This is a genomic window from Pseudomonas sp. HMSC067G02, from assembly GCF_001813485.1.
Lineage (GTDB): Bacteria > Pseudomonadota > Gammaproteobacteria > Pseudomonadales > Pseudomonadaceae > Pseudomonas > Pseudomonas aeruginosa.
This window is the reverse complement of record NZ_KV812729.1, coordinates 1-54,752: the sequence shown is the minus strand read 5'-3', so window position 1 is coordinate 54,752 and position 54,752 is coordinate 1. Positions and strand designations below refer to the sequence as shown.

The following is a 54,752-nucleotide window of genomic DNA, read 5'->3' as shown; positions in this document are numbered from 1 at the left end:
CTCGGCCTGCTCGCCGGCGGCGAGGCCGCGGGCGCGCTCGGCCGGCTCTGGCTGTGGCTCAGCGGCAAGCTGGCGCGCGATGCCCGCGCCGCGCACCTGGCGCCGGCGCTATTGGTCCTGCTCGGCCGGCGCCGGCTGGCGCGCTGGGGCCTCGGCGCGCTGGTCCACGGGCTCTGGCTGCTCGGCCTGCTGACGGCGCTGGCCATGCTCCTCGGCCTACTGGCGACCCGCCGCTACGGTTTCGTCTGGGAAACCACCATTCTCGGCAGCGATACCTTCATCGCCCTCACCCAGGCGCTCGGCGCCCTGCCGGCGTTGCTTGGCTTCCCGTTGCCGGACGCCGAACTGATCCGCGCCAGCGGCGACGCCGCCCTGGCCAGCGAAGCCGCGCGGCACGCCTGGGCCGGCTGGCTGGTAGGCGTACTGCTGGTCTATGGGGTCCTGCCGCGCGCGCTGCTCGGTCTGTTCTGCCTGTGGCGCTGGAAACGCGGCCTGGCCGACCTCGACCTGGACCTCGACGACCCAGGCTACAGCCTGCTGCGCGAACGCTTGATGCCGGCCAGCGAACGCCTCGGCGTCAGCGACGCGGCGCCGGACTGGCTACCGGAGCCGCAGGGCGGCCAGTCCGGCCAGGAAGCCGCCGGAGCGGTGCTGGTGGCGGTGGAGCTGGACGATCGCCGGCCCTGGCCGCCGAAGCTCGCCGAAGGCGTCGCCGACGCCGGCATCCTCGACGACGGCCAGCAGCGCCATCGCCTGCTCGATCAACTGACCCGCTACCCGCCGGCGCGCCTGGCCATCGCCTGCGACCCGCGTCGCTCGCCGGACCGCGGCACCCTGGCGCTGCTCGGCGAACTCGCCCGCTGCGCCGCCAGCACCCGCATCTGGCTGCTCCAGGCTCCGCCCGGCGAAGCGCTCGACAGCGACCGCCTGGGCGACTGGCACACCGCCCTGGAGCGCCTGCAACTGCCGCACGGCGAGACCTCGCCGCTGGCCTGGCTGGAGACCGGCCATGACTGAGCCGCTGATCCTGGCCGTGGTCGGCCACACCAATACCGGCAAGACCTCGCTGCTGCGCACCCTGACCCGCGACCGCGGATTCGGCGAAGTCTCCCATCGCCCCAGCACCACCCGCCACGTCGAGGGCGCCAGGCTGTCGGTGGACGGCGAAGCGCTGCTGGAACTCTACGACACGCCCGGCCTGGAAGACGCCATCGCCCTGCTCGACTACCTGGACGCCCTGGAGCGCCCCGGCGAGCGTCTCGATGGCCCGGAACGCATGGCGCGGTTGCTGGACAGCAACGAAGCGCGCGGGCGTTTCGAACAGGAAGCCAAGGTGGTCCGCCAGTTGCTCGCCTCCGATGCCGGGCTCTACGTGATCGACGCCCGCGAACCGGTGCTGGCCAAGTATCGCGACGAACTGGCGGTGCTTGCCGGCTGCGGCCGGCCGCTGCTGCCGGTGCTGAACTTCGTCGCCAGCCCGCAGCATCGCGAGGAGGAGTGGCGCACCGCCCTCGCTCGCCTGGGCCTACACGCCCTGGTGCGTTTCGACAGCGTGGCGCCGCCGCTGGACGGCGAACGGCGCCTCTACGAGAGCCTGGCGCTGCTGCTGGAGCGCGCCCGGCCGCAACTCGACCGGCTGATCGCCGACCATGAGACCCAGGCCGCCGCGCGCCTGCGCGCCGGGCAACGGCTGATCGCCGAATTGCTGGTCGACGTCGCCGCCTGTCGGCGCCTGGTGCCCGGCGGCGAAAGCGCCGTGCAGGAAGCCACCCGCGACCTGCACCAGCAGGTGCGCAAGCGCGAGCAGGCCTGCGTGGAAGCGTTGCTGCGGCTCTACGCCTTCGCCAGGGACGACGCCCGCGCCGCCGACCTGCCGCTGCTCGACGGCCGCTGGGGCGACGATCTGTTCAATCCGGAGACCCTGCGCCAACTCGGTATCCGCCTCGGCGGCGGGGTTGCGGCCGGTGCCGCGGCCGGCGCCGGCATCGACCTGCTGGTGGGCGGCGTCACCCTTGGCGCCGCCGCCGCCCTCGGCGCTCTCGCTGGCGGCGCCTGGCAGACCGTCGGCCACTACGGTTCGCGCCTGCTCAGCAAGCTCAAGGGCGCCCGCGAGCTGACCGTCAACGACGCCGTGCTGCGCTTGCTCGCGCTGCGCCAACGGCAGCTCCTGGCAGCCCTGCAAACGCGCGGCCACGCGGCGATCGAGGCGATCCGCCTGGAGACCCCGGAGGACAAGCAGTGGCGCGAAGGCAAGCTGCCGGAAGCACTGCGCAAGGCGCGCGCGCATCCGGAGTGGTCGTCGCTGAACGGCAGGCGGGTGGGCGGCAGCGACCGCCAGGAACAGATCGACGCGCTGGCCGAATTGCTGGAGAGCGGACGCGGGGAATGACAGACTGGGCGACGATCGCCCAAGAGGTAGGCCCATGCCCTTCGTTTCCTACGCGCAGAACCTGGAAGACGTCCGACTCTGGCGAGCCCTGAAACTCTTCCCCAGGGGGTTCTACATCGACGTCGGCGCCAACCACCCGCGGATCGACTCGGTCACCCTGGCGTTCTACGAGCGCGGCTGGCGCGGCATCAACATCGAACCGCTGCCCCACCTGCACCGCGAGCTGGAGCGGGAACGGCCGGAAGACCTCAACCTGAACCTCGCCATTGGCGAGCGCGAAGGCCGCGCCACGCTCTACGAGATGGCCGCCTCGGGTCTCTCCACCCTGGACCCCGAGCTAGCCCGCCAGCGCCAGGCCGAGGGCTGCACGGCCACTCCGCGCGAAGTGAAGGTCAGCACCCTGGACGCGATCTGCGCGGCCCATGTCGAAGGGCCGATCCACTTCCTCAAGATCGACGTCGAAGGGCTGGAAGGCGCGGTGCTCCGCGGCCTCGACCTGAACCGCTGGCGCCCCTGGCTGATCCTCGCGGAAACCCCATTCGACCACGACCCCGAATGGAAAGCGCCGCTGCTCGCCGCGGGCTACCGTTTCGTCCACTTCGACGGCCTTAACGGCTATTACCTGGCGGAGGAACAGGCCCGCCTGGAAGGCGCCTTCGCGCTACCGCCGAACCTGCTGGACGACTTCCAGCTCTGCCATGGCCACGCCATGAGCCATCCGGTCGCACCGCTGGAGCAGGCCCTGGAGCAGGCGCTGCAACGCGCAGAAGATGCGGAGCGGGCTTTGCGGGACTGGCGCGCGCTTCCCTGGTACCGCCGCCTGTTCGGTTGAGCGGAGCCGACGGCTCCGCCGAAGGGTCAGACCGCGACCGGTGCCTTGATGTGCGGATGGGCCTCGTAGCCGACCAGCTCGAAGTCCTCGAAGCGGAAGTCGAACAGATCCTTCACCTCGGGATTCAGCTTCATGCTCGGCAACGGCAGCGGCTCGCGGGTCAACTGCAGGTCGGCCTGCTCCAGGTGGTTGGCGTACAGGTGGCAATCGCCGCCGGTCCAGATGAACTCGCCCGGCTGCAGGCCGGCGACCTGCGCCACCATCAGGGTCAGCAAGGCATAGCTAGCGATGTTGAAGGGTACGCCGAGGAAGATGTCCGCCGAACGCTGGTAGAGCTGGCAGCTGAGTTTGCCGTCGGCGACGTAGAACTGGAACAGCGCGTGGCAGGGCGGCAGGGCCATCTCGTCGATCAGCGCCGGGTTCCAGGCGGAGACGATCAGCCGGCGCGAGTCCGGATTCTTCTTCAGCATCGCCATCAGGTTGGCGATCTGGTCGATGTGGCGGCCGTCCGGCGCCGGCCAGGAGCGCCACTGGTAGCCATACACCGGGCCGAGGTCGCCGTTCTCGTCGGCCCACTCGTCCCAGATCGAGACGCCGTGCTCCTTGAGGTAGGCGATATTGGTGGAGCCCTTGAGGAACCACAGCAGCTCGTGGACGATCGACTTGAGATGGCACTTCTTGGTGGTCACGAGGGGGAAGCCCGCGGCCAGGTCGAAGCGCATCTGGTGGCCGAACACGCTATAGGTGCCGGTGCCGGTGCGGTCGCTCTTGAAGGTGCCGTGCTCGCGCACGTGGCGCATCAGGTCGAGGTACTGTTTCATCGGAGGCTCGGATCGATATCGGTGCGGCGCCGACGTGGCGGCTCCCACCGAGGGATGACAGAAGGATGGCCAAGTCTACGGCGACGGGGCCGGCATCGCCAGTTCGGCGCGACCGGCGCAAGCCATGCACGCCCTGGAGCGGAAAGCCGGCTGCCCGGAGCGGATGACGCCTGCGACGTTATCCGCCCCGGGCACGAAAAGCGGCTCAGGCCGCCTTCGGCTGCGCCGCGTCGCGGCGGTAGGCCCAGACCATCAGGGCAATGCCGGCCAGCACCATCGGTACGCAGAGCACCTGGCCCATGGTCAGCCAACCCCAGGCGAGGTAGCCGAGCTGGGCATCCGGCACGCGGACGAACTCGACGACGAAGCGGAAGATCCCGTAGCACAGCACGAACAGGCCGGAGACCGAGGCGGTCGGCCGTGGCTTGCGGGTGAACAGCCAGAGGATGACGAACAGCGCCACGCCTTCCAGGGCGAACTGGTACAGCTGCGAGGGATGCCGCGGCAGCGGGCCTCCGTTGGGGAAGACCATGGCCCAGGGCACGTCGCTGACCTTGCCCCACAGTTCCGAGTTGATGAAGTTGCCGATGCGCCCGGCGCCCAGGCCGATGGGCACCAGCGGGGCGATGAAGTCCATCAGCTGGAAGAAGCTCTTGCCATGGCGCTTGCCGAACCACCAGACCGCCAGCATCACGCCGAGCAGACCGCCATGGAAGGACATGCCGCCTTTCCAGACCTCGAAGATCAGCGTCGGGTTGGCGATGTACTCGTCCAGGTTGTAGAACAGCACGTAGCCCAGGCGGCCACCGAGGATCACGCCGCAGGCGACCCAGAAGACCAGGTCGGAAAGGCGCTCCTTGGTCCAGGTCGGGTCGAAGCGCTTCATCCGGCGCGACGCCAGCAGCCAGGCGCCGCCGATCCCGATCAGGTACATCAGCCCGTACCAGTGGATCTTCAGCGGGCCGACGGCCAGCGCAACCGGATCGATCTGGGGATACGTCAGCATCGATAACTCCTACGACAGAAAAGCGAGATCGGGGGTCAGGAAACTTATGCCCACGCTGAACAGCAGCAGGGCGAACAGTCGCTTGAGTACGCGCGGCGACAAACGATGCGCCAGGCGCGCGCCGAAGCGGGCGAACAGCATACTGGTGGCGGCGATGCCGACCAACGCCGGCAGATAGACGTAGCCCAGGCTCCACTCCGGCAACTGCGGGTTGTGCCAACCGACCGCGATGAACGACAGAGCGCCGGAAATGGCGATAGGAAGGCCGCAGGCCGAGGAAGTCGCCACCGCCTGCTGCATCGGCACGCTGCGCCAACTGAGGAAAGGCACGGTCAGCGAACCGCCGCCGATGCCGAAGATCGCCGAGGCCCAGCCGATCACCGCGCCGGCCAGGGTCAGGCCGCCCTTGCCGGGCACCTCGCGGCTACCCTTTGGCTTGAGATCGAGAACCATCTGCAAAGCGACCAGGATGGCGAACACCCCGATTATCTTCTGCAACAGCGGCCCCTTGATCTGCGCCGCGGTCAGCGCGCCGAGGGCACTGCCGATGAGGATGCCGAGGGTCATCCAGGCGAACACCGGCCAGCGCACCGCGCCGCGCCGATGGTGTTCGAGAATGGAATTGATCGAAGTGAAGACGATGGTCGCCAGGGAGGTGCCGACCGCCATCTGGGTCAGGACGTCGCCGCCGAAACCGTGCGCGGTGAAGCTGAAGACCAGCGCCGGGACGATGATCAGGCCGCCACCGACGCCGAACAGTCCGGCCAGCACGCCGGCACAGGCGCCCAGCACGATATAGAGGAGAAACTCCATGCACGCCCCCGTTGGAAAGCCGGCATGGTAACGGAATTGCGCGCCGCGCGGCAGGCGTCGTGCTTGAACGGCGATGGCGGATGCCTTTAGCCTGACGGCCAGCCCATCCCAAGGATCGCGCATGTGCCTGATCGTCTTCGCCTGGCAACCGGGGCACGCCCTGCCGCTGCTGGTCGCCGCCAACCGTGACGAGTTCTATGCCCGCCCGAGCCTGCCGCTGGCGGCCTGGGAGGACGCCGAGGGGGTATTCGCCGGACGCGACCTGGAGGCCGGCGGCACCTGGCTGGGGCTCGGCCCGGCCGGCCGTTTCGCCGCCCTGACCAACGTCCGCGATCCGTCGCAGGCTCTCGGCAAGCGCTCCCGTGGCGAACTGGTGGCGGACTTCCTGCGCGGCGGCGGCAACCCGGCCGACTACCTGGCGCAGGTCGCCGGGCGCGCTGCGGACTATTCCGGCTTCAACCTGCTCATTGGCGATCGCCATCAGCTCTGGCACTACAACCCCCGCGTAGGGCCACCGCGCCTGCTGCCGGCGGGGGTCTACGGGCTGTCCAACGCGGCCCTCGATACGCCCTGGCCGAAGCTGCTCAAGGCTCGCGCCGCCCTCGCCGAGCGGCTTGCCGAGCCGCATCCGCAGGCCCTGCTGGAGCTGCTGGCCGACGCAGCGCCGGCCGCCGACAGCCAGTTGCCGGATACCGGCGTGGGTCTGGCCACGGAACGTCTGCTCTCCAGCGTGTTCATCGCCAGCCCGAGCTACGGCACTCGCGCCAGCAGCGTCGTACGGGTACACGCCGACGGCACGCGGGAGATGATCGAGCGCAGCTTCGGGCCGTCCGGCGCCCGGCTCGGCGAGGTCAGCCTGGTGCTGCCGCCAGGCTGACCTTCAGCAACAGGCCACGCAATCGCGACGCTGCTTGGCCCGATAGAGGGCGTCGTCCACCCGGCACAGCAGCAGGTCGAGGGTCTCGCCATCGTTCAGCACGCCGACGCCGAAGCTGGCGGTCAACCGCTCGCCCATCTCGAAGGACTGCGAGCGAACCCGCTGGCGCAGGCGTTCGGCCAAGGCCGCCGCGGCCTCCAGGCCGGTTTCCGGAAGCAGCAGGATGAACTCCTCGCCGCCCCAGCGCGCCAGCACGTCGACCTCGCGCAGCTCGCTGGCGACCAGGCGGCCGAAGGCGACCAGCACGCGATCGCCGGTGGAGTGGCCGAACAGGTCGTTGATCCGCTTGAAGTGATCGACATCGATCATCACCAGTGCCGTCGCGCGTCCATGGCGCTGCCGGCGCATCCATTCATGGTGCAGGCACTGCTCGAACTTGCGCCGGTTGTACAGCTCGGTGAGCGGATCGATTTCGCTCAGGCGCTGGGCCTCGGCCATCTTCGAGGCCAGCGCCTGGTTGACCCGGTGCAGCGCCTCGGTGCGCTCGGCCACCAAGTCCTCGAGACGCCGGTTCCAGTCGAACAGTTCCTCGTTGCGCTGCTGCAACTCCAGCTCGACCAGCTTGCGCTGATGGATCTCGTGGTGCGCACCGATCATCCGCCGTGGCTCGCCGCGCTCGTCGAACTCGACGAAACGCCCGCGATCGCTGATCCACAGGTAATCCCCGCTGTAGGTGCGGCAGCGGTATTCCTCGCAGTATTCCGGGCTTTCGCCGTCGAGGTAGGCCTGGAAGCTGGCCATCACCCGCGGATAGTCCTCGGGATGGATGATGTTCTTCCAGGTCTCCACGCTCTCCGGCAGGCTATGCGGCGGATAGCCGAGCATCAGGTACCAGCCGGCGCTGCGGCTGACCTGGTTGGTCGCGATGTTCCAGTCCCAGATCCCGTCGCTGACGATCTCCAGGGCATATCGCAGGGTTTTCTCAAGGTCTTCGCGTGACAGCGGAAGAAGACCTGGCGGCTTCGACGCCCGTTCGTCCATTTTGCGGCAATCCCTCGCACGTTCGACTGGCCAGTGGCCTCTACCGAATGGCAGGCAGTCTATACGCTTGCGGGGAAAGCGTAAGCGCCGCACGACGAAGCGTCCGGCGCGCGGGAAATCAGGGCTGGACGGTAGCCGCCGGGTTGATCACGCGACCCAGGCCGAGGTTGCGCAACGCCAGGTGCAGCGAGCTGTGGATGACCTGCGGGTTGTCGAAGGTGAGCAACTGGCCGAGCAGGTCCCGGGCCTTGTCCAGGGTGATCTGGCGCAGCAGCCACTTCACCTTGGGCAGGTTGGTGGCGTTCATCGACAGGCTGTCGAAGCCCATCGCCATCAGCAGCACGGCAGCCGCGGGATCGCCGGCCATCTCGCCGCAGATGCTCACCGGCTTGCCTTCCAGGTGGGCATCGTCGACCACCTTCTTCAACGCATGCAGCACGGCCGGATGCAGGTAGTCGTAGAGGTCGGCGACCCGCGGATTGTTGCGGTCGACCGCCAGCAGGTACTGGGTCAGGTCGTTCGAACCGACCGAAAGGAAGTCGACCTGGCGGGCCAGCTCGCGGGTCTGGTACACGGCGGCGGGAATCTCGACCATCATGCCGATAGGCGGCATGGCGATGTCCACGCCCTCGTCGCGCACCTCGCCCCAGGCGCGGTGGATCAGGTGCAGGGCCTCTTCCAGCTCGTGGGTGCCGGAGATCATCGGCAGCAGGATGCGCAGGTTGTCCAGTCCTTCGCTGGCCTTGAGCATGGCGCGGGTCTGGACCAGGAAGATCTCCGGGTGGTCGAGGGTGACGCGGATGCCGCGCCAGCCGAGGAACGGGTTGTCTTCCTTGATCGGGAAGTAGGACAGCGCCTTGTCGCCGCCGATATCCAGGGTGCGCATGGTCACCGGCAGCGGGTGGAAGGCACTGAGCTGCTCGCGGTAGATCGCCAGCTGTTCCTTCTCGCTGGGGAAGCGGTCGTTGATCATGAACGGCACTTCGGTGCGGTACAGGCCCACGCCCTCGGCGCCACGCTCCTGGGCGCGGGCGACATCGGCGAGCAGGCCGGTGTTGACCCAGAGCGGCATGCGGTGGCCGTCGAGGGTCTCGCAGGGCAGCTCGCGCAGGGCCGCCAGGCCCTTGCTCAGCTCGCGCTCCTCGGCGACCACGTCGCTGTACTGGCGCACCAGCTCGGCGGAGGGGTTGGTGTAGACCTCGCCGTGGTAGCCATCGACGATCAGGTCGATACCGTCGACCTTGGAGTACGGCAGGTCGACCGCCCCCATCACCGTGGGGATGCCCATGGCACGGGCGAGGATCGCCACGTGCGAGTTGCCCGAGCCGAGCACCGAGACCAGGCCGACCAGGCGCCCTTCCGGCACCTCGCCGAGCATCGCCGGCGACAGCTCCTCGCTGACGATGATGGTCTGCTCCGGGTAAGTCAGGTTCTGCTTGCGTTCTTCCTGGAGGTAGGCGAGCAGGCGGCGACCGATGTCCTTGACGTCGGAGGCGCGCTCGCGGAGATAGGCGTCGTCCATCAGCTCGAAGCGCTGCACGTGCTCCATCACCACCTGGCGCAGGGCGCCCTGGGCCCACTGGCCGGTACGGATGATGCGCTTGACCTCGTTGCCGATGGAGGCATCGTCGAGCATCATCAGGTAGACGTCGAACAGCGCGCGTTCTTCCTTGCGCAACTGGCTGGCGAGCTTGCTCGACAGCGCGCGCATGTCGGCGCGAACGCCCTCCAGGGCCTGCTTGAACAGGGCAATCTCGGCGTCGATGTCGTCGACCTGCTTGTCCGGCACCACTTCCAGGTCGGCCGGCGGCAACACCACCACCGCCTTGCCCACCCCGACCCCGGGGGCGCCGGGCACGCCGACGAACTTGGCTTCCTGGATGCCCTTGCCGAGCTTGCCCAGGCCGCGGATCGAACCGGTCGCCTCGGCATGCGCGATGACCCCGGCGAGCTGAGCGCTCATGGTGACGAGGAAGGCCTCCTCGCCTTCGTCGAACTGGCGGCGCTCCTTCTGCTGCACCACCAGCACCCCCATCACCCGCCGATGGTGGATGATCGGCGCGCCGAGGAACGACGCGTAGCGCTCCTCGCCGGTCTCGGCGAAATAGCGGTAGCGCGGGTGGGCGGCGGCGTTCTCCAGGTTGAGCGGCTCCTCGCGGGTGCCGACCAGGCCGACCAGGCCTTCGCTGGGGGCCATGCTGACCTTGCCGATGGAACGCTTGTTGAGGCCTTCGGTGGCCATCAGGACGAAACGCTGGGTCTCGGTGTCGAGCAGGTACACCGAGCAGACCTGGGTACCCATGGCTTCCTTGACCCGCTGCACGATGATGCCCAGCGCCGCCTTCAGATCCTTGGCGGAGTTCACTTCCTGGACGATCTTGCGCAGCGTGTTGAGCATGCTCGGGGCCTTGTCTCCGTGTTCAGTCCCGCGCCAGAAGGCGCGGGGCCAGTTCCTTCAGGGCGCGGCGGTAGACCTCGCGCTTGAAGGTCACCACCTGTCCCAGGGGGTACCAGTAACTCACCCAGCGCCAGCCGTCGAACTCGGGCTTGCTGGTGATATCCATGCGCACGCGCGCCTCGTCGGACATCAGCCGCAGCAGGAACCATTTCTGCTTCTGGCCGATGCACAGCGGCTGGCTGTGGGTCCGCACCAGGCGCTGCGGCAAACGGTAGCGCAGCCAGCCGCGGGTGCAGGCCAGGATGCGCACGTCCCCGGCCTCCAGCCCGACTTCTTCGTTCAATTCGCGATACAGCGCCTCTTCCGGCGTTTCGCGATCATTGATGCCTCCCTGCGGGAACTGCCAGGCTTCCTGATTGATACGCCGCGCCCACAGCACCTGCCCCGCCTCGTTGGCGAGAATGATGCCGACATTCGGGCGAAAACCATCGGAATCGATCACGCTGGGACATCCTCGAAATCGCATGTGCCCGCATTGTTCCATAAAGCTTGTGATAGCGGCAACGCGCGGCTTTGCGACTCGTGCGGGGAGGATACAGGGCCGGCAAAAGCCGGTAGGCTAGGGGTTTTCCCAAGGCCCGGTGGGAGCCTTCGCAAAAGGCTCTCGCGGCCCTCCCGCCACCCGCCAACCGATGGAGTCACCCCGTGCGTCTGGCCCTTTTCGATCTCGACAACACCCTGCTCGCCGGCGACAGCGACCATAGCTGGGGCGAATGGCTGTGCCAGCGCGGCCTGGTCGACGCCGCCGAATACCAGGCGCGCAACGACGCCTTCTATGCCGACTACGTGGCTGGCAAGCTCGACGTCCTTGCCTACCAGGCCTTCACCCAGGCGATCCTCGGTCGCACCGAGATGGCCCAGCTGGAAACCTGGCACCGCCAATTCATGCAGGAAGTGATCGAGCCGATCGTGCTGGCCAAGGGCGAGGCGCTGCTCGCCGAGCACCGCGCCGCCGGCGACCGGCTGGTGATCATCACCGCCACCAACCGCTTCGTCACCGGCCCGATCGCCGAACGACTCGGGGTGGAGACCCTGATTGCCACCGAGTGCGAGATGCGCGACGGCCGCTACACCGGGCAGACCTTCGACGTGCCCTGCTTCCAGGGCGGCAAGGTGGTTCGCCTGCAACGCTGGCTCGACGAGAACGGCCTGAACCTGGAAGGCGCCAGCTTCTATAGCGACTCGCTGAACGACCTGCCGCTGCTGGAGAAGGTCAGCCGGCCGGTGGCCGTCGACCCCGATCCGCGCCTGCGCGCCGAGGCGGAAAAACGCGGCTGGCCGATCATTTCCCTGCGTTGACCCACTGACAAGTGCGCCGTCCGACGGGCGGCGCCACGGCGGACCCAGGATGCCCCACACCGCCCCCACTCCCGGCTCGCTGCGGCCGGTCGTGATCGTCGCCCTGGTCACCGCGCTATGCCTGGCCGGCGATTCGATGCTTTATATCGCCCTGCCGATCTACTGGCACGAGGTCGGCCTGGAGGCGCTCTGGCAGGTCGGCGTGCTGCTGTCGATCAACCGCCTGATCCGCCTGCCCTTCAATCCGCTGATCGGCCGCCTGTACAAGCACCTGGCACTGAAGACCGGCCTGCTCCTGGCGGTCGTCATCGGCGTGTTGAGCACCGCCGGCTACGGCCTGGCCAGCGGTTTCCTGGCCTGGGTGCTGCTGCGCGGACTGTGGGGGATCGGCTGGTCGTTCTTCCGCATCGGCGGGCTCTCGGCGGTGGTCTACTGCGCCGCCGACCACCAGCGCGGCCGCGCCATGGGCCTGTACAACGGCCTCTACCGCCTGGGCAGCCTGGTCGGCATGCTGCTCGGTGGGCTGCTGGTGCCGGTCCTCGGCCTGCCGGCGCTGGCGCTGTCCTTCGCGTTCCTGGCACTGCTCGGCCTGCCGCTGCTGGCGAAGGGTTTCGACCTGCCGGAGAGTCCCGCCGGACATGCGCGGACCTCCGCCGCAACGGCATCCACCAGCGTCGCCAGGCGCCCGCCGCCGCGCGGCCTGGTGATCCTCAGCGGCTTCGCCACCGCGCTCCTGATCCAGGGCGTACTCGCCGCCACCCTGAGCGCGCTGATCGCCCGCAGCTTCGGCACCGAGGTCAGCCTGCTCGGCCTGGCGCTCAGCGCCGCCGGCCTCTCCGGGATCATCCAGGCCCTGCGCTGGTCCTGGGAGCCCTGGCTGGCCGGGCGCTTCGGTGCCTGGTCGGATGGCCCGCGCGGGCGTCGGCGCTTCTACGTGGCTGCGCTACTGGTCGGCGCAATGGGCTTCGGCCTGCTTTCCAGCAGGCTGCCCATTCTCGCCTGGCTGGCCATCGCCCTGCTGGTGATGCTGGTCGCCACCGCCCTCACCACCCTGACCGACGCCCTCGCCGCCGACGTCGCCCGCGCCGGCGACGTGGTCGGCTTCATGACCCGCTACTCCATCGTCCAGGACCTCGGTGCCGCGCTGGGCCCGGCCCTGGCCTTCCTCCTGCTGGAGCGGCCCGGCGGCTTCGCCTGGTTGTACTGGGGCGGCTCCCTGGCGTTCCTGGTCCTGGCGTTGCTCTGGTTGCGCCGAGCGGACTCTCAGACCGGCTTGTTGACCATCAGGTAGAAGATGACCATGAAGGCGATGAAGGCCGGCCAGCCGAGGATGAACCAGGCGTTCATGTAGCGGTACGCCAGCGGTTCGATGGGCCGCGCCTCGCGCAAGGCCGCCTCGGCCATGTCGCGTACGCGGATCTGCAACCACACCACCGGTAGCCAGCAGAGCCCGGCGAACACGTAGAGGCCCAGGCTCCACAGCAACCAGCCCTGGGCCAGCGACCAGCCGGCGACATGCACCATGGCCAGGCCGCTGAGCGGCTGGAACACCGCGGTGGTGGCGATGAACAGCCAGTCGGCGGTGACCAGGTGGCGGAAGGTCACTGCGATCACCGGCAACTGCCCGCTGCGCCAGGCACGCAGGGCGTAGTAGGCCGACCCCAGGCCGGTGCCGAAAAGAATGGTCGAGGAAAGGATATGCAGGGTCTTCAGCAGCAGGTAAAGGTTCATCCACGGGCCTCCCTGGCTCTAGGTTCGTCGCCCAGCAGCCAGAGCGTGGCCACCATCAGCACGATGTTCTTGCCGACCGCCATGTAGGGGTCGTACCAGTAATGCGGCAGGATCAGGCTGATCGCCAGGCTGTAGCCAAGCATCAGCCAGAACTGCGCCAGCAGCGCGCGCCGACGCCAGCGGCGGAGCAGCAGGCCGACGCCGAGCGCGCCGTCGAGCAAGGCCCCGGCGATCACCGCCAGGCTCGCCGGCCAGCCGTGGATGCCGGCCTCGCCGAGGATCCGCAGGCCCCAGCCGTAACCCGGCCCCAGGCAGGCGACCAGGGTACCCAGCCAGATCAGCACCAGGGCCGCCAGCATCAGCGGCCGCATCAGAGCCGCCAGGCTGCGTGCCGCCTGCGGCCAGCCGAGCAGCCGACTGGCCAGCGGCGCGCAACGATAGCCGCAGGCCTCATCGAGGAGTGCCGGGTCGGCCAGGTTGTCGTGGCGCACCAGCTTCAGCATCGATGGACTCAGTGTCCGCCAGCCAGCACGCCGGCCAAACCCGCCCAACGCATCGAGAAGCGCCGCGGGCGGCACCACATAGCGGCCGCGCGGCCAACCCTGGGCGCGGCGCAGCTCGTCCAGCAGCTCGCCCTGGGTCAGCGCCTGCGGACCCACCAGCGGAATCACCTGCGCCCGCTCCGGCCAGCAGCGCAGCAAGGCCAGCACCGCGCCGACCAGGTCCTCGACATGCAGCGGTTGCAGGCGCGCGCGATTGTCCAGCAAGGGAATCAGCGGTAGCGGCGACAGGCGTTCCAGCCAGGCGCTGCTGGCGCCGCCCGGCCCCAGCAGCAGGGACGGGCGCAGCACCAGCGCCGGGATGCCCAGTTCCAGCAGGTGGCGGTCGGCCGCCGCCTTGCTGGCGAGGAAGGCCACGTCCGGGTGCGCACCGGCGCCCAGCGCGGAAATCTGCAGGACCTTCGCCCCATGGGCCGCAGCGAGGTCGAAGAGTGCTCGCGCGCCGCTGTCCTGGACGCGAGCCATGCTCGCCTCGTCGAGGCTCATGGTGCCGGCGGCGTTGATCAGCAGGTCGACCCCGGCGGGCCAGGCGAAGCTGTCCGGCCTTTCCGCAAGCCGCTCCAGGTCGAGCGCCAGCCAGCGTACGCCGGCAGGCGCATCGACCGGCGGGCGGCGCGCGGTGAGGAGCAGTTCGTGTCCGGCGGCGAGCAGCGCCGGGAGCAGGTGCCGCCCGACGAAACCTCCCGCGCCTACCAGCAGAATACGCATGCGTTCCTACAGAACCGGCGAAGGCCGGTGAAGTCCATTTCGTTGGCGTTTCAGAGCGGCTTGCTGACCATCAGTACCGCCACCGCGATGAAGCTGGCCGCACCGAGCAGGGCCATGACCAGGCCCACCTTGATCTCGCGCAGGGTCTGCTCGCCCAGCGCGGCCCCCGCCGTCTCGGCGGCGCCGGCCTGGTGCTGGACCCGCGCCAGGCGGCCGGCGAGGACCAGCCAGAAGATGCAGCCGAGCAGATAGAGGCAGGCGCCGAACAGCAGCCAGCTCTGGCCCAACGGCCAGCCGGCCAGGTGCACCAGCCACCAGCCGCTGACCGGCAGGGCCAGCAGGCTGAGCCCCAGCAGCGGCCAGCCGATCAGGCGGACCCGCTTGAAACCGCGCGCGATCCGCGCCGCGTCGCCCGTCCGCCAGCTGCGCCAGGCGTAGAACGCCAGGCCGAGCAGGCCGCCGAAGAGCAGCACGGTGGCGACTCCGTGGAGAATCTTGATCTGGAGAAAATGTTCCATCAGCGCATCCTTGTCCGTGTTCCCGGCCCGTTTGAGGGGCCGGGGGCGGGCTCAGTTCCCGAGGAAGGAGATCACCTGCCCGTGAAGCTTAGCAGCCCGCGTCGGCGAGCCGCCGCGGGTCAGCCGAGGAACAGCTGGTAGGCCGGGTTGGCGGTCTCGTCCCAGTACGGATAGCCGATCGCCTCCAGGGTCTGCGGGATCAGGTGGCGCTCGTCTTCCGGCACCTGCAACCCGGCCACCACCCGGCCGTCGGCCGCGCCATGGTTACGGTAGTGGAACATCGAGATGTTCCAGCGCCCGCCGAGCTTGGTGAGGAAGTTGAACAGCGCGCCGGGCCGCTCGGGGAATTCGAAGCGGAACACCATCTCGTCGCTGACTTTCACCGCATGACCGCCGACCATGTGGCGGATGTGCAGCTTGGCCAGTTCGTTGTCGGTCAGGTCGAGGACCGGGAAGCCCTTCTCGCGCAGATAGGCCACCAGCGCCTCGCGCGGGTCGTTTTCCGGGTGGGTCTGCACGCCGACGAAGATGTGCGCCTCGCTGCCGCTGTGGTAGCGATAGTTGAACTCGGTGATCTGGCGCTTGCCGACCGCCTCGCAGAAGGCCTTGAAGCTGCCCGGCCGCTCGGGAATGGTCACCGCGATGATCGCTTCGCGGCGCTCGCCCAGTTCGGCGCGTTCGGCGACATGCCGCAGGCGATCGAAGTTGACGTTGGCGCCGGAGTCGATCGCCACCAGGGTCTGCCCCTCGGCGCGCTCGCGCTCGACGTACTTCTTGATCCCGGCCACCGCCAGCGCGCCGGCCGGCTCGGTGATCGAGCGGGTGTCGTCGTAGATGTCCTTGATCGCCGCACAGATCTCGTCGGTGCTGACGGTGATCACTTCGTCGACGTGGTCCTTGCAGATGTCGAAGGTGTGCTGGCCGATCTGTGCCACCGCCACGCCGTCGGCGAACAGCCCGACCTGGCCCAGCACCACCCGCTCGCCGGCGGCCATGGCCGCCTGCAGGCAGTTCGACTCGTCCGGCTCGACGCCGATCACCTTGATCTCCGGACGCAGGTACTTGACGTAGGCGGCGATGCCGGCGACCAATCCGCCACCGCCCACCGGGACGAAGATCGCATCGAGGCGGCCGGGCTGCTGGCGGAGGATCTCCATGGCCACGGTGCCCTGGCCGGCGATGGTGTCCGGATCGTCGTAGGGATGGACGAAGGTGTAGCCCTTCTCGTCGACCAGCTTCAGCGCGTGGGCCAGCGCCTCGGGGAAGGCGTCGCCGTGCAGCACCGCCTTGGCGCCGTGGGCGCGCACCGCCTGGACCTTGATCTCGGGGGTGGTCTTGGGCATCACGATGACCGCCCTGATCCCCTGCCGCTTGGCCGCCAGGGCCAGGCCCTGGGCGTGGTTGCCGGCCGAGGCGGCGATCACCCCGCGGGCCTTCTCCTCCTCGGTGAGCTGCGCGACCTTGTTGTAGGCGCCGCGGATCTTGAAGGAAAACACCGGCTGCAGGTCCTCGCGCTTGAGCAGGACCTGGTTGCCGAGGCGTTCGGACAACTGGCGGGCGGGTTGCAGGGGCGTTTCCACCGCGACGTCATAGACGCGCGAGGTGAGGATCTTCTTGACGTATTGTTCGAGCATCGGAGGCGGTTCGGCGGACTTCACGGAAGCCCGGAGTCTACTCCAGGCCCGCCGGGCGGACTACCGGCGTGCCGCAGGAAAACACCGCGACTGCCGGTCATCCGGGGCAAGACCGGAGGACGCCAGGCCGCTATAATTCGTCCCTTCGTATCGCAGCGGCACAGGACGTGCCGGAAACCCGCCGGGCCGCCCCGGCCGCGCGCACCCTCCGCCTGCGCCGCCGGGACGGCCGGCCAGGCAACCAGACAGGCACCCGGGATGAACCAGGATCAGCTCAAGCAGGCAGTGGCACAGGCCGCCGTCGACCACATTCTTCCGCACCTCGACAGCAAGAGCATCGTCGGCGTCGGCACAGGCTCCACCGCCAACTTCTTCATCGATGCCCTGGCCCGCCACAAGGCCGAGTTCGACGGCGCAGTGGCCAGTTCGGAGGCCACCGCCAAGCGCCTGAAGGAACATGGCATCCCGGTCTACGAGCTGAACACGGTCAGCGAGCTGGAGTTCTACGTCGACGGCGCCGACGAAAGCAACGAGCGCCTGGAGCTGATCAAGGGCGGCGGTGCCGCGCTGACCCGCGAGAAGATCGTCGCCGCGGTGGCCAAGACCTTCATCTGCATCGCCGATGCCAGCAAGCTGGTGCCCATCCTCGGCCAGTTCCCGCTGCCGGTGGAGGTCATCCCGATGGCTCGCAGCCACGTCGCCCGCCAACTGGTGAAGCTCGGCGGCGATCCGGTCTACCGCGAAGGCGTGCTGACCGACAACGGCAATATCATCCTCGACGTGCATAACCTGCGCATCGACAGCCCGGTGGAACTGGAAGAGAAGATCAACGCCATCGTCGGCGTGGTCACCAACGGCCTGTTCGCCGCCCGCCCGGCCGACCTGCTGCTGCTCGGCACCGCCGACGGCGTCAAGACCCTCAAGGCCTGAGCCCGCTCGCCCCAGGCCGATGACCGGTGCGGGGCGACACTGCAACAAAAGCGGCTACGCTGTGTCTCAGCAGACGGCTGGTCCGTTGCGATCCGCCGCACCCCGTGAACAAGGAGCTAGACATGGCAGCCAAATTCCATCTGAAGAAAGCGAAAGACGGCCAGTTCCACTTCAACCTGCATGCCGCCAACGGCGAGATCATTCTCACCAGCGAACTGTACAAGGCCAAGGACTCGGCGCTCGGCGGCATCGAGTCGGTGCGCAAGAACTCCCAGCGCGACGGTGCCTTCGAGGTCAAGCCGGCCAACAACGGCAAGTTCCACTTCGTGCTCAAGGCCACCAATGGCCAGGTCGTCGGCCAGAGCCAGCTCTATGCCAGCCAGGCCAACGCCGAAGCCGGCGTGCAGTCGGTGAAGCGCGCAGCGCCGGAAGCCGGTCTCAGCGACGAAAGCTGAGGCCTGGCGGCGCCTGTGCCGAGGCACAAGCGCCGCCCATCCACCTCTGCATTCCCTTCCGCGGTTACTTCCCGTCCCAGGAGTTGAACGCAGCGCCCCATTTTCAGGCTCGCAAGTAACACTCCCGGCCGCTGCCTCTCTCTGCTTCGCCGTCCAAGCCGCTGCCAGTTACAACGTAGCGACACCTCAGGTCGCCCAGGCGTCAATTCGTGCTCCAGAGACATGAAACGGTCCGCATCCTGCTTTCCGCGGCGCGAGCATCATTCGATGCACCATCGTACCGACACAGAGGAAAGTGCCGTGTTCAAACCATTAGCTGTCGCTGTAGGCCTGGGATGTGCTGCGCTGTCGTTGGGTGCCAACGCCTATCAATACGGGGAATACGCCGGGGAGACCCTGGAGCGCCTGATCACCGACTACCCGGGCCGCTATCGCGGCACCGCCAGCTTCGCCGGCGCCAGCGAACTGATGCAGTCGCGCCTGGGCTTCGGCTACCAGACCAGTCGCCAGGACTTCACCTGGGCCGGCAACCGCAGTTCGCAGAACGTCATCGCCTCGGCGCCCGGCAGCAGCGGGAAGTTCCTGGTACTCGGCGCGCACTACGACACCTACTACGGTCGCCCGACCCTGCAGGGCCTGGACGATAACGCCTCGGGCGCGGCGGTGCTCACCGAGATCGCCCGCAACCTCGGCGGCATCGCCCTGGAGAACGGCCTCGAGGTGGTCGGTTTCGGCGCCGAGGAGGAAGGCCTGCGCGGTTCGCGTGCCTACGTCGAGTCCCTCGACGCCAGCCAGCGCGCCAACCTGCTGGGAATGATCAACCTCGACAGCCTGGTCACCGGCGACAAGATGTACGCCCATGCCGGCTCCAACAGCGTGTCCAACCCGGCCCTCGGCGCCTACCGCGAACAGATCCTGCGCATCGCCCGCGAGCTGGACATCCCGCTGTTCACCAACCCCGGCCTGAACGCCGAATACCCGGCGGGTACCGGCTGCTGCAGCGACGGCGAAAGCTTCAACGGGATGGACATCCCGGTGTTGTTCATCGAGGCGACCAACTGGGAACTGGGCGACCTGGACGGCTACGAGCAGACCGACAACCCGGCGATTCCCGGCGGCTCAACCTGGCACGACCCGGCCGAGGACAACAAGGAAGTACTGACCAACGCCCTCGGCCAGGAGCGCATCGAGCAACGCATGCGCGACTTTTCCCGCCTGCTGACGCGCCTGGTGCTGGAGCTGACCAACGCCGACCTGCTGGCCTCCACCGCCTCCGGCGGCGCCCTGGCGCGGCAGATGGAAGACCAGTTGCAGCGCCAGCACCAGGCACTGACCCGCCTGCACGACCGCCGCTGGCTGACCCTGCTCGGCAGCAACCGGCCGGTAGGCAGCTTCGACGGCGAGGTGGGCGCGGAGGGCGAGGTCTCGCCGGACAGCGGTTTCGACATGCCTGGCGATCCGGAGTCCAGGCGCGCCGGCGTGCATCTGCTCGGCGACTACCGCTACAGCGAGGCCCTGACCCTCGGCGGCAGCCTGGCCTTCCAGCGCAGCCGCGACAAGCTGGACCATGGCGGGCGCATCGAGGGCGACACCTGGCAGCTCGGCCTGTTCGGCCTGTACAACGACGGCGGTCCGGAATGGCTGGCCGGCGAGCTGAACCTCGGGCATACCCGCTACGACAGCAAGCGTTCGGTCTACCTCCAGGCCGCCGGCGGGCCGGTGCTGCTCGACCAGCGTCTGTCGGGCGACACCTCGGCCTGGTCCTGGGGCGCCCGGCTGGAAGGCGGCTATGACTTCAGCTTCGGCGAACTGCGGAGCGGGCCGCTGGCCGGTCTCGACTACATGCGCTACCGCATCGACGACTTCCGCGAGGACGAGGCCCTGCGTACCGCACTCGGCTACGAGAAGCAGGACTACGACTCGCTGGAGGCGAGTCTCGGCTGGCGCCTGCGCGGCGAGCTGGCGCTGGGCGCGAGAATGCGCCTGCAACCCTACGCCAGCCTGCGCTGGGTCCGCGAGCTGGCGGACGGACGCCTGGAGGACATGGACCTGACCAGCCGCGGCGACGGGCGTGTCCGGGTCGCCGACATGGGCGGCGTGGACAAGGATTTCGGCCGCGCCCAGCTTGGCGCGCAACTGGCGATCACCGAGCAGCTCGGGGTCTTCGCCGAAGCCAACAGCCGCTTCGCCCACAGCGAAGGCAACCAGGCGGGCTATTCGCTCGGGGTGAACTGGCAGTTCTGAGCGGGCCAGGGGACGCTCCTGCCGTCCCCGCATCCGCGTCAGGGCTGCGCCGGCTCGTCCTTGCTGAACACGTAGAACAGGTTCGGTTCGCTGACCAGGTAGAGCACGCCACGGTCGTCCATCGCCACGCCCTCGGCCTGCGGCACGCTGCGCTTCAGGCCGTGCATGCCGCGCAGCAGCGACAGGGTGCTGACCGGCTCGCCGTCGGTGTCCAGCTCGACTACCAGACGCGACTCGTCGGACAACGCCAGCAGGTGCCCGGTGCCCTCGTCGAACTGCAGGCTGGACAGGTCGCGGACGAACAGGCGCTTGTCGCGCCCGGGGTCGTCCACCACGTGCACGGCGAACGGTTTGTCCGCCTGGGTGTGGGGGAAACCGTGGATCTCGTAGATGCGCACCGGGTCGCGCTCCTTGGCGACGAACAGGCGCTTGCCCTCGGCGTCGTAGGCCAGCCCCTCGAAACCCTTGTTGCCGTTGAGGCCGATACCCAGCGAAAGCTGCTGGGCATCGGCAGCGTCGATGAAGCGCGTATCGTCCTCCAGGCGCACCTTGACCAGGCGTTGCTGGCGCTCGTCGGTGATCACGTAGACACCGCGGCTGATGTACTCGATGGCCTCGGCGTCGCCGAAGCCGGTCAGCGGGATGGTCCGCAGTACCTTGCCCTGCAAGGACAGCTCGATGATCTGCGCCGGCTGGTTGGTCACGGTGAACAGGGTGCGCCGGTCGGGATCGAAGGTCAGCGCGGAAACGTCGTCGTTCAACCCCTCGATGGGCTGCGCCTCGATCCGCACGCGGTAGTCCGGCAGCCATATCGAGCGCTCTTTCCAGGCATCGGCGTGACGCCACTCCTGGACAGCGAACCAGGCCCGGTCGAAGACGCGGAAGCTCTGGCCGAGAAGGACCAGCGCGGTCAGCGCGACCAGCAGGACGGCCAGCAGCAGACGGCGAGGCGTAAAAGCTCGGGACATTGAAAACGGCTCGGGAGTTTGGGCGTGGATAGTCATAGCATAGAGCCTGTACGCTGTATGGAAACGGGCTGCGCCCGACCTTTCCTACGCAAGCTACGGCTCCAGGCTGAAGCCAAGCTTAAAGTCAGCCAGCCGCCCGGGCGACTCGGACAGGTCCGAGTTTCCTGTCCGAAAGAGACGACAAGAGAGCATCCGCAGTCTTCTTCCAGCGCCACCAGATTGGCCTGTTCGATCCCTTATTGGCCGCATCTATCGTTCTGCGCCCGCGGCGCCCCGGTCATTATCGAACCGCAGCAGGTGAAGCGGGCCCCAGAAACCGCAAAACCTCAACAATAACAACTGCTTGACTGCATGGAATTCAGCATGACCAGCGCGATAGCCATCGAGCGGATCTGCATGGAATTCGGTACCCCCGGCCAAGGCCTGAAGGCCCTTGACGATGTGTCCCTGGATATCCACGCCAACGAATTCTTCACCCTCCTCGGCCCTTCCGGCTGCGGCAAGACCACCCTCCTCCGCCTCATCGCCGGCTTCGAACAGCCCAGTTCCGGCAGCATCCGCCTCTATGGCGAACGCATGGAAGGCCTGCCGCCGTTCCGCCGCCCGGTCAACACGGTGTTCCAGAGCTATGCGCTGTTCCCGCACATGAGCGTCGCCGAGAACATCGGCTTCGGCCTGGAGATGCAGGGCCGCCCGCGCAGCGAGATCGGCGCCACCGTGAGCCGCATGCTCGAGCTGGTGAAGCTGCCGGAGGTCGGCAAGCGCCGCGCCGACCAGTTGTCCGGTGGCCAGCAGCAACGCATCGCCCTGGCCCGCGCGCTGGCCAGCCGGCCCAAGGTGCTGCTGCTCGACGAGTCGCTGTCGGCGCTGGACCTGAAGCTGCGCAAGGAAATGCAGATCGAGCTGAAGCGCCTGCAGCACGAGACCGGGATCACCTTCATCTTCGTCACCCATGACCAGGAGGAAGCGCTGACCATGTCCGACCGCATCGCGGTGATGAGCAAGGGCAAGGTGCTGCAGGTCGGCACACCCAGCGACATCTACGAGGCGCCGCTGAACCGGGCGGTCGCCGACTTCATCGGCGAAACCAACTTCCTCGAGGGCCAGGCCGACGCCGACGGCGTGCGCCTGGCGGACGGCCAGCGGCTGGCCGCGACGACCCCGGGCAGCGGCGCGGTGACCCTGGCGATCCGCCCGGAGCGCACCGAACTGGCCGCCGACGGCCAGTTGGAAGGCGTGCTGGAAAACATCGTCTATGTCGGCACCGATACCGTCTACCACCTGAACGTGGCCGGCCAGCCGGGCTTCCGCGTGCGCCAGCAGAACCGCGACGGCGCACGCTGCCCGCACAGTCCGGGGGCGAAGGTGCGGGTGCGGATTCCCGCCGCCGCCATCCGGGTGCTCGCCGAATGAGCACCGCCGGGCGACCTACCGCGCAACAGTCGGCCGAACGCCGGCAGCTGCGTCGGCGCCTGCTGCTGAGCAGCCCGGCGATGCTGATGCTGGTGCTGTTCCTGGTGATCCCGCTGGGCATCATGTTCGCCGTGTCGATCCAGCAATCCGGCGACTACGGCGGAGTGAAATGGGGCCAGCACAGCCTGGAGGCCTACCTCAATTTCCTCTGGGAACGCGACCTGGACGACAGCCTGGTGTTCAACGCCGACTACCTGGGCATCTTCCAGCGCTCGTTCTGGCTGTCGCTGCTGACCACCCTCGGCTGCCTGGCACTCGGCTTCCCCACCGCGCTGTACTTGGCGTTGCAGCCGGAACGCCGGCGCAACCTGCTGCTGTTCCTGGTCACCGTGCCGTTCTGGACCAACCTGCTGGTGCGGGTCTACGCCTGGATCCTGCTGCTGCGCAACGGCGGGCTGGTGGACGCCGGCCTGCAAGGCATCGGCCTGACCGACACCGGGCTGGGGCTGCTCTATACCGACAACGCGGTGATCATCGGCCTCCTTTATACCTACCTGCCGTTCATGGTGCTGCCGATCTACACCAGCCTGGAAAAGATGGACTGGCGCCTGGTGGAGGCGGCATTCGACCTCGGCGCCAACCGCTGGAAAGCGCTGCGCCGGGTGATCGTGCCGCTGGCGATGCCGGGGATAGTCGCCGGCTGCATCCTGGTATTCATCCCGGCCCTGGGCAGCTACATCATTCCGGAATTGCTCGGCGGCGGTAAGGCGCTGATGATCGGCAACCTGATCCAGCTGCAATTCGGTACCGCGCACAACTGGCCCTTCGGCGCCGCCCTTTCGTTCGCCCTGCTGGCCTTCGTCCTGCTGGCGATGCTGATCCACAACCTGCGCTTCCGGGCCAACGCCGGCGGAGGCCAGCCATGAACGGCCGCAATCCACTCTGGACCTTCAGCGGAGTGCGCCAGGCCGCCTGGCTGTTCTTCGCCTTCCTCTACATCCCGATCCTGGTGCTGGTAGCGCTCAGCTTCAACAGCGGCCAGTCGGCGACGCTCTGGGAAAGCTTCAGCCTGAAATGGTACGCGGTGGTGGCCAACGATCCGGAAATCCTCCGCGCGGCGAAGAACTCGCTGATCGTCGCCACCCTCGCCACCCTGGCCTCGACCGTCCTGGCCACCCTCGCCGCGCTGGGCATGCGTGGTCGCGCCTTCCGCGGACAGACCCTGATGAACGGCGTGCTCGGCCTGCCGCTGCTGGTGCCGGAGATCGTCACCGCGGTGGCGACCCTGATGTTCTTCTCCTTCATCGGCCTGAAGCTGTCGTTGTTCACCATCCTCATCGCCCACATCGTGTTCTGCATCCCCTTCGCCTACCTGCCGATCCGCGCCCGCCTGGAGGGCCTGGACCCGCGCCTGGCGGAGGCCGCCGCCGACCTCTACGCCTCGCCGTGGAAGGCCTTCTGGAAAATCACCCTGCCGCTGCTGATGCCCGGCGTGCTGTCCGGGGCGATGCTCGCGTTCATCATCTCGATGGACGATTTCGTCATCACCTATTTCGTCGCCGGCGCCGGCGCAACCACCCTGCCGGTGTACATCTTCAGCTCCATCCGCATGGGCATATCCCCGAAGATCAATGCGATTTCATCGATCATCCTCATGATTTCCATCGCCTTCGTCGCCCTGTCGTACTACCTCGGCCAACGCCGCCGCTGAGAACCTGCCTCCACGAAGAAAAAACAGAAGATCGCCAGGAGTCCACCATGACCTACCGCACACCGCTCACCCTGCTCTTCGCCGCCGGTCTAGCCCTGGGCGGCCAGGCTCGCGCCGAAGGCACCCTGCACTTCGCCAACTGGTCGGACTACTACCCGCCGGAGTTGCTGAAGAAGTTCGAGAAGGACACCGGGATCAAGGCCACCCTCGACGCCTACGACAGCAACGAGACGCTGCTGGCCAAGCTCAAGGCCGGAGGCGGCGCCTACGACGTGGTGGTGCCGTCGGACAGTTTCATAGAAATATTCGTCAAGGAGGGGCTGCTGCAAAAGCTCGACAAGAGCCAGTTGCCGAGCCTGGGCAATCTGAAGGAAAACTTCCGGACCCTTGGCTTCGATCCCGGCCACGACTACAGCATTCCCTATCTCTGGGGCACCACCGGCTACAGCTACGATACGGCGAAGGTGCCGGGCGGCAGGCTGGAAGAAAGCTGGAAGCCGTTCTTCGAACCACCAGCCGAGCTGAAAGGCAAGGTGGTGGCTCTGAACTCCATCGAGGAACTGTTCATTCCCGCCACCTACTACCTCGGCATCGACGAATGCACCGAGGACGCCAGGGAAGCGCAGAAGGTCCTCGACCTGCTGCTCAGGCAAAAGCCGGCGCTGGCCATGTACAACAGCGACGGCACCATCGAGCGCATGGCCGCCGGCGAGGTCGCCATGCACCAGCAGTGGAACGGCGCCTTCCACCGCGCCCACGCCCAACGCGCCAGCCTCGAATACGTCTATCCGAAGGAAGGCATCCGGCTGTTCATCGACAACTTCGCGATTCCGCGCGACGCCAGCAACGTCAAGGAAGCCCACGTCTTCATCGACTGGATGATGCGCCCGGAGAACATCGCCGCCGCCTCCAACTTCGCCAAGTACAACAACGCCATCGTCGGCTCGGAGAAATTCATGGAGAAGGCGCTGTTCGACGACCCGGCGATCAACACCCCGCAGGACAAGCTCGACCGCCTGAAGCCGTTCAAGCTCTGCTCGCCGAAAGCCCTGGCGTTGCGCAGCAAGGTCTGGACCAAGCTTAAGAAATGATCGACGCGGCGCTGGCGGCCAGCTCGCGCCAGCGCTGGCCGGCCAGCCAGTTTGGCCATCTCGATCCCTTTTTGACCGTCTACAGGGTTCTCCCCGGCGAAACCGGATTGCTAGAGTCGAACCGCGCCCTCCTCGAGGGGTCGCCCGGAGCCGCGGAAACGGCGCCGGCAGAGCCCAAGGGAACCTCGCGACCGCGAGCTAGAAATCCAACAAGAACGCTTCCTGAGAACGCCATGAACACTATCGACGCCCCAACGCCCGTGCCCGCACACGCCGCGTGCCCTCTCGTCACTGCCATTTCCACCGACCCGACGGAAACCCCAGCGGTTTTCCACTAGCCCGTCCATTCACCCGGCGCAGGAAAGGTCCGCCCACGCGGCCGCCTGCGGGATCGATACGGCATTTCGCGAGGAGCGGAACATGGCCAGCCAACGCAACAACGGCATCCTCATCGGCGGCAAGCGCCCCGAGTACGTCCACAGCGCCCAGGGCACCGGCCTGCGGCGCATCCTCGGGCTCCCCGCCCTGGTCTTCTTCGGGCTGGTCTACATGGTTCCGCTGACCATGTTCACCACCTACGGGGTAGTCACCGAGATCACCGGCGGTCGCACCGCCAGCGCCTACCTGATCACCCTGGCGGCGATGCTCTTCACCGCCTTTTCCTACAGCTTCATGGTGAAGAAATATCCCATCGCCGGCTCGGCCTATTCCTATACCAGCCTCAGCTTCGGCCCCTGCGTCGGCTTCCTCGCCGGCTGGTCGCTGCTGCTCGACTACCTGTTCCTGCCGATGATCAACTACCTGCTCATCGGCCTGTTCCTCAACATCGCCTTCCCGATGGTGCCGGCCTGGGTCTTCGTGCTCGCGGCGATCGGCCTGGTCACCGTGCTCAACGTGATCGGCATCAGCTCGGTGGCCGGCATGAGCAACGTGATCGTCGGCGCCCAGTTCGTCTTCGCCGTGGTGTTCGTCGCCATGGCGGTCAAGCACCTGGCCGGCATCCCCTCGCTGGACCTGAGCCTGCCCTTCGTCGGCGACGGCAGCCAGCCGGGCTTCGCCCCGTTGATGGCCGGCGCGGCGGTGCTGTGCCTGTCGTTCCTCGGCTTCGACGCGGTCTCGACCCTGGCCGAGGAAACCCGCGATCCGCAACGCGACATCCCGCGCGCCATCGTCATCACCACGGTCGGCGCCGGCCTGCTGTTCACCGTGCTGGCGGTCTTCAGCCAACTGGTGTTCCCCGGCAGCGTATTCCAGGACGCCGAGTCGGCGGCCAACGAAGTGATGCTGGCGGCCGGCGGCAAGTACCTCGCCAGCTTCTTCACCGCCGCCTACGTCGCCGGCGCCGCCGGCTCGGCACTGGCCTCGCAGGCCTCGGTGTCGCGCATCCTCTACAGCATGGGCCGCGACGGCATCCTGCCGCGGCGCGTGTTCGGCAGCCTCTCGGAGCGCTTCAAGACGCCAGTGATCGCGATCCTGGTGGTCTCGGTGATTTCCCTGCTGGCGGTGGTCATCGACCTCACCACCCTGGCCTCGATGATCAGCTTCGGCGCGCTGGTGGCGTTCTCCGCGGTGAACCTGGCGGTGATCCGCAGCTACCTGCTGCTCGACGGCCGCCGCGCCCCGCGCGACCTGCTGCGCTACGGGCTGGTGCCGGCCATCGGCCTGGGCCTGACCCTGTGGCTGTGGACCAGCCTCTCGGCGCTGACCCTGGTGATCGGCCTGACCTGGTTCGCCGCCGGCCTCGCCTACCTGGCGTTGCATACCGGCGGTTTCCGCCGCAAGGCGCCGACCGTGACCTTCTCCGAACAGAACTGAGCCCGGGAGCCCGACATGCTGACCATCTACAGCGACGACCATCGCCTGCACCACGGCCGGCACGAACTGATCGGCGGCCAGTTCACCCCCTGCTTCGAAAAACCCAGCCGCGCCGACATGGTCCTCGACCGCGTGAAGGCCGTCGGCCTCGGCGAAGTCCGCGCACCGCGCGACTTCGGCCTGGAACCGATCCGCCGGGTGCACAGCGAGGGTTTCGTGCGTTTCCTGCAGAACGCCTGGCAGGACTGGCTGGCCACCGGCCGCAGCCACGACATGCTGCCGATCGCCTGGCCGACCCGGCGCCTGCGGCAGACGGAGCCGGACAACATCGACGGTCGCCTCGGCTACTACTCCTTCGACGCCGGCGCGCCGATCACCGCCGGGACCTGGCAGGCGATCACCAGTTCGGCCAACGTCGCCCTCAGCGGCCAGTCCGAACTCGCCAACGGCGCGCGCTCGGTATTTTCGCTCTGTCGCCCGCCGGGCCACCACGCCGCGGCCGACTACATGGGCGGCTATTGCTTCTTCAACAATGCCGCCATCGCCGCCCAGGCCTTCCTCGACCGGGGCGCCGGGCGGGTGGCGATCCTCGACGTCGACTACCACCATGGCAACGGCACCCAGGACATCTTCTACGACCGCGCCGATGTGCTGTTCACCTCGATCCACGGCGATCCGCGCTTCGAATACCCCTATTTCCTCGGCTACGCCGACGAGAAGGGCAACGGCGTCGGCACCGGCTACAACTTCAACTACCCACTGACGGCCGGCAGCGACTGGGCGACCTGGAGCCAGGCGCTGCAGGCGGCGATCCGGCAGATCCAGGCCTATGCGGCGGACGTCCTGATCGTTTCCCTGGGGGTGGATACCTTCAAGGAGGACCCGATTTCCCAGTTCCGCCTGGACAGCCCCGACTACCTGCGCATGGGCGAAGCCATCGGCAAGCTCGGCCTGGCCACGCTGTTCGTGATGGAGGGAGGCTACGCGGTGGAGGAAATCGGGATCAACGCGGTGAACGTGCTACAGGGTTTCGAAGGGGTTCACCGGTAAGCCCGCCCGCAACTTCGCCCGGTCGGAACGCGAAACGGCCCGCCTCCCGGAAGAGAGGCGGGCCGTTTCGATTCAGGGCCTTACTTGATCACTTCGACGAACTCGACGTCGATCTCGCGGCCGACCAGGTCGCGGTCGACTTCGCCGGTCAGCTTGACCCGGGTCTTGTCGTTGATTTCCATCGGCGGGAAGTCTTCGTCGTCGATCTCGACCTTCATGCTGCCGGTGGCGTCGCGGAACTCGTAGATGTCGCCCTTGATGCGCTTGACGATGGTGCCCTGAAGGACCACCGGGGTGTCGTCGGCAGCTTCCAGCGCGGCCTTCACCGTGGTGGTGGTCGGGGTAGCGCCCGGGCCGGTATAGCCAGCGGCCAGGGTGACGGTGGAGAACAGGCCGATGGCAGCGATGAGGGGCAGGTGACGAAGTTTCATGGGTAACGCCTCGTAGTTGGTTTCGATGGGTCCAGGCTACGAAGCCTTGCTGAAACCAGGCTTAATCGGCGCTTAAGCGAAGCTTAATCGGCATCGCTGGTGGCCAGGCGCTCGCCGCTCTTCTTGCGGAACACGTAGAACAGGTTCGGCTCGCTGACCATGTAGATGGTGCCCTCGTCGTCGATGGCCACCCCTTCGGCGCGCGGGATCTTGCTGTCCAGGCCGTTGAAGCCGCCGAGCAGGCTGATGAAGCTGACCGGCTCGCCCTTCTCGTCCAGCTCCAGCAGCAGATGCGATTCGGCCGACAGCACCAGCGTATGCCCGGTACGCGGGTCGACGCTGAGCGCCGAGACGTTGCGCATGTAAAGGTCGTCGCTCGGTAGCGCGGTCATCGCCCCGCTCAGGCTCGGCCCGCCGTCGCTCTTCCAGCTGAACAGGGTCATCGGATCGCGCTCCTTGCTCAGCAACAGACGCTGCTGGCGCGGATCCCAGGCGATGCCCTCGAAGCCCTTGTTCTTCTTGCCGATATTGCCCAGCGGGAATTCGGCCAGGCTCTTGGTGCTCAGCTCGGCGGTCTGCGGGTCGACATGGAAGATGGTCAGGGTATTGCGGCGCTCGTCGGTCACCGCGACGTTGCCGTTCTCCAGCACCGCCACGCCTTCGGGATTGCTCAGGCCGAGCAGCGGGATGGTGCGCAGCACGTCGCCGGTGAGCGACAGCTCCACCAGCAGCGGCCGCTTGCCGGTAACGGTGAACAGGGTCCTGGTTGCCGGGTTGTAGGCCAGGTCCGAGGTTTCTTCCTCCTCCAGGCCCTGCAACGGCTTGGCGTCGATCACCACCCGATAGCCCGGCAGCCAGATGCTTTCGTCGCGCTGCTGCTGGCTGGCCTGGCTTTCCTTCCACCAAAGGCCGGCGCGATCGTCCCAATGCATGACGATGGTCAGCACCACGCCGACGAGCACGACGAACGCCGGCAGCAGCCAGCGGAAACGGGGAAGCTTGGAGGCAAGGGACATGGGCGAGGCTCGACTGTTTGGCCAGGTGTTTTCTTGGGCGTCGCCATGAAAGGGCATTGCCCCCGGCCTGTCAATCGAAGCGTCGGCCAGCCGACCGACAGTCGCTTCCGCTGCCGGCGCTAGGGAAGTCGGCCGCCCCCGGCGGCCGCAGCGGTTCAGAGCACGCGGGTCTCGAAACGGCTGGCGCCCGGCAATTCGAGCAGCAACTCGTCGCCGCTGTTCAGCGGCCCGACCCCGGACGGCGTGCCGGTCAGCACCACATCGCCGGCCTGTAGCGAGAAATGCCCGGCGATGTGCTGGATCAGCGGCACGATCGGATTGAGCATGTCGCGGCTGTTGCCGTCCTGGCGCACCTCGCCGTTGATGGTCAGGCGGATGCCGATGTCGGTCGGGTCGGGAAACTGGTCGGCGTTCACGAACGGCGACAGCACGCCGGCGCCATCGAAGCTCTTTGCCAGCTCCCAGGGCAGGCCCTTTTCCTTCAGTTTCGCCTGGACCTCGCGCAAGGTCAGGTCCAGCGCCGGCGCATAGCCGGAGATCGCGTCGAGGACCTCCTCGCGGTTCGGCTTGCGCGACAGCGGCTTGCCGATCAGCACGGCGATTTCCGCCTCGTAGTGTACCGAGCCGCGCTCCTGCGGCAGGCTCAGCCCGCCGCTCACCGGCACCACGCAGGAGCCGGGCTTGATGAACAGCAGCGGCTCGGTGGGAACCGGGTTGTTCAGTTCCTTGGCGTGTTCGGCGTAGTTGCGCCCGACGCAGACCAGCTTGCCCAGGGGGAAGTGGATCGGGGTGCCGTCGATATATTGATGCTGGTAACTCATTTACCGACTCCTGAACGGGTGGAAGGGCATCCGTGGCGCCCGCCACAGACGAGAAGGGCCGGATGACCGGCCCTCTGCGTTGCGAAACCTGCTACTCGGCGAAGATCTTGCCGGGATTCATGATCCCGTTGGGGTCGAACACCGCCTTCAGTGCCTTCATATAGGCAATTTCGGTTTCCGAGCGGGTGTAGGTCAAGTAGTCGCGCTTGGTCATGCCCACGCCATGCTCGGCGGAAATCGAGCCGTTGTACTTCTCGACGGTCTCGAACACCCACTTGTTGACGGTCGCGCACCTGGCGAAGAACTCGTCCTTGCCGAGGTTTTCCGGCTTGAGGATGTTCAGGTGCAGGTTGCCGTCGCCGATGTGGCCGAACCACACCACCTCGAAGTCCGGGTAGTTGGCCTCGACGATGGCGTCGATGTCCTTGAGGAAGGCGGGCACCCGGGAAACCGTGACCGAGATGTCGTTCTTGTACGGCGTCCAGTGGGAGATGGTCTCGGAGATGTACTCGCGCAGCTTCCACAGGTTCTGCAACTGCTGCTCGCTCTGGCTCATCACCCCGTCCAGCACCCAGCCCTGCTCGACGCAGTGCTCGAAGGTGGCCAGCGCCTCGTTGGCGACTTCCTCGGTGGTCGCCTCGAACTCCAGCAGGGCGTAGAACGGGCAGTCGGTTTCGAACGCCCGTGGTACATCGCCACGGGCCAGGACCTTGGCCAGGGCCTTGTCGGAGAAGAACTCGAAGGCGGTCAGGTCGAGCTTGCTCTGGAAGGCATGCAGCACCGGCATGATCGAGTCGAAGTCGGGCGTGCCGAGGACCATAGCGGTGAGGTTCTTCGGCGTGCGCTCCAGGCGCATGGTCGCCTCGACCACGAAGCCCAGGGTACCTTCGGCGCCGATGAACAGCTGGCGCATGTCGTAGCCGGTGGCGTTCTTGATCAGGTCCTTGTTCAGCTCGAGCAGGTCGCCCTTGCCGGTGACGACCTTCATCCCGGCCACCCAGTTACGGGTCATGCCGTAGCGAATGACCTTGATCCCGCCGGCATTGGTGCCGATATTGCCGCCGATCTGGCTGGAACCGGAAGAAGCGAAGTCAACCGGGTAGTACAGGCCGTTTTCCTCGGCGAAGGTCTGCAGTTGCTTGGTAACCACGCCGGGCTGGCAGACCACGGTGCGGTCGAAGGCATTGAAGTCGAGGATCCGGTTCATGTAGTCGAAGGCCACCACGACTTCGCCGTTGGCCGCCACGGCCGCGGCGGAGAGCCCGGTACGGCCGCCCGACGGGACCAGACCGACCTTGTGCTGGTTGGCCCAGCGGACGATCGCCTGGACCTGCTCGACGCTCTTGGGGAACACGATGGCCAGCGGCGCAGGGGCGAAATGCTTGGTCCAGTCCTTGCCGTAGGCGTCCAGGGAGGCGGCGTCGTCGAGCAGCTTGCCAGGCTCGACCAGGGGCTTGAGCGATTCGATCAGGGCTTCGCGGGTCATTCGGGAACTCTCAAATGATTCATGGTCGCCCTGAGAACAACTCAGGTCGCAACCGGGCAAGGAAAAGGGAGAACATGCTAGCATACGCCCCCCGCGCTTAGTGCCTCTGGGCGCCGAGTTGCGGGTGCCGGCCAGCGCCGGCCGGACCCGCTTCGCGCAGTTCGCTTTCCAGCCACTTCCTCCGGGACAACAGGTTTACGCAGATGAGCAAGACCTCTCTCGACAAGAGCAAGATCAAGTTCCTTCTTCTCGAAGGTGTCCACCAGAACGCCGTGGACACGCTGAAGGCCGCCGGCTACACCAATATCGAGTACCTCAAGACCGCGCTTTCCGGCGATGAGCTGAAGGAAAGGATCGCCGATGCGCACTTCATCGGCATTCGCTCCCGCACCCAGCTGACCGAAGAGGTCTTCGACTGCGCGAAGAAACTGATCGCGGTCGGCTGCTTCTGCATCGGCACCAATCAGGTCGACCTCAACGCCGCTCGCGAACGCGGTATCGCCGTGTTCAACGCGCCCTACTCGAACACCCGCTCTGTGGCTGAGCTGGTACTGGCCGAGGCGATCCTGCTGCTGCGCGGCATCCCGGAAAAGAACGCTTCCTGCCATCGCGGCGGCTGGATCAAGAGCGCGGCGAACTCCTTCGAGATCCGTGGCAAGAAGCTCGGCATCGTCGGCTACGGTTCGATCGGCACCCAGCTCTCGGTACTCGCCGAGGCCCTGGGCATGCAGGTGTTCTTCTACGACACCGTGACCAAGCTGCCGCTGGGCAACGCGGTGCAGATCGGCAGCCTGCACGAGCTGCTGGGCATGTCCGACATCGTCTCGCTGCACGTTCCCGAACTGCCCTCCACCCAGTGGATGATCGGCGAGAAGGAAATCCGCGCGATGAAGAAGGGCGGCATCCTGATCAACGCCGCGCGCGGCACCGTGGTCGAGCTGGACCACCTGGCCGCCGCGATCAAGGATGAGCACCTGATCGGCGCCGCCATCGACGTGTTCCCGGTCGAGCCGAAATCCAACGACGAGGAATTCGCCAGCCCGCTGCGTGGCCTGGACCGGGTGATCCTGACCCCGCACATCGGCGGCTCCACCGCCGAGGCACAGGCCAACATCGGCCTGGAAGTGGCGGAGAAGCTGGTCAAGTACAGCGACAACGGCACCTCGGTGTCCTCGGTCAACTTCCCCGAAGTGGCCCTGCCGTCGCACCCGGGCAAGCACCGCCTGCTGCACATCCACGCCAACATCCCCGGCGTGATGAGCGAGATCAACAAGGTCTTCGCCGACAACGGCATCAACGTTTCCGGCCAATACCTGCAAACCAACGATAAGGTCGGCTACGTGGTGATCGACGTCGATGCCGAGTACTCCGACCTGGCCCTGGAGAAACTCCAGCAGGTCAACGGCACCATCCGTAGCCGCGTGCTGTTCTAAGACAGCGCCCGGCGGAAAGGAAAAGGAGGCCCAGCGGCCTCCTTTTTCGTTTCCGTCACTTGACGGTAACGGTGATCTTCTCCGACTCCACGGTCGGCTCCAGCGGCACGTGGTTCTTGTCGCCCACCAGCAGTTGCAGGGTGTGCTTGCCCGGCGGCAGGGTGATCTCGGTTTCGGTCTGGCCCTTGCCGAAGTGGCGGATGTTGTCGGTCATCGGCAGCGGCAGGTTCATCGCCGGCTGCTCCTTCAGGTCCACCAACAGGTGATGGTGGCCGGTATCCGGCATGTCGACGCCGGCCGGCGCCACGCCCATGCCTTTCAGGCCGAATTTCACGGTGAAGGTCTTGTCGACGGTTGCACCATCGGCCGGCGTGATGAAATACACTTTCGCCCCTTCGGGCGCCTTCGTCCGGGGCAGGTCGGCAGCCATCAGGCTGGCGGATGCGCCGAACATCAGGGCGGCTAGACCGAGGCAAGGCAATGTCACTCTCATGGGAGTCTCCTGTTTTCACTTCCGTTAGCACCCGGGAAACGCCACTGGACGGAATTTCCCCGGCACTCTTCGTGCCTTCCGAATCAGGGAAAGGCATCGCTGGCACAGCGATTTCCACTGCGAAGCCCGTGTTAGAGCGGCGCTCGCGCACATAATCCGGGTCAATGCCCGCAACCCCTGGAAAGACCGCATGCAACCCAGTAGGTTCGCGATTGTCCAGGACGCGGGCCCGGCTAAGCTGAACGAACAGCATAGGCCCGACCGACGTTCATTCCCACCCGAGGAGTACTACATGCGATTTCTGCCCCGCCTGCTGATGCTGGTATCCCTGGCCGCCCCGCTGGCCCATGCCGAGCTGCTCGACGACGTCCACCAGCGCGGCGCCCTGCGCATCGCCCTGGAGGGCACCTATCCGCCGTTCAACTTCAAGCAGGGCGGCAAGCTCACCGGCTTCGAGACCGAACTGGGCGAACTGCTGGCCGCCGAACTGGCGGTCAAGCCGGAATTCGTCACCACCGAATGGAGCGGCATCCTCGCCGGCCTGCAGAGCGGCAAGTACGACATCGCGCTGAACCAGGTCTCGGTGAACGAGCAGCGGCGCAAGGTCTTCGACTTCAGCGAGCCATACACCATCTCCAGCGCCCAGTTGATCGTGCGCGCCGACGAAACCCGCCAGTTCAGGTCGCTGGAAGACCTCAAGGGCCTCAAGCTCGGCGTCGGCCAGGGCACCAACTACGCCGACCTGGCGAAGTCGGTGGCCGGCGTCAACGTGCGCACCTATCCGGGCGCCCCGGAATACCTGCAGGACCTGGCCAGCAAGCGTATCGACGCGGCGCTCAACGACCGCCTGCTGATCCCCTTCGCCATCCGCGAGGCCAAGCTCCCGGTCAAGCCCGGCGCGGCGGTGGGACCGGTGGCGAACATGGCGATTCCCTACCGGAAGAACAACCCGAAGTTCGGCGAGGCGCTGAACGCGGCGCTGGAGAAGATCAAGGCCGACGGCCGCTTCGCCAAGCTCTCGGAAAAGTGGTTCGGCCTGGACGTCAGCCAGCCGCCGAAGTGAGTTCCCGCCCGAACGGGGGAAGCGGCCGCGTCCGAGGGACGCGGCCGTCGTGTTTGTCGATGGAGTGTTGAATGAATTCGCTGCAGAAATTGCTCGAATGGCTCGCCAACCTGGTCGAGCTGCTCGGGATGGCCTGGCCCTTCCTGCTCCAGGGCGCGATGTATACCGTGCTGTTCGCCGCGGTATCGATGGTCCTGGGCCTGATCCTTGGCTTCAGCGTCGCGGTGGTCCGGGTGACCAAGGTGCCGGTGGTCTCGCAGATCGCCGCGGTCTACGTCAGCGCCTTCCGCGGGACGCCACTGCTGGTGCAGATCTTCGTCCTGTACTACGGGCTGCCGAGCGTCGGCATCGAGTTCACCCCGGTCACCGCGGGCATCCTGGCGCTGACCCTGAATGTCGCGGCCTATCTCTCGGAGTCCATGCGCGGGGCGATCCTCGGCATCGACAAGGGACAATGGGAAGCCGGGCTCTCGGTCGGCCTGACCTGGGGCCAGACCCTGTGGAACATCATCACTCCGCAGGCCCTGCGCCTGGCGGTGCCGAGCCTGTCGAACAGCCTGATCAGCCTGATCAAGGACACTTCGCTGATCTCCGTGATCACCGTGACCGAGCTGATGCTGGCGACCAAGGAGGTCATCGCCGAGACCTTCCAGCCGCTGCCGCTCTATCTCGCTGCCGCCGGGATCTACTGGCTGCTTTCGGCGCTCTTCGAGCGTGTGCAGAAAGCCCTGGAGAACCGCCTGACCGCGCCGCTGCGGCGCTGAGCGTTCAGCCGCCGGCGTCGAGGCCGGCCAGGCAGACCGCGGCGCGGTCCAGCTCGTCTTCGTTGAAGACCAGCACGCCCATGCGCTTGAGGGCGGCGGCGGTCACGCCCTCGCCGGCGACCCGGCTGCCGTTGAAGCGCCCGTCGTAGTTCTCCAGGTTGCCGCAGGAAGGACTGCGCGCCTTGAGCACGGCCATCCGGATGTCATGGCGGCGGACCAGCTCCACTGCCGCCTCCGCCCCCAGCAGGAATGCTTCGCTGACATCCTCGCCGTCGACGGTGAAGACCCGGTTCAGCCGGTCCAGCACTTCGCCGCCCTGGCCGCCGGGGATCTCCGCTGGCGGGCGGGGCGTCGGCAGGCCGCCGGCGACCTCCGGGCAAAGGGCGACGATCCGCCCCTGCGCATGCCAGCGCGAGAGCAGGTCGAACGGGCCATGGCTGCCACCGTCGTAGCGCACCAGGTGGCCCAGCAGGCAACGGCTGACCAGAACCTTCTGCATGGATGCTCCACCCCTTTGACAGGCACACAGAGTAGCCTGCCGCTCACCGATGGTCACGCCCGGTAACAGTAGCCGGGAAGCACCGGGGAAACCCGCCCTCGACCCAACCGGAGTTAGGCCTCGCGGTAGCGCTCCAGCGCCCGTATGGCGGGGACCAGGGCTATTTCTTGCCGATCCTTAGGATAGAACTGCGGGCGGCCCATGGCGAACCTCCGCCGCCCCGAGCAGACTGGCTTCCCGCGCAACCGCGAAGGACCCGCCCGTCATGCTCCCGACCCGCTCGCTTCTACCGTTTTTCCTGGCCCCCGCGCTGCTCGCCAGCGCTGCCAGCCAGGCGGCCATGGAGGCCCTGGACAACGACAGTCTCAGCCAGGTCACCGGCCAGGCCGGCATCAGCCTGCGCCTGGACCTGCGCGCCGGCGCGGCCAGGGTCGCCTGGGTGGACGACGGCGGCAGCCTCTCGCTGCGCAACCTGGTGATCGACAACGGCTGCGTGAAGGTCGGCGACTGCCCGGACGGGCGCGGCGGCAACATCCCCCTGGGCGCCGCCCAGCTCGGCCTGAGCCTGCCGATCTTCGGCGTCGAGCAGCCGACCCTGGCACTGGACGTGACCACCGGCAGCGGCGGCGGGCAGCAACTGGCGATCAGCCTGCCGGACCTCGCCACCATCAACGACCAGTTGATCGCCAGCGGCCTGCCGGCGCAGCGCATCCGCCTGCGGGTGGCCAGCGACCTGTACATCGGTGACAACTCGATCGGCCGCATCGAACTGCGCGACATCACCGACCTGCGCGGCACGATCAAGGTCTGGGGTCACTGAGGCGGCGACCCCGCCGAGGGTTCAGGAAAGTTGCAGGAGGGATTCGTTGCGCCGGCGGAACCAGCCGGTCAGCGACAGCCGGTCGCGGCTGGCGGGCAGGACTTCGTGCTCGGTGCCGGCGGACATGAACACCACCAGGCTACCGCCCGTCGGCTGGATGTCCACCTGCCGCTGCGGCAGGTGCAGGCGCAGCGCGCCGCCATGCTCGGGCAACCAGGCATCGTTGAGGTAGAGAACCGCGGAGACGGTGCGTGCGTCGTCGTCGCGGAAACGATCGACATGCTTCTGGTAATAGGCGCCCGGCGGGTACAGCGCGAAGTGGCACTCGAAATCCTCGAGGCCGAGGAACAGCGAGGCGTTGAGAGCCTGGCGCAAGTTGTCCATCACCCCCAGGTATTCGTCGCAGGCCTCGGATTCTCCGGGCTCCAGCCATTGCGTGAGGTCGCCGCGGATGCCTTCGCGGATCACCTGGCCGTCGCCGCGGCCGATCGCCGCCGGGGTCAGGTCGCCCGCGACCGCACGGGTGCGGCACTCTTCGGCCAATCTGGTGGTCAGACGCTCAGGCATGAAGATGCTCTGGTGCGACCAGCCCTGGTCGACCAGTTCATCGACGATGCGATGCAGGAGTGGATGATTGACGTTGATGTGCATTGTCCATTGTAGCGTGCCGTCCCGGTGTCTCGACAAGCGGTCCGCCGCATGTCGACAATAGCGCCCCATGGACGGCACCACCCGAACGACGAGGCTTTCGCCGCCAAAGGAGTATCAATGCGCGCTTTGCTCGCCTTCGCTTTACTGCTGGTTGGTCTGCCCGCCCTGGCCGACCCTTATCAACGCCTGTACCAGGCCGCTGGCTGGCCCGACCAGCGCGCGCATTTCAGCGATGCCCTGGACGCGGCGCAGAAGCGCTACCAGGACAAGCTGCCACCCGCGCTCTACCAGACCCTGGTGGACAACAGCAATCGCCGCTTCGCCCCGGCCGAAGTCGACCAGCGCGCCCTCAACGGCCTGCGCGAGAACCTGCCGGACAGCGCCAGCCCGCTGAATTTCTTCGAGTCGCCGCTGGGACGCAAGGTGGTCGCCGCCGAGGTGCTCGCCACCCGCCGCGACCAGTTGCTCCAGCACAGCAACGGCCTGCCGCGGCAGACCGCCAGCGAGCCACGCCGGGCCCTGGTCAAGCGCCTGGCCCAGGTCCTTCCGGCCCGAGAGGCCGGTGCGGAAGTCAGCCTGGCCCTGGCCGGGGTCGCCGCCGACAGCCTCAGCCAAATGCTTCCGGGCCTCCCCGGCCTGCTTGGCGGCGGACAGACCGGCCAGTTGCTGGAAGGCCAGCGCCAGCGCCTGGTGCAGCAGATCGGCGCGGACCTGGAGAACACCCTGCTGTATGTCTACCGCGATCTCTCCGACACGGAACTCACCCAGTACGTGAACTTCGCCGAGTCGCCGGCCGGCCGCAGCTACTACCAAGCGGCCCTGGCGGCGCTGAAAGCCGGCCTGGCGGTGGACCAGGCGGTCGCCCACTGATCGCCGCGGGGCCTGGAACTCAGGCCCCCAGCGCGTCGCTCAGGAAATCGAAATAGCGCCGCCGCAGCCCCTCGCTTTCGTTCGCCAGGTGATGGCGCGCCTCTTCCAGCAACAGTATCCGCGGCTCGTCGAACTTCTCCCGCAGCACCTTCAGGCCATGGCGCCAGTCCACCGTCTCGTCGGACTCGCCCTGCACCACCAGGGGGCTCAGGGCACGCCGAGGCGCCCGCTCGATGCGCGGCACCCAGCGGGTCAGCGCGCCGACCCAGGCGGTCGGCAGGGTGCGTGGCTGCAACGGATCGTGCTCGCGGAGGAAGTCGAGGAACTGCGGATCGCTGGAGTTCTCCGAGAAGCGCCGCGGGATCGAGTCGACGAAGGGGCTCAGCAGGCGGTAGCTGAGCTTCGACCAGCCCCAGGCGCGCGGGCGCACCAGCGGCGCCAGGAGAATCGTCTCGCCCAGCTCGGGACGTTCGCCGCCGTGCAGCAGGTAGTCCAGCAGGATCGCCCCACCAGTGCTTTGTCCGCAGAGGTGCCAGGGCGCCGCCAGGTCGAGTTCGGCAGCCTGGCCCAGCAGGCCCTTGAACACCGCCTGGTATTCGGCGAAGTCGCGGATGCTGGCCCGCTCGCCTTCGGACAGGCCATGCCCCGGCAGGTCGCAGGCGAGCACCGAGAAGCCCATGCCCAGCGCCCAGTCGACCACGTGCCGATACAGTCCCATGTGGTCGTAATAGCCATGCATCAGCAACAGGCTGCCGCGCGATTCCGGCAGCAGCCAGGCCTGCACCGCCAGGCGGCGCCCATCGACCGCCATGCTGCCGAGCCGCGCTTGCAGGCGCGGATGGTGGGAGCGCAGGTCCAGGCCGTAGTAGGCCTGGTAGGCGAGGACGGCGGCGTCCGCCTCGGCCGCGGCCAAGGGTCGCAGGTGCTGGCGCAGGTAATCGGGGTTGAAGGCTTCTGACATCGGCGGTTCCGGGCTGCAATCGATTCGTGGCCGGGCCACGGGCGAAACCCAGGGATATTCAGCTGCGCGCGAACACATGGCAAGCTTGGCACCCGTTTTCCGTGTGAATGCCATGACTCCCCGCCGCAAGACGCTCCTCGTCAGCCTGGTCGGCCTGCTCTGGGCCGGCGGCCTGCTCGCCGCCTACTGGTGGTTCGAGATCCGCTACATCCGTCCGTTCAGCGAGCAGACCACCCTGTTCTCCGGCGACAGCCTGCGCCTGCCGGCCGAGCTGGCCGGGCCGGGGCCGATCCGCCTGGTGCATTTCTGGGACCCGGCCTGCCCCTGCAACGTCGGCAACCAGCAGCACCTCGGCGAGCTGATCGAACGCTTCGCCGGCAAGGGCGTGGAGTTCCATGTCCTGCAGAAGCCTGGCAGCCAGGGCCGCCTGCCGGACAACCTGGCCGCCCTGCGCCCCCTCGCCGGTCTGCCCGGTTCCGAGCAGTTGCCGGCCAGCCCGGCCGTGGCGATCTGGAACCGCGACGGCCGCCTGGCCTACTTCGGCCCCTATAGCGAGGGCGCGGTATGCACCTCCAGCAACAGCTTCATCGAACCGATCCTCGAAGCGCTGCTGCAGGGACGTCCGGTGGATGCCACCCATACCCTCGCCGTGGGTTGCTACTGCCCCTGGACCCCGGAAAAAGGCTGACCTGGCTCAACACCGGGCCTTCCGGAGGGGGCGCCGGAAGGCGTAGCGGCTACACTGCCCGGGTCGGCCCACGAGGGGCCGTTGCCGAACCAAGGAGTCGCTGCATGTCCCTACGTCCCACCCTCGCCCTGCTCGCCCTCGTCAGCCTGCCGCTGATGGCCGCCCAGAACGACCCTCAGCCCAGCAGCAAGGAACTGATGAAGGAGCACCAGGCGCAGATCCAGAACGACCTGGCCGACGTCGACTACAAGCGCAAGCGCATCGTCGAGGCCAACATGAACCTCACCGACCAGGAAGGCGAGAAGTTCTGGCCAATCTACAACACCTACCGCACCGAGTCGGACAAGCTCAGCAAGGAAACCCTCAGGCTCCTGCTCGACTACGCCCAGGCCTACAACAGCGGCAACGTCAGCGACGACCAGGCGAGCAAGCTGATCGAGCGTGTCGACGACCTCCAGGAGGACCGTCTGGAACTGCGCGACAAGTACGTCAAGCGCATCGCCAAGAACGTCTCGCCCAAGCGCGCCATGCGCTTCCTGCAGATCGAGATCCAGCTCGACGCCATCGCCACCCTGGAGATCGGCCGTCAGGTACCGCTGGTCGAGTAACCCTCTTCCCGCTTCGCCAGCCGCGCCCTGTATTGCTCCGGGGGCGCGGCGTGCCAGCGGCGAAAGGCCCGGTAGAACGGCGACAGCTCGGCGAACCCGCAAGCCTTGGCCACCTCGCGGATGGCGCGACCGGCCAACAGCATCTCGCTCGCCCGCTGCCGGCGAACCTCATCGCGAACCTGCCGGAAACTCGCTCCGCCAGCGGCCAGCGCACGCTGCAAGGCACCGCTGCCAAGGCCCAGCTCCGCCGCGCACTGGCGCAAGCCATAGCCCTCCCCGAGGCGCAGCTCGATCAGGTAGCGCACGCGATTGAGCAAGCGGTTCTCGCTGAGTTCGCGGGTCTGTTCTTCCGCGTGGCGGGTCAGCACGCCATGCATGTCCGGATTGGCGTTGCGCGAAGGACGCCGCAGCAAGGCGGCGGAAAACACCAGGGCATCGTGCGGCCGCGAGAACAGCGGCAGCCTGCCGAACAACCGGCGGTGTTCGCCCAGCCGTGGCGGGGCTCGGTGGCGGAACTCGATGCGCTCGGCGACGAACTCGTCGTCGCTGATCAGCGCCAGCAGCTTGAGGAACAGCAGCATCAGGCATTCGATCTGCTGACGCAGCGAGGCATAGCCCAGGTAGTTGATGTCGAGGATCAGCCTTGCCGTTTCCCCTTCGACCTCGAGGCGCGCGGCGAAACCGCCGGAGAGAATGTGCTGGAAACGCACGAAGCTGCGCAGCGCCTCCTCCAGGTCGCGCGCGGACAGCAGCAGGTAGCCGACCACATCGAGCAGGCGCGGCTTCATTGCCTCGCCCAGGTGCAGGCCGATGTCGGCATCGCCGGTCACCGCCGCCAGCTCGGTCCAGAACAACGGGGCGTTGTCATGCACCAGGCGGCCGCCCAGGGTCGGCGGCGGCAGCGGGATACGCCGGTAGACGCTGCGGTAGACGCGGGTGGGGTCGAGCCCGAGGGCGTCCAGGGCTTCATACAACAGACGCCGCAACGTGGCGGAATGGGTCAGGGGGCTGGTAGACGGGTCGTCCTGCATGGCGGCTCCTCGCGATTGACCAAAGACTTCCAGGGTCCGAGCATTCGGTCAATGCCGCGGGCCGGCGGCATCCGCAGAATGCTCGGCACTACAACAAGGAGAAAGGATCGATGAAACGCACCCTGACCGTGATCGCCGTGGCGGTCGCCGCCGCGGCTGCCGGCGGCGCCTGGTACCTCCATGCCAAGCAGCCGCTCCGCAACGGCTCGCTCGCCCTGGCCCACCTGCAGGCGCCGGTCGACGTGCGCTACGACGAGCGCGGGGTTCCGCACCTGTACGCGCAGAACCAGACCGACCTCTACCGCGCCCTCGGCTACGTGCACGCCCAGGACCGCCTGTTCCAGATGGAAATGCTGCGGCGCCTGGCGCGCGGCGAGCTGGCCGAAGTGCTCGGACCCAAGCTGGTGGATACCGACCGTCTGTTCCGCACCCTGCGCATCCGCGACCACGCCGCCGAATACAGCGCCCGCCAGGACAAGCAGTCGCAGCCCTGGAAGGTGCTGGAGGCCTACCTGGACGGGGTCAACCAGTTCCAGGAAAACAACCCGGCGCCGCTCGAATTCGACCTGCTGGGCATACCCAGGCGTCCCTTCACCCCCGAAGACACCCTGAGCATCGCCGGCTACATGGCCTACAGCTTCGCCGCCGCCTTCCGCACCGAGCCGGTGCTGACCTACATCCGCGACGAACTGGGCAGCGACTACCTGCGCATCTTCGATCTCGACTGGCATCCGCAGGGCGTGCTGACGCCCTCCGGCGCACTGGGCGCCGGCGACTGGAAGGACCTTGGCGCCCTCGCCCGTCTCAGCCAGCAGGCCCTGGAGGACGCCGGCCTGCCGCAGTTCGAGGGCAGCAACGCCTGGGTCGTCGCCGGCAGCCGCACCGCCAGCGGCAAGCCCCTGCTGGCCGGCGACCCGCATATCCGCTTCGCCGCGCCGGCGGTATGGTACGAGGCCCAGCTGAGCGCGCCCGGTTTCGAACTCTATGGCCACCACCAGGCGCTCAACCCCTTCGCCTCGCTGGGCCACAACCGTGCGTTCGGCTGGAGCCTGACGATGTTCCAGAACGACGACCTCGACCTGATCGCCGAGAAGGTCAACCCGGACAACCCCAACCAGGTCTGGTACCAGGGCAAATGGGTCGACCTGCAGAGCGAGGAGCAGGAAATCGCGGTCAAGGGCGCTGCGCCGGTGAAGCTCACCCTGCGCCGCTCGCCCCACGGTCCGATCGTCAACGACGCGCTCGGCGCCAGCTCCGGCAAGACCCCGATCGCCATGTGGTGGGCTTTCCTCGAGACCGAGAACCCGGTGCTCGACGCCTTCTACCAGCTGAATCGCGCCGATACCCTGGCCAAGGCCCGCGCGGCGGCCTCGAAGATCCATTCGCCAGGACTCAACCTGGTCTGGGCCAATGCCGCCGGCGATATCGGCTGGTGGGCCTCGGCGGCCCTGCCGAAGCGGCCGGAGGGAGTGAACCCGAGCTTCATCCTCGACGGCAGCAAGGGCGAGGCGGACAAGTCCGGCTTCTATCCGTTCGCCGACAACCCGCAGGAGGAAAACCCGGCGCGCGGCTACATCGTCTCCGCCAACTTCCAGCCGGTCCCGGCCAATGGCCGGCCGATTCCCGGCTACTACAACCTGGCGGACCGCGGCCAGTGGCTGGATACCCAACTGGCCGACCGCGGCACCAAATGGAACCTGGACAACAGCCGCGCGCTGCAACTCGGCAATCGCACCGGCTACGCGCCGCGCCTGCTCGCACCCTTGCTGCCGGTCCTGCGCGAGGTGGTCGACGACGCCGAAGGCAAGCGCCTGGTCGAGCAACTGGCGGCCTGGAAGGGCGACTACCCGGTCGACTCGACCGCCGCCACGCTGTTCAACCAGTTGCTGTTCCAGATTGCCGAGGGCGCCTTGCACGACGAACTGGGCGATGCCTTCTTCGACAGCCTGATCGCCACCCGCGCCATCGACAGCGCGCTGCCTCGGCTGGCTGGCGACGCCGACTCGCCCTGGTGGGACGACCGCCGCACAGAACGCCGGGAAACCCGCGCGGATATCGTCAGGGCCGCCTGGAACGCCTCCCTCGCGCATCTGCGCGGCACCCTCGGCAACGACCCGTCCGGCTGGCTGTGGGGCAAGGCGCATACCCTGACCCACGAGCACGCCCTGGGCCAGCAGGCGCTGCTCAAGCGCCTTCTCAACGTCGGTCCGTTCGCCGCCCCCGGCACCCACGAGGTACCGAACAATCTGTCGGCGAAGATCGGCCCGGCCCCCTGGGCGGTCACCTACGGTCCATCGACCCGGCGCCTGGTGGACTTCGCCGACCCGACCCACAGCCTCGGCATCAACCCGGTCGGGCAGAGCGGCGTGCCCTTCGACGGCCACTACGACGACCAGGCCGAGGCCTACATCGAGGGCCACTACCTGCCGCAGCACTACGAGGAAAACGAGGTGAAGGCGAACAGCAAGGGCGTGCTGGTGCTGGAACCGAAGCGCTGAGCCGGCCGGCGGAGCATCCGCCCGGCGTGGCGTAGGGCGAGTAACCGGATGGTGGTTGTCCGCCGGATACAACAGGGTATCGGCGGATAACGCCTCGGGCGTTATTCGTCCTACGGAGCGTAGCCAGGCATTTCCCGCCACCGACGCGCCAATGAAAAAGGCCACCCGCAGGTGGCCTTTTCTTTTCGGCGGAGGGCTCAGGCCGGGGTCGGCGAGCCTTTCTGCCAGTCGGTCGCGGTCTCTTCCATCGCCTGCTGGATCGCCCGGCGACGCCGCTCCTCGGCCTGGCGGGTGAAGTACCAGGCGAAGAAGGTGAACAGCGAAACGCTCAGCAGGATCAGGCTGGCCACCGCGTTGATCTCCGGCTTCACGCCCAGGCGTACCGCCGAGAACACTTCCATCGGCAAGGTGGTCGAGCCGGGTCCGGAGACGAAGCTGGCCAGTACCAGGTCGTCCAGCGACAGGGCGAAGGACATCATGCCGCCCGCCGCCAGCGAGGGCGCGATCATCGGGATGGTGATCAGCAGGAACACCTTCCAGGGCTTGGCGCCCAGGTCCATCGCCGCTTCCTCGATCGACAGGTCGAGTTCACGCAGGCGCGCCGACACCACCACCGCCACGTAGGACGAGCAGAAGCTGGTGTGGGCGATCCAGATGGTCACGATACCCCGTTCCTGCGGCCAGCCGATCAGTTGCGCCATGGCCACGAACAACAGCAGCAGCGACAGACCGGTGATCACTTCCGGCATCACCAACGGCGCGGTGACCATGCCGCCGAACAGCGTACGACCGCGGAAGCGCGGGATGCGGGTGAGGACGAAGGCCGCCAGGGTGCCGAGGAGCACCGAGGAGAACGCCGTATAGAAGGCGATCTCCAGGGAGCGTCCGACCGAACTGACCAGTTGGGTGTTGTCCAGCAGGCCGACGTACCACTTCACCGACCAGCCGCCCCACACCGTCACCAGCTTGGAGGCGTTGAACGAATAGATCACCAGGATCAGCATCGGCAGGTAGATGAAGAGCAGGCCGACGATCAGCATGACGTTGGAGAAATTCCAGCGCTTCATACCTTGCCCTCCAGTTCTTTGGCCACGCTTCTGGATGGAGAGCCTGTTGAACGGGATACGGAGCGGGATACGCTGTGCTGGCTCATACCTTGCCCTCCAGTTCTTTGGCCTGGTTCTTGTTGAACAGGATGATCGGGATGATCAGGATCGCCAGCATTACCACCGCCAGGGCGGACGCCACCGGCCAGTCGCGGTTGTTGAAGAACTCCTGCCAGAGCACCTTGCCGATCATCAGGGTCTCGGGGCCGCCGAGCAGTTCCGGGATGACGAACTCGCCCACCGCCGGGATGAACACCAGCATACAGCCGGCGATGATGCCGTTCTTCGACAGCGGCACGGTGATCTTCCAGAAGCTGGTGAAGTTACGCGCGCCCAGGTCGGAAGCGGCCTCCAGCAGGCTCGGGTCGTGCTTCACCAGGTTGGCGTAGAGCGGCAGGATCATGAACGGCAGGTAGGAATAGACGATGCCGATGTACACCGCGATGTTGGTGTTGAGGATGGTCAGCGGCTCGCTGATGAGCCCCAGCCCCATCAGTACGCTGTTGAGCAGGCCGTTGTTGGAAAGGATGCCCATCCAAGCGTAGACCCGGATCAGGATCGCCGTCCAGGTCGGCATCATGATCAGCAGCAGCAGGACGGTCTGCGAGGACTGGCTGGAGCGGGCGATGGCGTAGGCCATCGGGTAGCCCACCAGCAGGCAGATCAGGGTACTGATGAAGGCCATCTTCAGCGAGCCGAGGTAGGCATCGATGTAGAGCGGGTCATCGGTCAGCATCAGGTAGTTGCCGAGGTTGAGGAGCACCTGCAACTGCTGGTCCGCGTAGGCGAAGATCTCGGTGTAGGGCGGGATGGCCACGTCCGCTTCCGCCAGGCTGATCTTCAGCACGATGGCGAAGGGCAGCAGGAAGAACAGGAAGAGCCACAGGAACGGCACCCCGATGACCGCATGCCGCCCGGTGGGCATGCGCTTTTTCAGGCTGTTGGCGAATTTCATGACTGCAGTACCACGCCGCTGTCGTCGTACCAGCTGATGTACACCGACTGGTCCCAGGTCGGCCGGGCGACGTGGCGCTCGGCGTTGGCCATGAAGGCCTGGACGATCATCCCGGAGGCCAGCTTGATGTAGTACACCGAGTGGCCGCCAAGGTAGGCGATGTCGTAGACGGTGCCCTGGGCCCAGTTGTGCCCGGCGTGTTCCAGGTTGTCCGGCTTCTGCGCGCTGATCATCACTTTCTCCGGCCGCAGCGCGTAGGTGATGCGCTTGTCCTCGGCGCGGGTGCTGATGCCGTGGCCGATGTAGATCGGGTTCTCCAGCTGCGGGCAGGCGATCACCGCATGGTCCTGCACGTCCTCCACCAGCACGCCGTCGAACAGGTTGACGTTGCCGATGAACTCGCAGACCAGGCGGCTCGCCGGGGTCTCGTAGATGTCCATCGGGCTGCCGATCTGCTCGATGCAGCCCAGGTGCATGATGGCGATGCGCTGGGCCATGGTCATGGCCTCTTCCTGGTCGTGGGTCACCATCACGCAGGTCACGCCGACGCGCTCGATGATCTCCACCAGTTCCAGTTGCATCTGCGAGCGCAGCTTCTTGTCCAGCGCGCCCATCGGCTCGTCGAGCAGCAGCAGCTTCGGCCGCTTGGCCAGCGAACGAGCCAGGGCCACCCGCTGGCGCTGGCCGCCGGAGAGCTGGTGCGGCTTGCGCTTGGCGTACTGGGTCATGTGCACCAGCTTGAGCATCTCGGCCACGCGCTCGTCGATCTCGGCCTTGGGCAGGCCGTCCTGCTTGAGGCCGAAGGCGATGTTCTGCGCCACGCTCATGTGCGGGAACAGCGCATAGGACTGGAACATCATGTTGATCGGCCGCTCGTAGGGCGGCAGGTCGGTGATGTCCTGGCCATCGAGGAAGATCCGCCCCTCGGTGGGCCGCTCGAAACCGGCGAGCATGCGCAACAGGGTGGATTTACCCGAGCCGGAGCCGCCGAGCAGGGCGAAGATCTCGCCCTTGTTGATGGTCAGGGACACGGTGTCCACCGCCAGCGTCTCGTCGAACTGCTTGGTTACCCGGTCGATCTTTACCAGCACCTCTTTCGGCTGCTGGTTGCCCTCTAGGGCTTTCTTGTAGGCACCGGAGGCTATCGCCATTACCACAACTCCCAAGTCGTTGAGCCCGGTCACGCTACCGGGCGGAATTTGAACTTATTTGCCGGTCTTGATCCGGGTCCAGGTACGGGTCTGCAGGCGCAGCACCTTGGCCGGCAACACGGCGGAAACGTAGAGCTTGTCGAGCACGGCCTGCGGCGGATACACCTCCTCGCTGTCGCTGACGCTCTTGTCCATCAGCGGGCGGGCCCCCGGTATCGCGTTGGCGTAGCCGACGTAGTCGCTGACCTTGGCGATCACCTCCGGACGCAGCAGGTAGTCGATGAACGCGTAGGCGTTATCGGCGGCCTTGGCATCGGCGGGAATCGCCATCAGGTCGAACCACAGGTTGGCGCCTTCCTTGGGAATCACGTACTGGATGTCGATGCCCTTGCCGGCCTCTTCGGCGCGGGCAGCGGCCTGGAAGACGTCCCCGGAATAGCCGAAGGCGACGCAGATGTTGCCGTTGGCCAGGTCGGAGATGTACTTGGAGGAGTGGAAGTAGCTGACGTAGGGGCGAACCTTGGTCAGGACTTCCTCGGCCTTCTTGTAGTCCTTCGGGTCGTGGGTGTTGGGGTCCAGCCCCAGGTAGTTGAGGGCGGCGGGCAGCATCTCGTCGCCGCTGTCCATGAAGGCTACGCCGCACTTGGCGAGCTTCTTCATGTTCTCCGGCTCGAAGAGGATGGCCCAGGAGTCGATCGGCTGGTCACCGAGGACTTCCTTGACCTTGGCCACGTTGTAACCGATGCCGTTGGTGCCCCACAGGTAGGGAACCGCGTACTGGTTGCCCGGGTCGCTGACCTCCAGCTGCTTGAGCAGCGCCGGATCGAGGTTCTTCCAGTTCGGCAGCTTGCTCTTGTCCAGCTTCTGGAAGGCACCGGCCTGGATCTGCTTGCCGAGGAAGTTGTTCGACGGCACCACGATGTCGTAACCGGAGTGGCCGGAGACCAGCTTGCCCTCGAGGGTCTCGTTGGAGTCGAAGACGTCGTAGCTGACGTCGATCCCGCTCTCCTTGGTGAAGTCCTTGAGGGTGGTGGGAGCGATGTAATCGGTCCAGTTATAGATGTGCAGGCTCTTCTTCTCCGCCTGCACGGGGCCCGCGATCGCCGTAGCCAGAGCGGCTACCAGCAGTGTCTTGCCAATGGAATGTTGCATGTCCGACTCCTGTTCCGGGCCTTTTCACGGCAGCACCCTGCCTGTTCGACCCGTGTTCTTCAAGTGCCGATGTAAGCCCAGATCACTCGGGTTTCATGACAACCCGACGATTCCGCCGGGAAACATGAGTGAGCTGGGTTCCCTACCGGCGTGTTGGTTTCAGGTTTTCCGGGCCCTCGGCCCCGGTGCGAGCGACACGACCGGCCCCGGCGCGGCAGATTGGCGCAGCGCCCATGGCAGCGTCTTCGTCGTCGATACTGCGTCCGGTCGTCGGGCCCCCAGGAGGAAGCGTCTGGACGAACGGGCAAAAGAGTCGAACCTCTTCGCAGGGGAGCGTGGCCGGAGGAAACCCGGCCGCGTTCCGGTTCTCTCGTGCCGGAGCGCCGGCGGCTTCAGGCGCCGCCGGGCTCCTCGCGGATCACTTGCCGGACTTGATCTTGGTCCAGCTGCGGGTCATCGCCCGCTGGGTCTTGGCCGGCAGGTCGGGGAAGGTATACAGCTTCTTCATGACCTCTTCGCTCGGGTAGATGCCCGGGTCGTTGCGGATCGCCTCGGACACCAGCGGGGTGGCCGCCGCGTTGCCGTTGGGGAACTGAACCACGTCGGTGATCTCGGCCATGATTTCCGGCTTCATCAGGAAGTTGACGAAGGCCAGGGCGCCCTCGGTGTTCTCGGCGTCCTTCGGAATGGCGACCATGTCGAAGAAGCTGCCGGCTCCTTCCTTGGGAATGTTGTACTTGACGGTGACCTTGTTCTTCGCCTCTTCGGCGCGGGACTTGGCCTGGTAGATGTCGCCGGAGTAGCCGATGGCGACGCAGATGTTGCCGTTGGCCAGGTCGGAAATGTACTTCGACGAGTGGAAGTAGGTGACGTAGGGACGGATCTTCAGGAACAGCTCTTCGGCCGCCTTGAGTTCCTTGGGATTGTCGGTGTCCGGCTTGTAGCCGAGATAGTGCAGGGCCGCCGGGAGAATCTCGGTCGGCGAGTCGAGGAAGCTGACGCCGCACTGCTTCAGCTTCTGGATGTTCTCCGGCTTGAATACCAGGTCCCAGGAATCCACCGGCGCATTGTCGCCGAAGGCCGCCTTGACCTTGTCCGGGTTGTAGCCGATGCCGATGGTGCCCCACATGTAGGGAATCGCATGCTCGTTGCCCGGGTCGCTGACTTCCAGGGTGTGCATCAGGTCCTTGTTCAGGTTCTTCCAGTTCGGCAGCTTGGACTTGTCGAGCTTCTGGTAGACCCCGGCCTTGATCTGCTTGGCGAGGAAGGAGTTGGACGGCACCACCACGTCGTACCCGGACTTGCCCGCCAGCAACTTGGCTTCCAGCACTTCGTTGCTGTCGTAGACGTCGTAGACGACCTTGATCCCGGTTTCCTTGGTGAACTTCTCCAGGGTGTCCGGAGCGATGTAGTCGGACCAGTTGTAGACGTGCAGTACCTTGTTGTCCGCAGCCTGCGCCATACCGGCCACAGAGCCCGCCAAGGTCAGGGCGAGCAGGGTCTTACCGAAACGTTTCATCATGCGGGGTAGCTCCATTTTTGTTGAAGTATCCGGGCGGTGGCGCAACCGATCGCGTCACCACCCGGTGAGCCTGGCCAACGCACTGGCGCAGTCTGGCAAAAGTCCGCTCAGGGACTCAAGCCAGGACGGCGGCGGCGGTCTGATCGAGGCACTTGCGCGCCAGGGTGATCAACTCATCGATCTGCGACGGATCGATCACCAGCGGCGGCGAGATAATCATAGTGTCGCCCACCGCGCGCATGATCAAACCGTTGCGGAAACAATGTTCCCGGCACAGCATCCCGACGCCCTTGTCGGTGAAACGCTCGCGGGTCTTCTTGTTCTTGACCAGCTCCAGGGCGGCGACCATGCCGACCCCGCGCGCTTCGCCCACCAACGGGTGGTCGGCCAGCTCCTGCCAGCGTTTCTGCAAATACGGTGCCGTTTCCGCCTTCACCTTCTCGATGATCTTCTCTTCGCGCAGGATGCGGATGTTCTCCAGGGCCACGGCGGCCGCCACCGGGTGACCGGAATAGGTGAAGCCGTGGTAGAACTCGCCGCCCTGGTTGAGCACTTCGACGATCTCGTCGCGCACCACCACCCCGCCCATGGGGATGTAGCCGGAGGTGAGGCCCTTGGCGATCGGCATCAGGTCCGGGGCGTTGCCGTAGTACTGGCTGCCGAACCACTCGCCGGTACGGCCGAAGCCGCAGATCACTTCGTCGGCGATGAACAGGATGTCGTACTTGGCGAGGATCTCGCGGATCTTCGGCCAGTAGGTGTCCGGCGGGACGATCACGCCGCCGGCGCCCTGGATCGGCTCGGCGATGAAGGCGGCGACGTTTTCCTCGCCCACTTCGAGAATCTTCTTCTCCAACTGCTCGGCGGCCCAGACGCCGAACTCGTCCGGCGACATGTCGCCGCCCTCGCCGTACCAGTAGGGCTGGGCGATGTGGACGATGCCCGGGATGGGGAAATCACCCTGCTCATGCAACGCCTTCATGCCGCCCAGGCTGACGCCGGCGACGGTGGAGCCGTGGTAGCCGTTCCAGCGGCCGATCACCACTTTCTTCTGCGGCTGGCCCTTGGTCGCCCAATAGTGGCGGACCATACGCAGCACGGTGTCGTTGGCCTCGGAGCCGGAGCCGGTGAAGAACACGTGGTTCATGCCTTCCGGAGCGACGTCGGCGATCGCCTTGGCCAGCTCGACCACCGGCGGGTGGGCGGTCTGGAAGAACAGGTTGTAGAACGGCAACTCGCGCATCTGCCGGGTGGCGGCCTGGACCAGCTCCTCGCGGCCGTAGCCGACGTTGACGCACCAGAGGCCGGCCATCGCATCGAGGATCTTGTTGCCCTCGCTGTCCCAGATATAGACGCCTTCGGCCTTGGTGATGATCCGCGCGCCCTTCTCGTTCAACTGCTTGTAGTCGGTGAACGGCGGCAGATGGTGGTCGCGGCTCAACGCCTGCCACTCACGGGTCTTGGCGTTGGTGATTTGGCTGTTCATGTCACACCTCTTCTATTCAAGACTGTCCGGGAGCGGCGGACCACGCCGGCCGCCCCCGGTCAGGATCAAACGGAAAGCAGGAGGAATTCCCGCTCCCAGGAGCTGATTACCCGCTTGAAATTCTCGTGCTCCGCACGCTTCACCGCGACGTAGCCGCTGATGAACTTGCTGCCGAGATACTGCTCGAGGGGCTTGCAGTTCTCCATGCGCTCCAGCGCCGCTTCGATCGTCAGCGGCAGGCGCAGGTTGCGGCGTTCATAGCCGCGACCTTTGACCTGGGCGCTCGGCTTGATGCCTTCGACCATGCCGATGTAGCCGCACAGCAGGCTGGCAGCCAGCGCCAGGTAAGGGTTGGCGTCGGCGCCGGCGAGACGGTTCTCGACCCGGCGGTTCTCCGGGCTGGAGTCCGGCACGCGCAGGCCGACGGTACGGTTCTCTTCGCCCCACTCGACGTTCACCGGCGCCGAGGTATCGGGCAGGAAGCGGCGGAACGAGTTCACGTTGGGCGCGAACAGCGGCAGCACTTCCGGGATGAACTTCTGCAGGCCGCCGATATGGTGCAGGAACAGCTCGCTCATGGTGCCGTCGGCATTGGAGAAGATGTTCTTGCCGGTCTTCACGTCGACGATGCTCTGGTGCAGGTGCATCGCGCTGCCCGGCTCGCCGGTCATCGGCTTGGCCATGAAGGTCGCGGCGACGTTGTGCTTGAGCGCGGCCTCGCGCATGGTGCGCTTGAACACCAGGATCTGGTCGGCCAGGTCGAGGGCGTCGCCATGACGGAAGTTGATCTCCATCTGCGCGGTGCCTTCCTCGTGGATCAGCGTATCCAGGTCAAGGCCCTGGGCCTCGCACCAGTCGTACATGTCCTCGAACAGCGGGTCGAACTCGTTGGCGGCGTCGATGGAGAACGACTGACGCCCGGTTTCCTGGCGTCCGGAGCGGCCCACCGGGGCCTGCAACGGATAGTCGGGGTCGTCGCTGCGCTTGGTCAGGTAGAACTCCATCTCTGGCGCCACGATCGGCCGCCAGCCCTTGTCGGCATACATCTTCAACACGCGCTTGAGGATGTTGCGCGGCGACAGCTCGATGGGATTGCCGAGCTTGTCGAAGGTGTCGTGGATCACCATCGCGGTGGGCTCGATGGCCCAGGGGACGAGGAACACGGCATTCTCGTCCGGGCGGCAGACCATATCGATGTCGGCCGGGTCGAGCAGGTCGTAGTAAATGTCGTCTTCCACGTAGTCGCCGGTGACGGTCTGCAGCAGAACGCTCTCCGGCAGGCGCATGCCCTTTTCCGCGATGAATTTGTTGGTCGGCGAGATCTTGCCGCGGGCGATGCCTGTCAGATCGGAAATCAGGCATTCCACTTCGGTGATCTTGCGTTCCTTCAGCCAGCTGGTCAGCTGGTCTAACTTGGTAGTCATAAAGACCTCAGGGTTGAGAGTCCGGCCCCAACAGCCGGACTCAACGTTGCCCCGCCCTCTTGCCGCAGGCCTTACCGAAAGCCTGGAAGATAGCGAGATAGTTGGGGTTCGTCAGAACCTGCCACTCCGGGTGCCATTGCACACCAAGAGCGAAGGCTTTTGCACCTTCTACGGAGATGGCTTCGACCAACCCGTCAGGCGCCAGTGCTTCTACTCGAAGGCCCGGCGCCAGACGATCAACGCCCTGGCCATGGATGGAATTGACCTGGAACTCGCTCGGCAAGCCGATACCGGCGAGCACTCCGCCCGGCTGCACATGCATGGCATGGCGCGGCGCGTACTGAACCTCGAGCGGCTGGTCGGCCGGCTCGCGGTGGTCCATGAAGGTTCCGACCTCGTGCACCTTCTGGTGCAGGCTGCCGCCGAAAGCCACGTTCATTTCCTGGAAACCGCGGCAGATGCCGAGGACCGGAATGCCGGCGTCGATGGCGGCGCGGACCAGCGGCAGCGTGGTGGCGTCGCGGTCGGAGTCGTGGAGGGTGCCGGGCTCGCTCGCCGGTCCACTATAATGACGGGGCTCGACGTTCGACGGCGAGCCAGTGAAGAGCAAGCCGTCGACGCTGTCCAGCAGGGCTGCCTGGTCGATCGACTCGCCCAGCGCAGGAATGATCAGCGGGAGACCGCCAGCGCCGTTGACGACGGCACGCAGATATTTGTCGCCGGCAATGTGGTAGGGATGAAGACCGATCTGCTTGGTGCAGGCGGTGACGCCGATTAACGGCAGGCGAGACATGAGACACCCGTTGTTTGTAGATGTTATGGGGTTTGGCCGAGCTTAGCGTTGTTCATTTTTTTACACAATAGGCCTGTAAAAAATTGAACACGCACTCCTGAACACCCTTCGACGCGAGGTTTTTTTCGGCTTTTCGTCCGGCGAAAATGCCCTGAAAACGGCCTCAACGCCCCACAAGAGGGCGTTTTTGGCGGCTATTGACATCCCACAGGCTTTCGGATTGACTCATAGCCTACCCCCCGCATGATTGAAATTTTTAACAAAAAAGGTGTTGCATCATGTCGGTACCCCAGCGTGCCGTTCAGCTCACTGAACCGAGCGAGTTCCTCAAGGAACATCCCGAGGTCCAGTTCGTCGACCTCCTTATTGCAGACATGAATGGCGTGGTTCGCGGCAAGCGGATCGAACGCAACAGTCTGAACAAAGTCTTCGAAAAAGGTATCAATCTCCCCGCTTCCCTGTTCGCCCTCGATATCACCGGCTCCACCGTAGAGAGTACCGGCCTGGGTCTCGACATCGGCGACGCCGACCGGATCTGCTACCCGATCCCCGGCACCCTCTCCATGGAACCCTGGCAGAAGCGCCCGACCGCGCAACTGCTGATGACCATGCACGAACTGGAAGGCGAGCCGTTCTTCGCCGACCCCCGCGAAGTCCTGCGCCAGG

The 54,752-nt window shown here is 66.5% G+C and carries 51 protein-coding genes and 1 pseudogene (1 of these 52 running past the window's edge); 24 read left to right on the top strand and 28 right to left on the bottom strand.

Features of this window, described 5'->3' with window-relative positions:
* The 3 genes in view from HMPREF2914_RS29080 to HMPREF2914_RS29070 are tightly spaced (at most 34 nt apart) and all read left to right on the top strand, a layout consistent with a single transcriptional unit that may run on beyond the window.
* Positions 1-1,017, top strand: partial view of a DUF2868 domain-containing protein gene (locus HMPREF2914_RS29080; protein WP_023092299.1) — the 3' portion only. 369 nt of this gene lie to the left of the window's left edge; only the last 1,017 of its 1,386 coding nucleotides appear in the window; its start codon lies off the left edge, out of view; its stop codon occupies positions 1,015-1,017.
* On the top strand, positions 1,010-2,389 hold the full coding sequence (locus HMPREF2914_RS29075; protein ID WP_023092298.1) for a GTPase/DUF3482 domain-containing protein: 1,380 nt from the start codon (positions 1,010-1,012) through the stop codon (positions 2,387-2,389). Before HMPREF2914_RS29080 ends, HMPREF2914_RS29075 begins: the two co-directional genes overlap by 8 nt.
* Before the next feature lie 34 nt (positions 2,390-2,423).
* A complete protein-coding gene (locus HMPREF2914_RS29070; RefSeq protein WP_003112965.1) occupies positions 2,424-3,221 on the top strand; it encodes an FkbM family methyltransferase in 798 nt (265 codons plus the stop codon).
* Positions 3,222-3,247: 26 nt separating this feature from the next.
* Here the strand turns inward: HMPREF2914_RS29070 and HMPREF2914_RS29065 are convergent, their stop codons facing one another.
* From HMPREF2914_RS29065 to HMPREF2914_RS29055, 3 genes are all read right to left on the bottom strand, one after another.
* Complete coding sequence (locus tag HMPREF2914_RS29065) at positions 3,248-4,042, bottom strand: thymidylate synthase (protein WP_003110588.1); 795 nt, start codon at positions 4,040-4,042, stop codon at positions 3,248-3,250.
* Between the two features lie 205 nt (positions 4,043-4,247).
* Positions 4,248-5,048 carry a prolipoprotein diacylglyceryl transferase gene (gene lgt, locus HMPREF2914_RS29060; RefSeq protein WP_003084409.1) on the bottom strand — a complete coding sequence of 267 codons (801 nt, stop codon included), beginning with the start codon at positions 5,046-5,048 and terminating at the stop codon, positions 4,248-4,250.
* Between the two features lie 9 nt (positions 5,049-5,057).
* Positions 5,058-5,861 (bottom strand): sulfite exporter TauE/SafE family protein, encoded by an 804-nt coding sequence (locus tag HMPREF2914_RS29055; protein ID WP_003110587.1) that lies wholly within the window; start codon positions 5,859-5,861, stop codon positions 5,058-5,060.
* Between the two features lie 121 nt (positions 5,862-5,982).
* Here HMPREF2914_RS29055 and HMPREF2914_RS29050 point away from each other — a divergent pair, with 121 nt between their 5' ends.
* On the top strand, positions 5,983-6,738 hold the full coding sequence (locus HMPREF2914_RS29050) for an NRDE family protein (protein WP_003084407.1): 756 nt from the start codon (positions 5,983-5,985) through the stop codon (positions 6,736-6,738).
* 3 nt (positions 6,739-6,741) lie between these two features.
* On the opposite strand, the gene HMPREF2914_RS29045 is transcribed toward HMPREF2914_RS29050, so the two are convergent.
* The 3 genes from HMPREF2914_RS29045 to HMPREF2914_RS29035 form a co-directional block, all read right to left on the bottom strand.
* Complete coding sequence (locus HMPREF2914_RS29045; RefSeq protein ID WP_003084406.1) at positions 6,742-7,779, bottom strand: sensor domain-containing diguanylate cyclase; 1,038 nt, start codon at positions 7,777-7,779, stop codon at positions 6,742-6,744.
* Positions 7,780-7,897: 118 nt separating this feature from the next.
* Positions 7,898-10,177, bottom strand: a complete 2,280-nt coding sequence (gene ptsP / locus HMPREF2914_RS29040; RefSeq protein WP_003084404.1) for a phosphoenolpyruvate--protein phosphotransferase — start codon at positions 10,175-10,177, stop codon at positions 7,898-7,900.
* A gap of 22 nt (positions 10,178-10,199) precedes the next feature.
* On the bottom strand, positions 10,200-10,679 hold the full coding sequence (locus HMPREF2914_RS29035; RefSeq protein WP_003084400.1) for an RNA pyrophosphohydrolase: 480 nt from the start codon (positions 10,677-10,679) through the stop codon (positions 10,200-10,202).
* 203 nt (positions 10,680-10,882) lie between these two features.
* Here HMPREF2914_RS29035 and HMPREF2914_RS29030 point away from each other — a divergent pair, with 203 nt between their 5' ends.
* Both HMPREF2914_RS29030 and HMPREF2914_RS29025 read left to right on the top strand, forming a co-directional pair.
* Positions 10,883-11,536, top strand: coding sequence for a histidinol-phosphatase (locus HMPREF2914_RS29030; protein WP_003084397.1), 654 nt, complete (start codon positions 10,883-10,885; stop codon positions 11,534-11,536).
* Between the two features lie 49 nt (positions 11,537-11,585).
* The gene (locus HMPREF2914_RS29025) at positions 11,586-12,827 is read left to right on the top strand and encodes an MFS transporter (protein ID WP_023092297.1); all 1,242 of its coding nucleotides are present in this window, start codon (positions 11,586-11,588) and stop codon (positions 12,825-12,827) included.
* On the opposite strand, the gene HMPREF2914_RS29020 is transcribed toward HMPREF2914_RS29025, so the two are convergent.
* The 4 genes from HMPREF2914_RS29020 to ilvA form a co-directional block, all read right to left on the bottom strand.
* Positions 12,800-13,267 carry a DUF2269 family protein gene (locus HMPREF2914_RS29020; RefSeq protein WP_003084393.1) on the bottom strand — a complete coding sequence of 156 codons (468 nt, stop codon included), beginning with the start codon at positions 13,265-13,267 and terminating at the stop codon, positions 12,800-12,802. The genes HMPREF2914_RS29025 and HMPREF2914_RS29020 overlap by 28 nt on opposite strands.
* Entirely contained in the window at positions 13,264-14,535 is a 1,272-nt protein-coding gene (locus HMPREF2914_RS29015) for an SDR family oxidoreductase (protein WP_023092296.1), read from the bottom strand. The genes HMPREF2914_RS29020 and HMPREF2914_RS29015 overlap by 4 nt, the downstream gene beginning before the upstream one ends.
* A gap of 50 nt (positions 14,536-14,585) precedes the next feature.
* The gene (locus HMPREF2914_RS29010) at positions 14,586-15,053 is read right to left on the bottom strand and encodes a DUF2269 domain-containing protein (protein WP_003084389.1); all 468 of its coding nucleotides are present in this window, start codon (positions 15,051-15,053) and stop codon (positions 14,586-14,588) included.
* Positions 15,054-15,172: 119 nt separating this feature from the next.
* A complete protein-coding gene (gene ilvA, locus HMPREF2914_RS29005; RefSeq protein ID WP_017001827.1) occupies positions 15,173-16,711 on the bottom strand; it encodes a threonine ammonia-lyase, biosynthetic in 1,539 nt (512 codons plus the stop codon).
* A gap of 234 nt (positions 16,712-16,945) precedes the next feature.
* Here ilvA and rpiA point away from each other — a divergent pair, with 234 nt between their 5' ends.
* The 3 genes from rpiA to HMPREF2914_RS28990 all read left to right on the top strand — a co-directional run bounded on the left by rpiA (position 16,946) and on the right by HMPREF2914_RS28990 (position 20,316).
* Positions 16,946-17,617, top strand: coding sequence for a ribose-5-phosphate isomerase RpiA (gene rpiA, locus HMPREF2914_RS29000; protein ID WP_003084386.1), 672 nt, complete (start codon positions 16,946-16,948; stop codon positions 17,615-17,617).
* A gap of 122 nt (positions 17,618-17,739) precedes the next feature.
* Positions 17,740-18,072: a YegP family protein gene (locus HMPREF2914_RS28995; RefSeq protein WP_003110581.1), complete on the top strand. Its 333-nt coding sequence runs from the start codon at positions 17,740-17,742 to the stop codon at positions 18,070-18,072.
* A gap of 300 nt (positions 18,073-18,372) precedes the next feature.
* On the top strand, positions 18,373-20,316 hold the full coding sequence (locus tag HMPREF2914_RS28990) for an autotransporter outer membrane beta-barrel domain-containing protein (protein ID WP_004364986.1): 1,944 nt from the start codon (positions 18,373-18,375) through the stop codon (positions 20,314-20,316).
* Positions 20,317-20,354: 38 nt separating this feature from the next.
* On the opposite strand, the gene HMPREF2914_RS28985 is transcribed toward HMPREF2914_RS28990, so the two are convergent.
* Positions 20,355-21,320, bottom strand: a complete 966-nt coding sequence (locus tag HMPREF2914_RS28985) for an SdiA-regulated domain-containing protein (RefSeq protein ID WP_004364984.1) — start codon at positions 21,318-21,320, stop codon at positions 20,355-20,357.
* A gap of 327 nt (positions 21,321-21,647) precedes the next feature.
* Between HMPREF2914_RS28985 and HMPREF2914_RS28980 the strand changes: the two genes are divergently transcribed.
* The 6 genes from HMPREF2914_RS28980 to aphB all read left to right on the top strand — a co-directional run bounded on the left by HMPREF2914_RS28980 (position 21,648) and on the right by aphB (position 28,364).
* Positions 21,648-22,697 carry an ABC transporter ATP-binding protein gene (locus HMPREF2914_RS28980; protein ID WP_023092295.1) on the top strand — a complete coding sequence of 350 codons (1,050 nt, stop codon included), beginning with the start codon at positions 21,648-21,650 and terminating at the stop codon, positions 22,695-22,697.
* Positions 22,694-23,623 carry an ABC transporter permease gene (locus HMPREF2914_RS28975; protein ID WP_003110577.1) on the top strand — a complete coding sequence of 310 codons (930 nt, stop codon included), beginning with the start codon at positions 22,694-22,696 and terminating at the stop codon, positions 23,621-23,623. The genes HMPREF2914_RS28980 and HMPREF2914_RS28975 overlap by 4 nt, the downstream gene beginning before the upstream one ends.
* The gene (locus HMPREF2914_RS28970) at positions 23,620-24,408 is read left to right on the top strand and encodes an ABC transporter permease (RefSeq protein ID WP_003084366.1); all 789 of its coding nucleotides are present in this window, start codon (positions 23,620-23,622) and stop codon (positions 24,406-24,408) included. The genes HMPREF2914_RS28975 and HMPREF2914_RS28970 overlap by 4 nt, the downstream gene beginning before the upstream one ends.
* 47 nt (positions 24,409-24,455) lie before the next feature.
* Complete coding sequence (locus HMPREF2914_RS28965; protein WP_003084365.1) at positions 24,456-25,499, top strand: ABC transporter substrate-binding protein; 1,044 nt, start codon at positions 24,456-24,458, stop codon at positions 25,497-25,499.
* A gap of 420 nt (positions 25,500-25,919) precedes the next feature.
* On the top strand, positions 25,920-27,314 hold the full coding sequence (locus HMPREF2914_RS28960; protein ID WP_023092294.1) for an APC family permease: 1,395 nt from the start codon (positions 25,920-25,922) through the stop codon (positions 27,312-27,314).
* Positions 27,315-27,329: 15 nt separating this feature from the next.
* Positions 27,330-28,364: an acetylpolyamine amidohydrolase AphB gene (aphB, locus tag HMPREF2914_RS28955; RefSeq protein ID WP_023092293.1), complete on the top strand. Its 1,035-nt coding sequence runs from the start codon at positions 27,330-27,332 to the stop codon at positions 28,362-28,364.
* An 80-nt stretch (positions 28,365-28,444) separates the two neighbouring features.
* Here aphB and HMPREF2914_RS28950 read toward each other — a convergent pair whose 3' ends face one another.
* From HMPREF2914_RS28950 to HMPREF2914_RS28935, 4 genes are all read right to left on the bottom strand, one after another.
* Positions 28,445-28,795, bottom strand: coding sequence for a NirD/YgiW/YdeI family stress tolerance protein (locus tag HMPREF2914_RS28950; protein ID WP_003084357.1), 351 nt, complete (start codon positions 28,793-28,795; stop codon positions 28,445-28,447).
* Positions 28,796-28,878: 83 nt separating this feature from the next.
* Positions 28,879-29,868 carry an SdiA-regulated domain-containing protein gene (locus HMPREF2914_RS28945; protein ID WP_003121726.1) on the bottom strand — a complete coding sequence of 330 codons (990 nt, stop codon included), beginning with the start codon at positions 29,866-29,868 and terminating at the stop codon, positions 28,879-28,881.
* 98 nt (positions 29,869-29,966) lie between these two features.
* Positions 29,967-30,632, bottom strand: coding sequence for a fumarylacetoacetate hydrolase family protein (locus HMPREF2914_RS28940; protein WP_003110705.1), 666 nt, complete (start codon positions 30,630-30,632; stop codon positions 29,967-29,969).
* 91 nt (positions 30,633-30,723) lie between these two features.
* The gene (locus HMPREF2914_RS28935; RefSeq protein WP_003084351.1) at positions 30,724-32,118 is read right to left on the bottom strand and encodes an FAD-binding oxidoreductase; all 1,395 of its coding nucleotides are present in this window, start codon (positions 32,116-32,118) and stop codon (positions 30,724-30,726) included.
* A gap of 203 nt (positions 32,119-32,321) precedes the next feature.
* Here HMPREF2914_RS28935 and serA point away from each other — a divergent pair, with 203 nt between their 5' ends.
* Entirely contained in the window at positions 32,322-33,551 is a 1,230-nt protein-coding gene (gene serA / locus HMPREF2914_RS28930) for a phosphoglycerate dehydrogenase (protein WP_003084348.1), read from the top strand.
* Between the two features lie 55 nt (positions 33,552-33,606).
* On the opposite strand, the gene HMPREF2914_RS28925 is transcribed toward serA, so the two are convergent.
* Entirely contained in the window at positions 33,607-34,044 is a 438-nt protein-coding gene (locus HMPREF2914_RS28925; protein WP_003084345.1) for a DUF4399 domain-containing protein, read from the bottom strand.
* A gap of 292 nt (positions 34,045-34,336) precedes the next feature.
* Between HMPREF2914_RS28925 and HMPREF2914_RS28920 the strand changes: the two genes are divergently transcribed.
* The gene (locus HMPREF2914_RS28920; protein ID WP_009315027.1) at positions 34,337-35,107 is read left to right on the top strand and encodes a cystine ABC transporter substrate-binding protein; all 771 of its coding nucleotides are present in this window, start codon (positions 34,337-34,339) and stop codon (positions 35,105-35,107) included.
* Between the two features lie 71 nt (positions 35,108-35,178).
* Positions 35,179-35,871, top strand: a complete 693-nt coding sequence (locus HMPREF2914_RS28915) for an amino acid ABC transporter permease (RefSeq protein ID WP_003084339.1) — start codon at positions 35,179-35,181, stop codon at positions 35,869-35,871.
* 4 nt (positions 35,872-35,875) lie between these two features.
* Here the strand turns inward: HMPREF2914_RS28915 and HMPREF2914_RS28910 are convergent, their stop codons facing one another.
* Positions 35,876-36,370, bottom strand: a complete 495-nt coding sequence (locus HMPREF2914_RS28910) for a 2-thiouracil desulfurase family protein (protein ID WP_003084333.1) — start codon at positions 36,368-36,370, stop codon at positions 35,876-35,878.
* Positions 36,371-36,635: 265 nt separating this feature from the next.
* Here HMPREF2914_RS28910 and HMPREF2914_RS28905 point away from each other — a divergent pair, with 265 nt between their 5' ends.
* Positions 36,636-37,190 carry a DUF6160 family protein gene (locus tag HMPREF2914_RS28905; RefSeq protein ID WP_009315025.1) on the top strand — a complete coding sequence of 185 codons (555 nt, stop codon included), beginning with the start codon at positions 36,636-36,638 and terminating at the stop codon, positions 37,188-37,190.
* Between the two features lie 21 nt (positions 37,191-37,211).
* Here HMPREF2914_RS28905 and HMPREF2914_RS28900 read toward each other — a convergent pair whose 3' ends face one another.
* Entirely contained in the window at positions 37,212-37,910 is a 699-nt protein-coding gene (locus HMPREF2914_RS28900; RefSeq protein WP_023443543.1) for a 2OG-Fe(II) oxygenase, read from the bottom strand.
* Positions 37,911-37,958: 48 nt separating this feature from the next.
* On the opposite strand from HMPREF2914_RS28900, the gene HMPREF2914_RS28895 reads away from it, so the two are divergent.
* Positions 37,959-38,711 (top strand): hypothetical protein, encoded by a 753-nt coding sequence (locus HMPREF2914_RS28895; protein WP_003110707.1) that lies wholly within the window; start codon positions 37,959-37,961, stop codon positions 38,709-38,711.
* Between the two features lie 19 nt (positions 38,712-38,730).
* Here HMPREF2914_RS28895 and HMPREF2914_RS28890 read toward each other — a convergent pair whose 3' ends face one another.
* A complete protein-coding gene (locus HMPREF2914_RS28890; RefSeq protein WP_003110708.1) occupies positions 38,731-39,672 on the bottom strand; it encodes a phospholipase BipL in 942 nt (313 codons plus the stop codon).
* A gap of 76 nt (positions 39,673-39,748) precedes the next feature.
* On the opposite strand from HMPREF2914_RS28890, the gene HMPREF2914_RS28885 reads away from it, so the two are divergent.
* Together HMPREF2914_RS28885 and HMPREF2914_RS28880 are read left to right on the top strand one after the other, a co-directional pair.
* Positions 39,749-40,360, top strand: a complete 612-nt coding sequence (locus tag HMPREF2914_RS28885) for a DUF6436 domain-containing protein (protein WP_023108702.1) — start codon at positions 39,749-39,751, stop codon at positions 40,358-40,360.
* A gap of 104 nt (positions 40,361-40,464) precedes the next feature.
* Positions 40,465-40,968, top strand: coding sequence for a transcriptional regulator (locus tag HMPREF2914_RS28880; protein WP_003110710.1), 504 nt, complete (start codon positions 40,465-40,467; stop codon positions 40,966-40,968).
* On the opposite strand, the gene HMPREF2914_RS28875 is transcribed toward HMPREF2914_RS28880, so the two are convergent.
* A complete protein-coding gene (locus HMPREF2914_RS28875; protein WP_003110711.1) occupies positions 40,947-41,999 on the bottom strand; it encodes an AraC family transcriptional regulator in 1,053 nt (350 codons plus the stop codon). The genes HMPREF2914_RS28880 and HMPREF2914_RS28875 overlap by 22 nt on opposite strands.
* A 110-nt stretch (positions 42,000-42,109) precedes the next feature.
* Here HMPREF2914_RS28875 and hacB point away from each other — a divergent pair, with 110 nt between their 5' ends.
* The gene (gene hacB, locus HMPREF2914_RS28870; RefSeq protein WP_003084308.1) at positions 42,110-44,497 is read left to right on the top strand and encodes an N-acylhomoserine lactone acylase HacB; all 2,388 of its coding nucleotides are present in this window, start codon (positions 42,110-42,112) and stop codon (positions 44,495-44,497) included.
* Between the two features lie 197 nt (positions 44,498-44,694).
* Here hacB and HMPREF2914_RS28865 read toward each other — a convergent pair whose 3' ends face one another.
* From HMPREF2914_RS28865 to HMPREF2914_RS28830, 8 genes are all read right to left on the bottom strand, one after another.
* Entirely contained in the window at positions 44,695-45,564 is an 870-nt protein-coding gene (locus HMPREF2914_RS28865) for an ABC transporter permease subunit (RefSeq protein WP_003084307.1), read from the bottom strand.
* A gap of 82 nt (positions 45,565-45,646) precedes the next feature.
* Entirely contained in the window at positions 45,647-46,528 is an 882-nt protein-coding gene (locus HMPREF2914_RS28860) for an ABC transporter permease subunit (RefSeq protein WP_003121722.1), read from the bottom strand.
* Between the two features lie 26 nt (positions 46,529-46,554).
* The gene (gene potA / locus HMPREF2914_RS28855; protein WP_003084303.1) at positions 46,555-47,709 is read right to left on the bottom strand and encodes a polyamine ABC transporter ATP-binding protein; all 1,155 of its coding nucleotides are present in this window, start codon (positions 47,707-47,709) and stop codon (positions 46,555-46,557) included.
* A gap of 54 nt (positions 47,710-47,763) precedes the next feature.
* Entirely contained in the window at positions 47,764-48,861 is a 1,098-nt protein-coding gene (gene spuE / locus HMPREF2914_RS28850) for a spermidine-binding protein SpuE (protein ID WP_003084301.1), read from the bottom strand.
* Positions 48,862-49,279: 418 nt separating this feature from the next.
* Positions 49,280-50,383, bottom strand: coding sequence for a putrescine-binding protein SpuD (gene spuD, locus HMPREF2914_RS28845; protein ID WP_003084299.1), 1,104 nt, complete (start codon positions 50,381-50,383; stop codon positions 49,280-49,282).
* A 115-nt stretch (positions 50,384-50,498) separates the two neighbouring features.
* Positions 50,499-51,869 carry a putrescine--pyruvate aminotransferase gene (spuC, locus tag HMPREF2914_RS28840; RefSeq protein WP_003084297.1) on the bottom strand — a complete coding sequence of 457 codons (1,371 nt, stop codon included), beginning with the start codon at positions 51,867-51,869 and terminating at the stop codon, positions 50,499-50,501.
* 65 nt (positions 51,870-51,934) lie between these two features.
* Positions 51,935-53,293 (bottom strand): glutamine synthetase family protein, encoded by a 1,359-nt coding sequence (locus tag HMPREF2914_RS28835; RefSeq protein WP_003084290.1) that lies wholly within the window; start codon positions 53,291-53,293, stop codon positions 51,935-51,937.
* Positions 53,294-53,333: 40 nt separating this feature from the next.
* Complete coding sequence (locus HMPREF2914_RS28830) at positions 53,334-54,086, bottom strand: gamma-glutamyl-gamma-aminobutyrate hydrolase family protein (protein WP_003084285.1); 753 nt, start codon at positions 54,084-54,086, stop codon at positions 53,334-53,336.
* Positions 54,087-54,364: 278 nt separating this feature from the next.
* On the opposite strand from HMPREF2914_RS28830, the pseudogene HMPREF2914_RS28825 reads away from it, so the two are divergent.
* Positions 54,365-54,752, top strand: a pseudogene (locus HMPREF2914_RS28825) (glutamine synthetase); the annotation flags it as partial.

Excerpts from the sequence above, each read along its gene's own strand:
- HMPREF2914_RS29075 (WP_023092298.1), top strand. The coding sequence starts at position 1,010 with ATGACTGAGCCGCTGATCCTGGCCGTGGTCGGCCACACCAATACCGGC.
- HMPREF2914_RS29070 (WP_003112965.1), top strand. The coding sequence starts at position 2,424 with ATGCCCTTCGTTTCCTACGCGCAGAACCTGGAAGACGTCCGACTCTGG.
- HMPREF2914_RS29065 (WP_003110588.1), bottom strand. The coding sequence starts at position 4,042 with ATGAAACAGTACCTCGACCTGATGCGCCACGTGCGCGAGCACGGCACC.
- lgt (WP_003084409.1), bottom strand. The coding sequence starts at position 5,048 with ATGCTGACGTATCCCCAGATCGATCCGGTTGCGCTGGCCGTCGGCCCG.
- HMPREF2914_RS29055 (WP_003110587.1), bottom strand. The coding sequence starts at position 5,861 with ATGGAGTTTCTCCTCTATATCGTGCTGGGCGCCTGTGCCGGCGTGCTG.
- HMPREF2914_RS29050 (WP_003084407.1), top strand. The coding sequence starts at position 5,983 with ATGTGCCTGATCGTCTTCGCCTGGCAACCGGGGCACGCCCTGCCGCTG.
- HMPREF2914_RS29045 (WP_003084406.1), bottom strand. The coding sequence starts at position 7,779 with ATGGACGAACGGGCGTCGAAGCCGCCAGGTCTTCTTCCGCTGTCACGC.
- ptsP (WP_003084404.1), bottom strand. The coding sequence starts at position 10,177 with ATGCTCAACACGCTGCGCAAGATCGTCCAGGAAGTGAACTCCGCCAAG.
- HMPREF2914_RS29025 (WP_023092297.1), top strand. The coding sequence starts at position 11,586 with ATGCCCCACACCGCCCCCACTCCCGGCTCGCTGCGGCCGGTCGTGATC.
- HMPREF2914_RS29020 (WP_003084393.1), bottom strand. The coding sequence starts at position 13,267 with ATGAACCTTTACCTGCTGCTGAAGACCCTGCATATCCTTTCCTCGACC.
- HMPREF2914_RS29015 (WP_023092296.1), bottom strand. The coding sequence starts at position 14,535 with ATGCGTATTCTGCTGGTAGGCGCGGGAGGTTTCGTCGGGCGGCACCTG.
- HMPREF2914_RS29010 (WP_003084389.1), bottom strand. The coding sequence starts at position 15,053 with ATGGAACATTTTCTCCAGATCAAGATTCTCCACGGAGTCGCCACCGTG.
- rpiA (WP_003084386.1), top strand. The coding sequence starts at position 16,946 with ATGAACCAGGATCAGCTCAAGCAGGCAGTGGCACAGGCCGCCGTCGAC.
- HMPREF2914_RS28995 (WP_003110581.1), top strand. The coding sequence starts at position 17,740 with ATGGCAGCCAAATTCCATCTGAAGAAAGCGAAAGACGGCCAGTTCCAC.
- HMPREF2914_RS28985 (WP_004364984.1), bottom strand. The coding sequence starts at position 21,320 with ATGACTATCCACGCCCAAACTCCCGAGCCGTTTTCAATGTCCCGAGCT.
- HMPREF2914_RS28980 (WP_023092295.1), top strand. The coding sequence starts at position 21,648 with ATGACCAGCGCGATAGCCATCGAGCGGATCTGCATGGAATTCGGTACC.
- HMPREF2914_RS28975 (WP_003110577.1), top strand. The coding sequence starts at position 22,694 with ATGAGCACCGCCGGGCGACCTACCGCGCAACAGTCGGCCGAACGCCGG.
- HMPREF2914_RS28970 (WP_003084366.1), top strand. The coding sequence starts at position 23,620 with ATGAACGGCCGCAATCCACTCTGGACCTTCAGCGGAGTGCGCCAGGCC.
- HMPREF2914_RS28965 (WP_003084365.1), top strand. The coding sequence starts at position 24,456 with ATGACCTACCGCACACCGCTCACCCTGCTCTTCGCCGCCGGTCTAGCC.
- HMPREF2914_RS28960 (WP_023092294.1), top strand. The coding sequence starts at position 25,920 with ATGGCCAGCCAACGCAACAACGGCATCCTCATCGGCGGCAAGCGCCCC.
- aphB (WP_023092293.1), top strand. The coding sequence starts at position 27,330 with ATGCTGACCATCTACAGCGACGACCATCGCCTGCACCACGGCCGGCAC.
- HMPREF2914_RS28950 (WP_003084357.1), bottom strand. The coding sequence starts at position 28,795 with ATGAAACTTCGTCACCTGCCCCTCATCGCTGCCATCGGCCTGTTCTCC.
- HMPREF2914_RS28945 (WP_003121726.1), bottom strand. The coding sequence starts at position 29,868 with ATGCCCTTTCATGGCGACGCCCAAGAAAACACCTGGCCAAACAGTCGA.
- HMPREF2914_RS28940 (WP_003110705.1), bottom strand. The coding sequence starts at position 30,632 with ATGAGTTACCAGCATCAATATATCGACGGCACCCCGATCCACTTCCCC.
- HMPREF2914_RS28935 (WP_003084351.1), bottom strand. The coding sequence starts at position 32,118 with ATGACCCGCGAAGCCCTGATCGAATCGCTCAAGCCCCTGGTCGAGCCT.
- serA (WP_003084348.1), top strand. The coding sequence starts at position 32,322 with ATGAGCAAGACCTCTCTCGACAAGAGCAAGATCAAGTTCCTTCTTCTC.
- HMPREF2914_RS28925 (WP_003084345.1), bottom strand. The coding sequence starts at position 34,044 with ATGAGAGTGACATTGCCTTGCCTCGGTCTAGCCGCCCTGATGTTCGGC.
- HMPREF2914_RS28920 (WP_009315027.1), top strand. The coding sequence starts at position 34,337 with ATGCGATTTCTGCCCCGCCTGCTGATGCTGGTATCCCTGGCCGCCCCG.
- HMPREF2914_RS28915 (WP_003084339.1), top strand. The coding sequence starts at position 35,179 with ATGAATTCGCTGCAGAAATTGCTCGAATGGCTCGCCAACCTGGTCGAG.
- HMPREF2914_RS28910 (WP_003084333.1), bottom strand. The coding sequence starts at position 36,370 with ATGCAGAAGGTTCTGGTCAGCCGTTGCCTGCTGGGCCACCTGGTGCGC.
- HMPREF2914_RS28905 (WP_009315025.1), top strand. The coding sequence starts at position 36,636 with ATGCTCCCGACCCGCTCGCTTCTACCGTTTTTCCTGGCCCCCGCGCTG.
- HMPREF2914_RS28900 (WP_023443543.1), bottom strand. The coding sequence starts at position 37,910 with ATGGGGCGCTATTGTCGACATGCGGCGGACCGCTTGTCGAGACACCGG.
- HMPREF2914_RS28895 (WP_003110707.1), top strand. The coding sequence starts at position 37,959 with ATGCGCGCTTTGCTCGCCTTCGCTTTACTGCTGGTTGGTCTGCCCGCC.
- HMPREF2914_RS28890 (WP_003110708.1), bottom strand. The coding sequence starts at position 39,672 with ATGTCAGAAGCCTTCAACCCCGATTACCTGCGCCAGCACCTGCGACCC.
- HMPREF2914_RS28885 (WP_023108702.1), top strand. The coding sequence starts at position 39,749 with ATGGCAAGCTTGGCACCCGTTTTCCGTGTGAATGCCATGACTCCCCGC.
- HMPREF2914_RS28880 (WP_003110710.1), top strand. The coding sequence starts at position 40,465 with ATGTCCCTACGTCCCACCCTCGCCCTGCTCGCCCTCGTCAGCCTGCCG.
- HMPREF2914_RS28875 (WP_003110711.1), bottom strand. The coding sequence starts at position 41,999 with ATGCAGGACGACCCGTCTACCAGCCCCCTGACCCATTCCGCCACGTTG.
- hacB (WP_003084308.1), top strand. The coding sequence starts at position 42,110 with ATGAAACGCACCCTGACCGTGATCGCCGTGGCGGTCGCCGCCGCGGCT.
- HMPREF2914_RS28865 (WP_003084307.1), bottom strand. The coding sequence starts at position 45,564 with ATGAAGCGCTGGAATTTCTCCAACGTCATGCTGATCGTCGGCCTGCTC.
- HMPREF2914_RS28860 (WP_003121722.1), bottom strand. The coding sequence starts at position 46,528 with ATGCCCACCGGGCGGCATGCGGTCATCGGGGTGCCGTTCCTGTGGCTC.
- potA (WP_003084303.1), bottom strand. The coding sequence starts at position 47,709 with ATGGCGATAGCCTCCGGTGCCTACAAGAAAGCCCTAGAGGGCAACCAG.
- spuE (WP_003084301.1), bottom strand. The coding sequence starts at position 48,861 with ATGCAACATTCCATTGGCAAGACACTGCTGGTAGCCGCTCTGGCTACG.
- spuD (WP_003084299.1), bottom strand. The coding sequence starts at position 50,383 with ATGATGAAACGTTTCGGTAAGACCCTGCTCGCCCTGACCTTGGCGGGC.
- spuC (WP_003084297.1), bottom strand. The coding sequence starts at position 51,869 with ATGAACAGCCAAATCACCAACGCCAAGACCCGTGAGTGGCAGGCGTTG.
- HMPREF2914_RS28835 (WP_003084290.1), bottom strand. The coding sequence starts at position 53,293 with ATGACTACCAAGTTAGACCAGCTGACCAGCTGGCTGAAGGAACGCAAG.
- HMPREF2914_RS28830 (WP_003084285.1), bottom strand. The coding sequence starts at position 54,086 with ATGTCTCGCCTGCCGTTAATCGGCGTCACCGCCTGCACCAAGCAGATC.